57 protein-coding genes and 4 pseudogenes (2 of these 61 only partly in view) are annotated in these 55,543 nt (G+C 60.8%); 35 read left to right on the forward strand and 26 right to left on the reverse strand.

The features are described from left to right. A protein-coding gene (locus XH92_RS17590) for a dienelactone hydrolase family protein (protein WP_194460325.1) crosses the window boundary here: on the forward strand, window positions 1-640 show its 3' portion. The gene continues 338 nt to the left of window position 1, outside the view; only the last 640 of its 978 coding nucleotides appear in the window; its start codon lies off the left edge, out of view; its stop codon occupies window positions 638-640. A gap of 139 nt (window positions 641-779) precedes the next feature. On the opposite strand, the pseudogene XH92_RS17595 reads toward XH92_RS17590, so the two are convergent. From XH92_RS17595 to XH92_RS17615, 5 genes and pseudogenes are all read right to left on the reverse strand, one after another. Continuing rightward, a pseudogene (locus XH92_RS17595) lies at window positions 780-958 on the reverse strand (IS701 family transposase); the annotation flags it as partial. Window positions 959-1,027: 69 nt separating this feature from the next. Next, window positions 1,028-1,423, reverse strand: a complete 396-nt coding sequence (locus XH92_RS17600) for a helix-turn-helix domain-containing protein (RefSeq protein ID WP_194460326.1) — start codon at window positions 1,421-1,423, stop codon at window positions 1,028-1,030. 388 nt (window positions 1,424-1,811) lie between these two features. Continuing rightward, window positions 1,812-2,279 (reverse strand): hypothetical protein, encoded by a 468-nt coding sequence (locus XH92_RS17605; RefSeq protein WP_194460327.1) that lies wholly within the window; start codon window positions 2,277-2,279, stop codon window positions 1,812-1,814. Window positions 2,280-2,313: 34 nt separating this feature from the next. Further along, window positions 2,314-3,849, reverse strand: a complete 1,536-nt coding sequence (locus XH92_RS17610; RefSeq protein ID WP_194460328.1) for a DUF2235 domain-containing protein — start codon at window positions 3,847-3,849, stop codon at window positions 2,314-2,316. Between the two features lie 36 nt (window positions 3,850-3,885). Further along, on the reverse strand, window positions 3,886-5,271 hold the full coding sequence (locus tag XH92_RS17615; protein ID WP_194460329.1) for a hypothetical protein: 1,386 nt from the start codon (window positions 5,269-5,271) through the stop codon (window positions 3,886-3,888). A gap of 738 nt (window positions 5,272-6,009) precedes the next feature. On the opposite strand from XH92_RS17615, the gene XH92_RS17620 reads away from it, so the two are divergent. Genes XH92_RS17620 through XH92_RS17640 form a run of 5 tightly spaced genes read left to right on the forward strand, consistent with a single transcriptional unit; the run spans window position 6,010 to window position 14,122 of the window. Further along, window positions 6,010-8,118: a tyrosinase family protein gene (locus tag XH92_RS17620; RefSeq protein ID WP_194460330.1), complete on the forward strand. Its 2,109-nt coding sequence runs from the start codon at window positions 6,010-6,012 to the stop codon at window positions 8,116-8,118. An 18-nt stretch (window positions 8,119-8,136) separates the two neighbouring features. Beyond that, on the forward strand, window positions 8,137-10,377 hold the full coding sequence (locus tag XH92_RS17625) for a LodA/GoxA family CTQ-dependent oxidase (RefSeq protein ID WP_194460331.1): 2,241 nt from the start codon (window positions 8,137-8,139) through the stop codon (window positions 10,375-10,377). Window positions 10,378-10,417: 40 nt separating this feature from the next. Beyond that, complete coding sequence (locus tag XH92_RS17630) at window positions 10,418-10,834, forward strand: hypothetical protein (protein ID WP_194460332.1); 417 nt, start codon at window positions 10,418-10,420, stop codon at window positions 10,832-10,834. 3 nt (window positions 10,835-10,837) lie between these two features. Then, entirely contained in the window at window positions 10,838-11,938 is a 1,101-nt protein-coding gene (locus XH92_RS17635; protein WP_246788472.1) for an NAD(P)/FAD-dependent oxidoreductase, read from the forward strand. Between the two features lie 12 nt (window positions 11,939-11,950). Beyond that, the gene (locus XH92_RS17640) at window positions 11,951-14,122 is read left to right on the forward strand and encodes a multicopper oxidase family protein (RefSeq protein ID WP_246788473.1); all 2,172 of its coding nucleotides are present in this window, start codon (window positions 11,951-11,953) and stop codon (window positions 14,120-14,122) included. A gap of 160 nt (window positions 14,123-14,282) precedes the next feature. On the opposite strand, the gene XH92_RS17645 is transcribed toward XH92_RS17640, so the two are convergent. Next, the gene (locus XH92_RS17645) at window positions 14,283-14,528 is read right to left on the reverse strand and encodes a hypothetical protein (protein WP_194460334.1); all 246 of its coding nucleotides are present in this window, start codon (window positions 14,526-14,528) and stop codon (window positions 14,283-14,285) included. A gap of 830 nt (window positions 14,529-15,358) precedes the next feature. Here XH92_RS17645 and XH92_RS17650 point away from each other — a divergent pair. Genes XH92_RS17650 through XH92_RS17660 form a run of 3 tightly spaced genes read left to right on the forward strand, consistent with a single transcriptional unit; the run spans window position 15,359 to window position 20,935 of the window. Beyond that, window positions 15,359-17,089, forward strand: coding sequence for a caspase family protein (locus XH92_RS17650; RefSeq protein ID WP_194460335.1), 1,731 nt, complete (start codon window positions 15,359-15,361; stop codon window positions 17,087-17,089). A 2-nt stretch (window positions 17,090-17,091) separates the two neighbouring features. Beyond that, entirely contained in the window at window positions 17,092-17,952 is an 861-nt protein-coding gene (locus tag XH92_RS17655) for a hypothetical protein (protein WP_194460336.1), read from the forward strand. A 4-nt stretch (window positions 17,953-17,956) separates the two neighbouring features. Continuing rightward, window positions 17,957-20,935, forward strand: coding sequence for a CHAT domain-containing tetratricopeptide repeat protein (locus tag XH92_RS17660; RefSeq protein ID WP_194460337.1), 2,979 nt, complete (start codon window positions 17,957-17,959; stop codon window positions 20,933-20,935). A gap of 103 nt (window positions 20,936-21,038) precedes the next feature. Here XH92_RS17660 and XH92_RS17665 read toward each other — a convergent pair whose 3' ends face one another. Beyond that, window positions 21,039-22,046 carry a hypothetical protein gene (locus XH92_RS17665; RefSeq protein WP_194460338.1) on the reverse strand — a complete coding sequence of 336 codons (1,008 nt, stop codon included), beginning with the start codon at window positions 22,044-22,046 and terminating at the stop codon, window positions 21,039-21,041. Window positions 22,047-22,417: 371 nt separating this feature from the next. Here XH92_RS17665 and XH92_RS17670 point away from each other — a divergent pair, with 371 nt between their 5' ends. The 5 genes from XH92_RS17670 to XH92_RS17690 all read left to right on the forward strand — a co-directional run bounded on the left by XH92_RS17670 (window position 22,418) and on the right by XH92_RS17690 (window position 25,348). Next, window positions 22,418-22,609, forward strand: a complete 192-nt coding sequence (locus XH92_RS17670) for a hypothetical protein (RefSeq protein ID WP_194460339.1) — start codon at window positions 22,418-22,420, stop codon at window positions 22,607-22,609. 647 nt (window positions 22,610-23,256) lie between these two features. Beyond that, a complete protein-coding gene (locus XH92_RS43610; protein ID WP_194460340.1) occupies window positions 23,257-24,435 on the forward strand; it encodes an AAA family ATPase in 1,179 nt (392 codons plus the stop codon). Between the two features lie 35 nt (window positions 24,436-24,470). Further along, window positions 24,471-24,764 (forward strand): AAA family ATPase, encoded by a 294-nt coding sequence (locus XH92_RS43615; protein ID WP_256437670.1) that lies wholly within the window; start codon window positions 24,471-24,473, stop codon window positions 24,762-24,764. A gap of 54 nt (window positions 24,765-24,818) precedes the next feature. Next, the gene (locus XH92_RS17685; protein WP_194460342.1) at window positions 24,819-25,007 is read left to right on the forward strand and encodes a hypothetical protein; all 189 of its coding nucleotides are present in this window, start codon (window positions 24,819-24,821) and stop codon (window positions 25,005-25,007) included. Window positions 25,008-25,012: 5 nt separating this feature from the next. After that, window positions 25,013-25,348, forward strand: coding sequence for an ATP-binding domain-containing protein (locus tag XH92_RS17690; protein ID WP_194460343.1), 336 nt, complete (start codon window positions 25,013-25,015; stop codon window positions 25,346-25,348). Between the two features lie 29 nt (window positions 25,349-25,377). Here XH92_RS17690 and XH92_RS17695 read toward each other — a convergent pair whose 3' ends face one another. Both XH92_RS17695 and XH92_RS43090 read right to left on the reverse strand, forming a co-directional pair. After that, window positions 25,378-25,599, reverse strand: a complete 222-nt coding sequence (locus XH92_RS17695) for a hypothetical protein (protein ID WP_194460344.1) — start codon at window positions 25,597-25,599, stop codon at window positions 25,378-25,380. A 52-nt stretch (window positions 25,600-25,651) separates the two neighbouring features. Beyond that, a complete protein-coding gene (locus XH92_RS43090; RefSeq protein WP_194460345.1) occupies window positions 25,652-25,972 on the reverse strand; it encodes a hypothetical protein in 321 nt (106 codons plus the stop codon). A 145-nt stretch (window positions 25,973-26,117) separates the two neighbouring features. On the opposite strand from XH92_RS43090, the gene XH92_RS17705 reads away from it, so the two are divergent. From XH92_RS17705 to XH92_RS43095, 12 genes and pseudogenes are all read left to right on the forward strand, one after another. Continuing rightward, window positions 26,118-26,315 carry a hypothetical protein gene (locus XH92_RS17705; RefSeq protein WP_194460346.1) on the forward strand — a complete coding sequence of 66 codons (198 nt, stop codon included), beginning with the start codon at window positions 26,118-26,120 and terminating at the stop codon, window positions 26,313-26,315. 287 nt (window positions 26,316-26,602) lie between these two features. After that, on the forward strand, window positions 26,603-26,947 hold the full coding sequence (locus XH92_RS17710; protein ID WP_194460347.1) for a DUF4339 domain-containing protein: 345 nt from the start codon (window positions 26,603-26,605) through the stop codon (window positions 26,945-26,947). A gap of 523 nt (window positions 26,948-27,470) precedes the next feature. After that, window positions 27,471-27,656 (forward strand): annotated as a pseudogene (locus XH92_RS17715) (IS66 family transposase); the annotation flags it as partial. A gap of 183 nt (window positions 27,657-27,839) precedes the next feature. After that, complete coding sequence (locus tag XH92_RS17720) at window positions 27,840-28,028, forward strand: DUF3551 domain-containing protein (RefSeq protein ID WP_371818082.1); 189 nt, start codon at window positions 27,840-27,842, stop codon at window positions 28,026-28,028. Window positions 28,029-29,047: 1,019 nt separating this feature from the next. Beyond that, window positions 29,048-29,803: a hypothetical protein gene (locus tag XH92_RS17725; RefSeq protein WP_194460349.1), complete on the forward strand. Its 756-nt coding sequence runs from the start codon at window positions 29,048-29,050 to the stop codon at window positions 29,801-29,803. Window positions 29,804-30,746: 943 nt separating this feature from the next. After that, a complete protein-coding gene (locus XH92_RS17730) occupies window positions 30,747-31,691 on the forward strand; it encodes a hypothetical protein (protein ID WP_194460350.1) in 945 nt (314 codons plus the stop codon). 506 nt (window positions 31,692-32,197) lie between these two features. Next, window positions 32,198-32,416, forward strand: a complete 219-nt coding sequence (gene hxsA2, locus XH92_RS43900; protein ID WP_371818083.1) for a His-Xaa-Ser repeat protein HxsA2 — start codon at window positions 32,198-32,200, stop codon at window positions 32,414-32,416. Continuing rightward, window positions 32,391-32,747, forward strand: a complete 357-nt coding sequence (locus tag XH92_RS17735) for a hypothetical protein (RefSeq protein ID WP_194460351.1) — start codon at window positions 32,391-32,393, stop codon at window positions 32,745-32,747. The genes hxsA2 and XH92_RS17735 overlap by 26 nt, the downstream gene beginning before the upstream one ends. Before the next feature lie 17 nt (window positions 32,748-32,764). Further along, entirely contained in the window at window positions 32,765-34,213 is a 1,449-nt protein-coding gene (gene hxsB, locus XH92_RS17740) for a His-Xaa-Ser system radical SAM maturase HxsB (RefSeq protein WP_194460352.1), read from the forward strand. After that, window positions 34,210-35,427, forward strand: coding sequence for a His-Xaa-Ser system radical SAM maturase HxsC (gene hxsC, locus XH92_RS17745; protein WP_194460353.1), 1,218 nt, complete (start codon window positions 34,210-34,212; stop codon window positions 35,425-35,427). Before hxsB ends, hxsC begins: the two co-directional genes overlap by 4 nt. 10 nt (window positions 35,428-35,437) lie before the next feature. After that, window positions 35,438-36,370, forward strand: a complete 933-nt coding sequence (locus tag XH92_RS42850) for a hypothetical protein (protein ID WP_210345562.1) — start codon at window positions 35,438-35,440, stop codon at window positions 36,368-36,370. 214 nt (window positions 36,371-36,584) lie between these two features. Continuing rightward, window positions 36,585-36,755 carry a KTSC domain-containing protein gene (locus XH92_RS43095; protein ID WP_246788565.1) on the forward strand — a complete coding sequence of 57 codons (171 nt, stop codon included), beginning with the start codon at window positions 36,585-36,587 and terminating at the stop codon, window positions 36,753-36,755. Window positions 36,756-37,569: 814 nt separating this feature from the next. On the opposite strand, the gene XH92_RS17760 is transcribed toward XH92_RS43095, so the two are convergent. The 6 genes and pseudogenes from XH92_RS17760 to XH92_RS43905 form a co-directional block, all read right to left on the reverse strand. Beyond that, window positions 37,570-37,932: a nucleotidyl transferase AbiEii/AbiGii toxin family protein gene (locus XH92_RS17760; RefSeq protein ID WP_194460355.1), complete on the reverse strand. Its 363-nt coding sequence runs from the start codon at window positions 37,930-37,932 to the stop codon at window positions 37,570-37,572. A gap of 36 nt (window positions 37,933-37,968) precedes the next feature. Continuing rightward, window positions 37,969-38,493, reverse strand: a complete 525-nt coding sequence (locus XH92_RS17765) for a hypothetical protein (protein ID WP_194460356.1) — start codon at window positions 38,491-38,493, stop codon at window positions 37,969-37,971. Window positions 38,494-38,802: 309 nt separating this feature from the next. Beyond that, window positions 38,803-39,315 carry an RES family NAD+ phosphorylase gene (locus tag XH92_RS17770; RefSeq protein WP_194460357.1) on the reverse strand — a complete coding sequence of 171 codons (513 nt, stop codon included), beginning with the start codon at window positions 39,313-39,315 and terminating at the stop codon, window positions 38,803-38,805. After that, complete coding sequence (locus tag XH92_RS17775; protein WP_194460358.1) at window positions 39,312-39,800, reverse strand: antitoxin Xre/MbcA/ParS toxin-binding domain-containing protein; 489 nt, start codon at window positions 39,798-39,800, stop codon at window positions 39,312-39,314. The genes XH92_RS17770 and XH92_RS17775 overlap by 4 nt, the downstream gene beginning before the upstream one ends. A gap of 835 nt (window positions 39,801-40,635) precedes the next feature. After that, window positions 40,636-40,924 (reverse strand): annotated as a pseudogene (locus XH92_RS17780) (hypothetical protein); the annotation flags it as partial. 366 nt (window positions 40,925-41,290) lie between these two features. After that, window positions 41,291-41,563: a winged helix-turn-helix transcriptional regulator gene (locus tag XH92_RS43905; protein ID WP_371818048.1), complete on the reverse strand. Its 273-nt coding sequence runs from the start codon at window positions 41,561-41,563 to the stop codon at window positions 41,291-41,293. Window positions 41,564-41,816: 253 nt separating this feature from the next. On the opposite strand from XH92_RS43905, the pseudogene XH92_RS17790 reads away from it, so the two are divergent. Beyond that, window positions 41,817-42,849: pseudogene (locus XH92_RS17790) on the forward strand (SDR family oxidoreductase). Between the two features lie 105 nt (window positions 42,850-42,954). Then, window positions 42,955-43,740, forward strand: a complete 786-nt coding sequence (locus XH92_RS17795; protein ID WP_194460359.1) for a 2-keto-4-pentenoate hydratase — start codon at window positions 42,955-42,957, stop codon at window positions 43,738-43,740. A gap of 122 nt (window positions 43,741-43,862) precedes the next feature. Here the strand turns inward: XH92_RS17795 and XH92_RS17800 are convergent, their stop codons facing one another. Beyond that, window positions 43,863-44,804, reverse strand: a complete 942-nt coding sequence (locus tag XH92_RS17800; RefSeq protein WP_194460360.1) for a LysR family transcriptional regulator — start codon at window positions 44,802-44,804, stop codon at window positions 43,863-43,865. A 129-nt stretch (window positions 44,805-44,933) separates the two neighbouring features. On the opposite strand from XH92_RS17800, the gene XH92_RS17805 reads away from it, so the two are divergent. Both XH92_RS17805 and XH92_RS17810 read left to right on the forward strand, forming a co-directional pair. Continuing rightward, window positions 44,934-45,899: a tripartite tricarboxylate transporter substrate-binding protein gene (locus XH92_RS17805; RefSeq protein WP_194460361.1), complete on the forward strand. Its 966-nt coding sequence runs from the start codon at window positions 44,934-44,936 to the stop codon at window positions 45,897-45,899. 8 nt (window positions 45,900-45,907) lie between these two features. Beyond that, a complete protein-coding gene (locus XH92_RS17810) occupies window positions 45,908-46,921 on the forward strand; it encodes a methyltransferase (RefSeq protein ID WP_194460362.1) in 1,014 nt (337 codons plus the stop codon). A 235-nt stretch (window positions 46,922-47,156) separates the two neighbouring features. On the opposite strand, the gene XH92_RS17815 is transcribed toward XH92_RS17810, so the two are convergent. The 3 genes from XH92_RS17815 to XH92_RS17825 all read right to left on the reverse strand — a co-directional run bounded on the left by XH92_RS17815 (window position 47,157) and on the right by XH92_RS17825 (window position 48,767). Further along, window positions 47,157-47,525, reverse strand: coding sequence for a ClpXP protease specificity-enhancing factor SspB (locus XH92_RS17815; protein ID WP_194460363.1), 369 nt, complete (start codon window positions 47,523-47,525; stop codon window positions 47,157-47,159). Between the two features lie 74 nt (window positions 47,526-47,599). Continuing rightward, window positions 47,600-48,352 carry a carbonic anhydrase gene (locus tag XH92_RS17820; protein ID WP_194460364.1) on the reverse strand — a complete coding sequence of 251 codons (753 nt, stop codon included), beginning with the start codon at window positions 48,350-48,352 and terminating at the stop codon, window positions 47,600-47,602. A gap of 103 nt (window positions 48,353-48,455) precedes the next feature. Next, on the reverse strand, window positions 48,456-48,767 hold the full coding sequence (locus XH92_RS17825) for a hypothetical protein (protein WP_194460365.1): 312 nt from the start codon (window positions 48,765-48,767) through the stop codon (window positions 48,456-48,458). Window positions 48,768-48,850: 83 nt separating this feature from the next. Here XH92_RS17825 and XH92_RS17830 point away from each other — a divergent pair, with 83 nt between their 5' ends. The 5 genes from XH92_RS17830 to XH92_RS17850 all read left to right on the forward strand — a co-directional run bounded on the left by XH92_RS17830 (window position 48,851) and on the right by XH92_RS17850 (window position 50,985). Then, complete coding sequence (locus XH92_RS17830) at window positions 48,851-49,174, forward strand: helix-turn-helix transcriptional regulator (RefSeq protein WP_050403489.1); 324 nt, start codon at window positions 48,851-48,853, stop codon at window positions 49,172-49,174. After that, complete coding sequence (locus XH92_RS17835; RefSeq protein WP_194460366.1) at window positions 49,171-49,602, forward strand: SRPBCC domain-containing protein; 432 nt, start codon at window positions 49,171-49,173, stop codon at window positions 49,600-49,602. The genes XH92_RS17830 and XH92_RS17835 overlap by 4 nt, the downstream gene beginning before the upstream one ends. 140 nt (window positions 49,603-49,742) lie before the next feature. After that, a complete protein-coding gene (locus XH92_RS17840) occupies window positions 49,743-49,976 on the forward strand; it encodes a hypothetical protein (protein ID WP_194460367.1) in 234 nt (77 codons plus the stop codon). Window positions 49,977-50,009: 33 nt separating this feature from the next. Continuing rightward, a complete protein-coding gene (locus XH92_RS17845) occupies window positions 50,010-50,444 on the forward strand; it encodes a DUF1801 domain-containing protein (protein WP_194460368.1) in 435 nt (144 codons plus the stop codon). Window positions 50,445-50,484: 40 nt separating this feature from the next. Next, a complete protein-coding gene (locus XH92_RS17850) occupies window positions 50,485-50,985 on the forward strand; it encodes a GNAT family N-acetyltransferase (RefSeq protein ID WP_194460369.1) in 501 nt (166 codons plus the stop codon). 21 nt (window positions 50,986-51,006) lie between these two features. On the opposite strand, the gene XH92_RS17855 is transcribed toward XH92_RS17850, so the two are convergent. From XH92_RS17855 to flgF, 7 genes are all read right to left on the reverse strand, one after another. Continuing rightward, complete coding sequence (locus tag XH92_RS17855; protein ID WP_194460370.1) at window positions 51,007-51,369, reverse strand: hypothetical protein; 363 nt, start codon at window positions 51,367-51,369, stop codon at window positions 51,007-51,009. A gap of 180 nt (window positions 51,370-51,549) precedes the next feature. Then, a complete protein-coding gene (locus XH92_RS17860; protein ID WP_194460371.1) occupies window positions 51,550-51,843 on the reverse strand; it encodes an antibiotic biosynthesis monooxygenase in 294 nt (97 codons plus the stop codon). A gap of 194 nt (window positions 51,844-52,037) precedes the next feature. Beyond that, entirely contained in the window at window positions 52,038-52,472 is a 435-nt protein-coding gene (locus XH92_RS17865) for a hypothetical protein (protein ID WP_246788474.1), read from the reverse strand. Between the two features lie 427 nt (window positions 52,473-52,899). Next, window positions 52,900-53,652 (reverse strand): flagellar basal body L-ring protein FlgH, encoded by a 753-nt coding sequence (gene flgH / locus XH92_RS17870; RefSeq protein WP_194460373.1) that lies wholly within the window; start codon window positions 53,650-53,652, stop codon window positions 52,900-52,902. A 5-nt stretch (window positions 53,653-53,657) separates the two neighbouring features. Continuing rightward, window positions 53,658-54,704: a flagellar basal body P-ring formation chaperone FlgA gene (gene flgA / locus XH92_RS17875; RefSeq protein ID WP_194460374.1), complete on the reverse strand. Its 1,047-nt coding sequence runs from the start codon at window positions 54,702-54,704 to the stop codon at window positions 53,658-53,660. A gap of 11 nt (window positions 54,705-54,715) precedes the next feature. Beyond that, window positions 54,716-55,504, reverse strand: a complete 789-nt coding sequence (gene flgG / locus XH92_RS17880) for a flagellar basal-body rod protein FlgG (protein ID WP_194460375.1) — start codon at window positions 55,502-55,504, stop codon at window positions 54,716-54,718. Between the two features lie 16 nt (window positions 55,505-55,520). Then, on the reverse strand, window positions 55,521-55,543 hold the final stretch of the coding sequence (gene flgF / locus XH92_RS17885; RefSeq protein ID WP_194460376.1) for a flagellar basal-body rod protein FlgF. Its footprint extends 742 nt past the window's final position; only the last 23 of its 765 coding nucleotides appear in the window; the start codon falls outside the window, past its right edge; the stop codon is at window positions 55,521-55,523.

A 55,543-nucleotide genomic window follows, 5' to 3' on the forward strand; every position in this document is an offset into this window, starting at 1 on the left:
AACGGTAATTAGTCAGGCTCAACTTGGTCGCCTCAACATGGTTGCCGATGCCTATCGGGCTCTCGACCTGTTGGCCAAGCATCCCCGAATCGATTCGAATCGTGTTGCTATAATGGGCTTTTCCAGGGGTGGACAGTCGGCCCTGTACTCGGCGATGAACCGACTGTACGGGACGCTCGGTCCAGCCAACAACCTGCGCTTCGCAGCACATATTGCCTTCTATCCAGATTGCACGACTACTTACCTCGGAGATGCTGACGTGAGTGACAAGCCCATTCGCATGCTCCACGGCACCTCAGACAATTACAACCCCGTTGCCCCGTGTCGTGCGTACGCGCAGCGACTGACGGACGACCACCGCGACGTCAAGCTGATTGAGTATCCGGGCGTCTATCACGTGTTCGATGCTCCGGCTTTCCGGACACCCCTTATCTCAAAGGGAGCAACAACAACTCGCCGCTGCCAGCTCATGGAAGGCGACGACCACCAGATAATCAACCGTGAAACGCAGAAGCCATTCGCGTATAGCGATGCTTGCGTCGAGAGAGATCCGACGCTCGCCTACAACGAATCCGCAAGCAGCCAGGCTCGCGTATTCGTTCGAGGGTTCCTAACGGAGGTTTTCCAACTTAAACAATAAGGGCAGTTCAGCTCTTGGCCCATCGCGACATTTGCTGTAATTGCACAAACGCGGTCGGTATCGGACTGGGGGTGGACATCGGCGAAATTTATGAGTACGCGCCCACTACTTTGGCAGAACTGGTTTGTTCTGCCGTTTTTCACGGATTCGTCTTCTGCAGTATGGGCATCGCTGCGATGGCAGCCGAAGGATGAGATCGACGATGGCGTGACGTACTGCGGGTTGGCTGAGGCGGAGGCCCGTTGATTCTTTTTTCCGCCCCGCGTGTGCGAGGCGACGGTGTTGCAAGAGGGCGTAGGCGATCATGGTCATTAGGGCGGACGCCGCGACCTTGCAGTGTGCGCTCGCCCGTCACACTGTCACGAAACCTCGCAACAGTGCGTCTGCTTAGTCCTCATTGGCAGCGATCGATTCCATCAGCGATACCAGCTGACGTTGCACGCTCTGATCCTTGATCTTGCTATACGCGCGCAGCAGCCGCAGGCTGAAGGCACTGTCCAAGAACAGGAGACGGTCAACCTCGCGCGCCTTGTTGTCGCCGTCGTAGAAGAAGGTGACCGGCACATCCAGCGCGGTCGAGATCTGCTGAAGGCGGGCAGCGCCGACGCGGTTGACGCCCTTCTCATACTTCTGGACCTGCTGGAAGCTGATGCCAAGCTTGTCGCCGAGTTCAGCCTGGGAAATCTTCTGCTCGACACGGCGCAGGCGAATCCGCTTACCCAGCTCGATGTCCGGCTTGCCGGCACTGCGCTGCTTCATCTTCTTTGCTGTTGATCTGCTCATTTTAGTGATCGTCCTTCAATCGGCAAGTCTTCGCCGGGACAAGTGGGAAATTCGTCCATGACGTCCTGCGCTAAAGTTCGCGAAGATCGTCAGCTCATAGTGAGAACCGCGATCTCCATACGCATCTGCGCGCTAGAAATGCGCCTGATACCGACGCGGTCGATTACCAGAAGTCGATCGCGTCAAGGCGTCAATTGACACCCCGCCCTTCGCATTTGGCAGAATATCGAGCGGAGTACAACTATCGCGGGTCACGGATTCTACCCGCATGCTTACTGGCAGCACAGAGATTCCCGTATTCCTACGGGGTTTTGCGCTCGCAACGTCCGCGTTGCCGCCGCGCGTCCGGGTATACGATTGATGGGGTGACCACGGTCGCCGGCTCGCCTCAAGCATCGCCAAGCGATTTTGGTTTGGGCAACCTGACGTTCAGTCCGCCAGACTGTGAGCTCAGGGTGCGCTCCCACTCCTTGGACATCTTTGACTGTAAGTCCCGGAATTGTTTGCTGAGGCCAGCAAGGGCATCAGGAGTGGGGGCGGAGCCGTGTTCGTATACAAACTGGAGGCGGATTCCGTCCAACTCCGCTCTCATGCGATCTTGCCACCCTTGCGCTTTCACGCAGTGCAAGGTTTGAGTTAAAACTGATCCCATCGTCGTAAAACCGCCAAGGACGCCGGCAAGCAACGCTTGACCCGCGGACCCGGCCGCCAGAGATAGCAATCCGCAGGCCCCGGATACGATGACGATGAGCTGATGCCACCGTGCATCCTTTGAGTAAGCTTTGGCGTGCTTGTCCATGGCGGCCTGAATCTTCGCCAAGAACTCGTCTGCTAGTTGTTCCGGCGTTTTTAACACAGTGGCCTCCCAACGTTCATGGCCCTGGCCACTCTTACGAGGGCGGATAGTAGATCTTGAACTCGTCGTGATGCCTCATGGACTCAGGCCTGTATGGGCCGCGTCCGGCACACTGGGTCACTTCGTCCAATTTGAACCGTTGCCGGACGGAAGGATGGACGCGAGCGTCATACGGTATCTTCCGGAATTCTTCCTCCCAATTGAGGCGGCTAAGCCACCCACGGAGCCATTTCATCCAACCCGGCAATTTCTCCATGTACCCATCGATGGTGTCTCGCATGCCTGCGAGTTCGCAATGCTGGACACCGTCATGGTGAGGGTAAAGGTTCAAAGGGGTGCCGGCGCCGCCGGTGTTCTCCAGCTTGATGCCGTTCACGAACACGGGACCAAGCGTCAAGCCGTCGGGTATGGAGGTAGCCTCTTCAATCATCCAGGCGAGAGCGTTGTCCGAGAGCCTCGACTCCGCTTCGGGATAGCTACCGCCGATATCGGAGTGATTGCCCGCGAACCACATCTGCACCAATTTGGGCGGTCCTTCGGCGTTCGGCTTGGCCGCTGGATCGTCGGCGACAGTGCCCCACGGCACTCGCTGGAAATCCTTCCGGTTCTCGTCGATCGCGTTCGCGGCACGGCCGAAACGCACGTAGACGCTTAACAGACGGTCGAAGTTCTCGTCCTTCCACTCCGCGTAGTGTTCGCGCGGAGGATCTCCAGGATTCGGAAAGTCGCGGATAACCTTGAGGCGCGATTGCTTCTGACGATGCATCCAGTAGCCACCGAGACCGACTACCGTGAGAGCGAGCAGACCCCACCAACTAGGCCAGAATGGGAGCCATCTATCGACGAACCACGCCACAAGGAGGGCCGGGAAAGCCGCAACCACGGCAACTGTCAAAGCAAAAGCCAATGCGAGTCCGGCTTGGATGATAAAACGACGGAGACCCTTGGCTCCCAGGGAAGCCACCGTGTCGAAGACGCCGATGAAGTAGGGAGCCACGTTGGAGTTGAAGTCTCCGTCCGATCCATACTTCTCGCGAAATCGCCGAGCCTGTTCTTCGCGTTCGGCCGCGTACTGAGCACGGGGATACCCGGCGCCATGCTCGAGCACCACTGTGACCGCCTCAATGGCGATGTCGTCCACCTGCTTCCGGAAGCGCGTCAGGGGACCCGTCGGGGTCTTCGTCGGCACCCCGCATAACATGAGCAGATTCGCCAGGCTGCGGACGGTGTAGGCACCCCGACTGAAGCCGATGAGGAATACCCGATCACCGGGTTCGTAGTGGTTGATGATGAAGGCATAACAATCGGCGATATTTTTGACGATACCGTTGCCGATGACCGAACCGAGCAGTTTCTGGACGAAGCGCCACGGGGCGCTCAGGGCGGTCGCCCCGATATCGGTGCCGAGCCCCGGGTCGTAGAATGCCACTTGCTCATGAGGATCGATGGGATTCTCTGGCCCCGTCCGCGATGCGCGATACATCTTGTAAACATTGCTGACCCGCTGCTCAGGCCGCACGCCGCCGTCTTGGCCGGTGCCGTCCGAATAGACCACAATATTCTTCGCCACGAAGGTACCCTCCAGGTCGCTTGTCGCCGTTGTGTGTCAGCTCGCTTCCGTCGCAGGCAGATCGGAGAACAGGTCGCGCAGCGGACGTCCCAGGTAAGCAGAAACCAGTTTTTGCTGGTCTGGAGACACCTTCTCGTTGCCGGAAAACAGCTTCCGAACTTCCTCCCCATCCATTTCCAGGAGGCGTGCCATTCCGTCGATGTCGCGACTTGCGGCCTTGAGCGCCTCGTCCAGGTCGACGCGGCTGTAGCGTGGGCTGTAGTCGGCACCGCCGACGCTTCGAAGCAGAGAGCTGGCGACCCCACGGATTGCCGCCATCGACCGATCTGACATCAATCCCGAAACGACCGCCAGCAACGAGATGAAATAGGGGTTTAGCGGGGCGTTGCCGGCGAGCTTTCCCGTGTCGGCAAGGACCGGCACTCCGGCCTTAGCGATAATGAACATGACAATGGCCAGGACGGCACCGAACGCGAGCCGAAGGGGGTATTCGCCAAACGAAAGTGAATCCTGATCGTTGCTGATGAACGCGGCGAGGAGGCTTAGGGCGCTGCCGAGCACTCCCATCGAAATGAGCAGCGACAGGACGACCATATCGTTCGTCCACAGTGCTACGGTGTAGACCGCGCCGCCCCAGACGCTGGAGAGGGACGACAGTTCAGCGGTGATGTTGACGATGCGTTCCACGAGTTCGGGTGCGGTTGTCGAATTGGAATCCCCGAAGAGCTTAGCGGCCGCCTGCTCGCGATCTTGTCGCTGTTCCTGAAGACTAGCGATCCAGCTCTCCTTGCCCTTTATTTTGGCTTCGTTCGTTTCAACGGTTGCGCGGAGTTCTACGTTCTCGATGTAGCGCTTCCTCATCGCAGCAAGTTCGCTGCCGAACTGTTTCTGCAGATCGTCGCGGGACAGGAGCAATTCGACCTGGGTCAGGAGGTCAGAGACGCTCGAGGAGTTTTCTGGCGCCGAGGTCGCAGAAATCGAGGCCAGTTGACCCGACGCGGCAGTCGCTTTTTGCTTCAGAGATCTGACGTCCTCGGCAAGGCGGGTAGCCTCGCTTAGCTGCTCGGCCGCGAGCACCAGATTGTTTTGCCGGTCTTTTGCGAGGTTTATCCTGTCTTGCGCGATGCCTTCGCGCAGCTTTCTGATCGCCTCTGGCCAATTTTTGAAGTCCTCTCGAAACTGATCGACCCGCCAGATCGTCAGAGGAGCTCCATTAAGGCTCAGCTCGGCGATCCGCGACTGAAACTGGGCGGCCGAAAAGAAGGTCACCGCGCTTGCTGCGGAGAGGGCGACGAGGAGTGCCAATACAATGCCGCCCAAAACGCGAACGGGCCGGAAGTCGCCAAGATAGCGCTTCACCCAACCATCGTGCTCGGGCGCGGTCTTTACATGTGGTGTTAAAGTATCGGACGCATCGCTCATTTGGGGGTGTCCTTCCGTGCGCATTTTTGCGCACATCCCGATCTGCAATTCTAAGGTGCTGTAATGAAGATTCAAAACCGTCGTACCCTAACGCATCGGGGCAGGTGCCCAGTGGGCTGTCAAGCACCAACCTTCTTTTTTTGTTTAACAGTCGCCGGTGGTGGAGCGTCGTGCAAACCTCGCCAGAGCATCACCGCTTTACGCCGATAGATTCGAGCTCCTTCTTAGCCACTCGGTAACCGTGCCCCTGCGCTTCGCCAGCCCAGAGAGAAAATCGAACTCTCGCTCGAACCGCGAGACTTCCTCGGTGGGGCGACCACGACTGTAGGGTAGCCCAACCTAAATTAAGCTTGTGTGGATCAGATGGCGTTCGTGTTCGACGCACAATCTTTGTACGATGCGGACAAAACCGCGCGCGCATGTAGCGCGGTCTGCTCTCGGTCGATCATGCCGATCTTCTCGTAGATGAGAGGAGAGGAATTAACGTGCGCCCGAGTGAGCGAACCGCTCACGCAGGAACTCTCGTCAGCTGTTTCACAACTTGCCTGTTGATCAAGTGAACGAGTCCGCCAAATGTACATGTGGCCGTAACAGAAGATGAGCATAACTGTTGCTTGTGCCGTTGATCATCAGGCTCTAGGTCGTGTTTTTGCGTGACATCAGCCAAAGGTTGCGCTAGTAAGATGGAGCGTTTAGTCGCTGAGCCTGCATCCTGAGTTTGCTTCTTCGGGGAGTGAAATGGACACCGGAGCGCTTACGATCGCCTATGCGCGCGTGAAGGCGATATTGGATGAGGCGGCAGGCGACAGCTCCGCTGACTATGGTGGGGCCGGAAGGTTCTGGACCAGCGGCGCTCGGTCGCTGGAAGAGGCCGAAATCTTCGGTGTAAAGATGATCGCGCCGCCGCCGACGGGGCACGCCTGTTGTGTCCCGGCTGGCGCACGGAGCGCTGCGTCCGGACTGATCAAGGGACTGCGAGGTGAAGCGCCGTTCGATGGTAGTCGCTTCCCCGCGTTACCGTGGGGTGGCACCACAGTAGCGCCTGCGGATATTGACCGCATTGCCGACTGGATCGACGCCGGCTGCCCGGATGAGACGACGAGCGTTGCGGTCGAGCTTTCGCCTGGCGACGTGGCACCGAATGTGAGAGTCCGCACGAGCGAGATCGCCGAGTTTGCGGTTGCTGCCGACGGCTATTCGCCGGCCAGCGGAGCGGGTGAGCCGCGGCGGCGCATGAACATCGATTGCATGGGCGAAGCGCAGCTCGATCGCTTGCGCCGTGGCTTTCGCCAACTCTACACGCTGAACCGCTGGCCAGAGGATCGGCGTAGCTACAACAACCAGGCGCTGATCCACCAGAATCATTGCCAGCACGGCTGGGAGCGCTTCCTGCCCTGGCATCGCGCTTATCTCTATGAGTTCGAGCAGAACCTGCAGGATTTCGAGCCCGGGCTGATGCTGCCGTACTGGGACTTCACGATGCCCGAGTACCGGCCGGAGGAGCCGGACAAGGGTTGCATCATTCCCAAGTCGTTGAAGGCCTATCTCACTGAAGAAGCGGCCGAGACGTTGGTGGCGGCGCTCGACCCCGTGCCGACGGCGGATCAGAAGAAGGCTATCCTGACGCTCGCCCGCGATCGCACCTACTTCACCTCGCAACGTCACTTCTTCTGCCATCTGATCACCACGATCGGCTATTCGGCAGTGACCCCCGATCCCAAGAACGCCAATCGCCAGCGCTTCATCGACGCGCTGCTCGAGTCGAACGCGCTCTGGTATCCGCTGCGCTATCCCGCCGAGTATGCCGGCGGCGGGACCATCAACCAGGTGATCCACTATCACTACCCGTCGGCCGACGACATCACCCAGATCTTGAACCTCAACAACTTCCGCGACTTCGGCGGCGGCAGTATCTACGACGCGGCGTTCGGCTTTCTCGACCAGAACCCGCACAACACCATGCACATCTGGACCGGCGGCCAGAACCCCGATGCCGGGCAGGTGGCATACGTGTGCAAGGACGGTCCCACCTCGACCGGGACGACGCCGCAGCCGGAAGCGGACACCGCACGCCTGCGCGCGCTCACCATGCGCCGCAACGATGCCGCCCAGGTCGGTGGTCGCCGCTTCCATGCCCGATCGGACCTCTATTCCCAGCCAGGCCTCGGCGACATGTTCAGCAATCTGACGGCGTCCTACGACCCGGTGTTCTGGCCCATTCACGTCAACATCGACCGGATCTGGTGGGAGTGGCAGAAGCTCAATCCCAATGCGTTGCCGGCGGATCTCGATGCCGTGCTGTCGCCGTGGAACTACACGATCCGCGACACGCTCGACATTGCGCCGTTCGGCTACGAGTACGTGCGCAGCTCCCATTTCATGCCGGTCGGGCTGGAGGCGCCAGTCAGCCGCTTCCTGTCACAGCCGATCACCGTGCCGGAGGCGGCGCGCAGCTTCAAGCGCGCGGAGATTCGCCTGCACCAGGTGCCGCAACTCATGCGCTCCTGCTTCGTGCGGGCGTTCCTGAACGATCCCGGTGCCAACGCCTCGACACCGATCAAGGGCAACCCGCACTACGCCGGCTACATCTCGATCTTTGGACACGGTGCCTGCTACGGCGGTCCCGGCCATTGCGACATCCCACCGGCGCAGGCACGACGCTTCGACCAGCGTCCGCGCAGCCACAACACGCCACGCACCCATCGCATCGACGTCACTGTGGCCGCCAAGCGGGCGCTCGAAAGGGGAGGTCCCTTGCAGATCACGCTCGTGGTGATCGGCGGCGACTACCAGGAGGAGACGGAGTTGCTGAAGCTAGAAGGTGTGTCGATCAGTTTCATGGATTGAGAAGGTTGCGGTGGACTCATGGCTATGTATCGAATCCATCCCGGCATCGGCATCGCGCGCCTGGGCAACAGCGAGACCGATTTCTACCTCGCGCCGGAGACGCCGGCGGCGCTGCCGCAGGCCTGTGACAGCTTCGGCAATCCCCTGTACGGCCCCGACGGCGTCACGCCTGTCCCGGTCAAGACGTTCAAGGATTCCCTGGGCCGGGTGAAGCGCCAGGCTGCGCGCTTCCAGATATTCGTTTATGACGAATCGAGTCCCGAAGGCCGGCCACTGGCGATCGGCGATCCGGTGGAGGGCGGCGGCAATCACGGGGTGCTCGTCGACATTCAGTGGCGCGTTTACGTCGCCAACAAGAAGGCCTCCTGGTATCCGTTCAGCGAGCTGAAGGGGGAGCACGGTTACGCGCCTGGCAGTCCGCGCCGCAATGCCGGCATCACCGGCCAGGACCGCGATCTCCTCATCATCGATCCCGGCCCGCGTAGCGTGAACGCGACCACCGACCGACGCGCTCATTTCGACCGCTCGGGCGGCTCCGGCGGTTACGCCACCACCTTTCCGCCCAAGGGCCTGCAGCCGTTCGACATCGACACGCTGGGCGAGATGATGACCGACGACAAGGGCCGCCTCGTTGTGCTCGGTGGCTACGGCCGCTCGGGCATGGACGTCAGCGGCTTTGGCGACCCCAAGATCGAGGATTACGCCAACACCGACGGTTGGTACGACGACATCTCCGATGGTCCGGTGATGGCTCGGCTGATCATGTATTCGGAGCAAGTCGGTCAGAACCGCTACGTCGACGTCGAATTCCCGGCATGGGTGGTGGTCGGCTATCCGCGATTCGCGCCGCAAATCCTCGACATGATCACGATGGATGAGGTGCTGCACGATCTCTACGTCCGCCGGTTCGCCACCGACACTGGGATTTACGGCATCCTCGGCACCTACGACGATCCACAGCAAATCCCGTTTCGCGACGAGGCGGCGTTGCGCCACTGGCAGGCCGGCCGGCTCGCCTGGAACCGCAACTACCGGCCCTGGTTCTATCGCGACATCTGGCCGATCCTGTTTCGGCCGGACGAGTTTCGGTATTTGAATGATATCCTGCAGCAGTCGAACTACCCGCACGACCAGGCGCAGCGTGGCACGTTTGATCCCGACAAGCTCTCGCGAACCCCCCGCCGCGCGGCGCCACAGCCTGACGCGGAAACGGCGCCGGAAGCAGCACTGCGCGATGCAAGCCAGGGCGAGGCGGTGGTGCTGGTCGCGCTCGCGGCCGGTCCGACCCGCCATGCCGAGCCGGAAGATCCTTACGGACCGATGCGCCGCTTCCTGTTCGATCTGCTGCGTCGCGCGGGCGAGGCGAATTCCTTCCAGGTGCAGGATCGTGCGTCCTCGCGCATCCATTCTCTGCCGTTGATGCCGCTCTTGTGCGGCGACAATCCGTTGACCAACGAGACGCCATCGAAGTTTCTCCATCTCACCGAGTACCAGCTCTTCATTCTGAGCCAATGGGCGCGCGGCTGGTTCATCAACGAAAAGGAGGAGGGCTGGCTGCCCGCCGGCTATTCGCCGTTTGCGCCCTATCCGACGACGCCGCCGAAAACCGGCCGCGAGCTCGACCGCGGCGTACTGAGCAACGTGCTGGGTGGGGCCTTTTGCCCGGGCGCCGAACTCGGCTGGGTGATGCGCAACCCGTCGATCTACTGGGCGCCCTATCGCATCAACGCCGACCGCAGCATTTCAGATTTTCTGCAGAGCGCGGCCCAGGCCAATCAGTTCCAGGGCAGCGTGATCGCTGACTACACCTTCAGCGTCCAGTCTCCCTTGAGCCAGGACAACGACTTCGAGGCCGGTCTTCAGCCGGGCGATCTCACCAAATACATGGCGCTGCCCTGGCAATCCGATTTCAACGAATGCACCACGCAGCCTATCAACATCACCTACGCCGACTGGAACAACCTGTGGCCTGGTAGTGACAATGACAAGCGGCTGCGCCTCGATGAAAGGACGTGGACCACCTTGTGGTGGCCCGCCCATCGGCCCTTGCAGTCCTTTGAAATTGCCTCGATCGACAACGGCCAGCCCAACTACGTGTGGACGACCTGGAGCCGCGGCGTGCCGCAGACGCCGGCCGGTGATCTCAAGATGGTCACCGAGTGGTCCAGACTCGGCTTCATCGTGCGCAATCCCTATCAGCCGGGCGCCAAGTCAGCTGACGATCTCACCTACAAGTACATCAGCGTCGAGCGATCCTGATCGGCCCCAGTCGACCCACAGACCCAACAAGCGAGGCATCATGAGCGACAATCCTTTCGTCGGACATTGGACCTATCGCAGCTTGCTCAACGAGCCCGAGATCAACACGGACTTCAACAACCTCGAATTCGGGCGCGGCACAATCGAGATCATCGAAGCGCCGATGCAGCTTCTGGCCGGGACGATTGGCGGCCCCGGCTGGTCGCTCGCCCTGAAAGGCTCGCGCGCTTACGGCTCGCCCATGCAAGTGCGATTCCAGGGCACAGGCGTCGTGAGCGGCGAGAAATGGATCTACGACTATTGGGGTTCGCTGGTGCCGGCGTGGCCAAATGGTGTCGATCAACGTCCGGCCATCGTAGGCTCGGTGATCCGAACCATCCCGCATAGCGGCGGCTCTCCGGGCACTGTGGCGCCGGCCGGCGTTGTAGCGTCCTTCTATGCCGTCCGGGCTGACTGATCCTTGGCCGCGTTCGACGTACTGATCGCAGGCGCTGGACCGGCCGGAGCGGCGGCCGCCCGTACGCTCGCGACGTGCGCGCCGAACCTTCACGTGGCCGTGGTGGCAGCCGCGAATGGACGGCGCTGCCGCGGCGAGGTCCTGTCGCCGCTCGCCCAGCCGGTGCTGCGCCAACTCGGCCTGTGGTCCGCCTTCCTCGCCCAGGGTTTTGCGCCGTCGCATCGCACGCTCACCGCCTGGGGTGAGGCGGGTCTGCAGTCGAGCGAGCTGCTGCTCGAGGCGCGCGGGCCGGCCTGGCGCGTTGATCGCGCGCGCTTCGACGACTGGATCACATCCGCGGCGTGCAGCGCGGCCACGCGTATCGACGCGAAGGTATTCACTCTGGAGCGCGATGCCGACGGCTGGTCGGTCGATTGCGGCGACGGCACGAGGCATTCAGCGCGGTTGGTGATCGACGCGACGGGGCGTGCCAATGCGCTGGTCCGCCGCCAGGGTCGGCGGGCGAGGGCGCAGGACCGTCTGGTGGCCGCCTATGCAGAGGGCACGGCTTCCGGTCAAGCCGCGCAGGAGCTACTCGTCGAGGCCTTCGACGACGGCTGGTGGTACACGATGTCGCTCGGCGAGGGCCGGCACGTCTTCGTCTGCATGACCGACGCCGATATTGCTCGCAGTCTCCGGTTGAACACGCCGCACGGTTGGCACGCGGCCCTCGCAAAGACGCAGTTCATCTCGGCGATCGCGTGCAAGGTCGATCGAATCGAGAGGCTCCGTCTCGTACCTGCGGGTGGCCGATCTGCCACAATGCCTGTCGGCTTTCGCTTCCTCTGCGCTGGCGACGCCGCCAACGCCTTCGATCCGATCTCGGGTCATGGGGTGGTCAAGGCGATGCGGTCGGGAGTCTTCGCCGCGTATGCCGCAAGCGACTGCCTCGTCCGCAACGATGACGCCGCCCTCGACCGCTACGGCGCTTGGGTCGCGCGCGAGGTAGCGGCCTACGAGGCCGCGCTGCGTGAGCACTACGGCAGCGAATCGCGATGGGCCGATCGACCGTTCTGGCGGCGCCGGTGCGCCGATGTTTCTTCGAGCAGTCCTCCACTCCAGTAAGGGGAAAACATGATGAAGACCTTCCCAGGCATTATTCTGTTCATCGCCGCGCTCGGACTGGCTCATCCGGTCCTGGCGGCGCCCGGCCCCCGCGCCTTTGAGGCTCCGCCGATGTTGCCTGGGCAGGGCGGCGTCATGCAGTTGGAGGCCATAGCGCCGGCGGCCGGCGGCTGCCAGCCGCAAGGGTCGATCTCGCGCAGTGGCGCCATCGTCTCGGCGGTCTTGAACTTCGTGCGCGGCCGCTTCGTCATCAACAACCCCGATCCGACCGATCCGCAGAAGGACGGCATGGATCCGGTCGAGCTGAGGTCCTATGGTGGCTGCAAGTCGGGCCCGGCGATCTACGTCAAGCCGGGCGACACGCTGCGCGTCGATTTGATCAATGCTCTCGACAAGAACGATCCGAGCTGCCTCGCCGATCCTCCGCCGGGCCTCAGCCTGCCGGCCGGCGTTGGCTGCTTCAACACCACCAATCTGCATACGCACGGCCTGCACGTGTCGCCGGCCGGGAACAGCGACAATGTCCTGCTCAACATCGCGCCGAAGACCAAGTTTCCGTACGAGATCAACATCCCGGCCGATCATCCGGCGGGGACGTTCTGGTACCACGCGCACCGCCACGGCTCGACGGCAGTGCAGGTAGCGAGCGGCGCCTCGGGTGTGCTGATTGTTAAGGGCGACCGTCCGTACACGCCGCCATCGCCGCAGAACGCTCACCCCGTTGCCGACATCGACACGGTGTTGCATTCCGCCAACGGAGTGCCGCTGAAGGAACAGCTCTTCCTGTTCCAGCAGATCGCCTATGCCTGCTTCGCTAACCAGCCAAACCAGCAAGGCGGTCCGTGGCAGCAAATCTACACGAACAAGGGACTCTACAACATCAACAGCGGTCCCGAAATCGCCAACGCGCCGTGGACGTGCCCGCTGCCGACTCCCGGCAACCCGGTCAGCGCCGGCGTCGTCGAGAACTTCGCGCTGCAACTCGACTCGCCGAGCATCTGGGACACCAATGGCCGGTTCACCAGCATCAATGGCGTCGTGCAGCCGACGCTCACTGTGCCGGCCGGCGAGATCCAGCGCTGGCGCTTCGTGCATGCCGGCATCCATGACACCATCAACGTCCAGGTCGTTCGCGCGACGCCGGTCGGCACGAACAACTTAATCGCGGCTTCGGCACTGAGTGGCAATCGGCAACAGCAGAAGGCTGACCTCCTGGCGGCCTGCAATGCCACGCCCGCCACGCTGATTCCGCAATTCGAGATCGCCTCTGACGGGCTGACGCGAACCAAGGTGCGCGCCATCCATGCGTCGCAAGTCGGCGGCGTGCTCGAGTCGAATTACCTGCAGCCCGGATACCGCAGCGACGTCCTCGTAGTGTTCCCGTCAGACGGCGACTACTGCCTGCTTAATCAGGCGGCTCCTCCGGCGGAGCGCGTATCCAATGGCAATGGCGGAGGCCAGGGACCATCAACGCCGCAATTGCTGGCTTATGTCCATGTGCGGGGCGGGCAAGCGGTGACCGGTGACCTTCAGGCCTATGTCGGCAAGGCGCTGTACGACGCCAATCCGCAGTTGCCGGATGCCGTCCGCACCGGACTGCGCGACGGCGACCTGCGGCCGTGGGCGCCGTTCGAAACGCTGCCCCCGCCGAAGGTCGACGGCCAGGAGCAGCAGGCCGATTTCGTCATCAAGTTCCCCGCCTTCACGATCAACGGCAAATCATATGATCCTGACGTCGTGAACTTCACCCGCGAGGTGAACACCACGGACGACTGGCTGCTCACCGCCCAGGGCGAGCCGCACATCTTCCATATCCACGTCAATCCGTTCCAGGTAATGGACGTGACCACCACCAACGCCAATGGTCAGCAGATTTCGATCTACAATCCCGACGGAACCTGCCGGCCGGATGTCGTATCATCCGACCAGCAGCAACTGGCCAACCAGTACTGCGGCATGTGGCACACGTTCCGCGACACGATCATCGTTGAGAACAATTACCAGATCCGCGTCCGGACACGGTATGACCGGTACATCGGTGAGTACGTCCTGCATTGTCACATACTGGACCACGAGGACGCTGGCATGATGGCCAACATAGCAATCGTACCCGACCTCAATGCGCCAGCTGGCGGGTTAGGAATGCCGGGTATGCATCATGCCAAGCCGGCGGCGGCGCGCTAACGCGTCGCCGTCGAGCAAGGCACGACTCACCATCAGGTCCGAGTCGAAACCGTCTCTCGGGGATTTGTCGCGTCGACAAGTCCCCAAGGGTCGGTGGAGCCGGCCGCCTTGAGACGCCGCCGCGATAGAGCATTTTTCGATCTGAATGAATCGATATGGATTAGCGGGCTTTCTGTTCGTACTTGCCCTTCCAGCTCAAGAGTTTGTTCTGAAACCAGCCGCTGTTGAGAAACAGGAAAATAGTGATTGCCGCAATCGCGGCATAAGCTGCAAGATTCCAGGGAAAGAGAGGAACCATCGATATAGCGGTCCCCTCAATGGAAAGAGTGAAACCCAAGGCGATGTAGATTGAAGCCCAGCTTTCTGGACCGCGCGTGACCGTCGCCGAGCATCGATCTTGAACCATTTCGATCTCCTATCGAGCTTCCGAAGCTGAACTTTGGGACCGCTTCTTTAGGTTCGACAAAATATTCTTTCTAGCGTGTGCAGCCCCGCAACTCGAATAGGTAGTAACAATAGGTTTTGATGGTCAAACGATTTATGCAGCGCGTTCTCGAGATCGTTTTTGGATTTTTGATCGCGACGGCCCTTTGGGCCGGAATACTTCTACTGCAATCGCAAAAGACCCCACTATGAGGCTCAACCCGGTCCCGGCTTTGCGGCTTCGATCGGATTGCAGTCCATCGCTTCCGCTCGCTGATCCTCTCAACGCTATCTGGCCGGAATGAATAACATCGATCTGCGCTGTGATGGCTTTCTCACATGGATCGACGCAAAGCGTCGCGATAGAGAACCCGACGCTGCAGCCTCGCGCGAGCGTATCGGCGATCATCCCCGCACGCCAGATACGGTGCGACGGGCGAGCAACGTGCCGTTGCCTCGCGCCCAAAACTGTCGGGATGGGCTATTACCGGTCAATCCTGACCTCCTCATTCGAATCAGCTCGTCGGTGGCAATGAGAATGGTTTGACGTACCGTAGCTGAGACTTCCGCCATGACGTACGGACCTCGGCAAGTCAGCAACAGCCTTCGTTCCAACAGAGCAATAAGTAACTGTATCGAAGGGAGCATCGTCGGTTGCGGCGGGGCCGACTTTTTAGACCGGACGTAGGCAGACCCATCCGAAATTGGAGACGGGTAGAACGCCTAAGAATGCTCTCGGCAAGGTTGATCCCATATGCTAGTCTTCGTGCCGCGACTAACTTACTTCATTTCTTGGGGCACTACCGAGATACGATGGATGGAAAATTTGTTTTCTCAATTGGCATTAGAAAGAGCGGCAGCTTACCCGCGTTGGATGGTGCGATAGCCGATGCTCGTGCATTCGCCGAATGGGCGAGTGATCCTAAGCGGGGCTATGACGTCAAGCCAGTAACGGACGAAGATGGTCCGGTAACCATAGATCGTCTGAAAACTACTATTTGCGGCATTCTCAAAAACACCATATCGCGGCTGCTGATATTTTACTCAGGCCATGGAATTAGCAGTCAGATAGGAGAGTACTGGCTGCTCTCGAACTATGATCGCGACAGCGACGAAGCCGTGAATGTCCTACAATCGATGCGTAACGCCAGGCGTCTCGGTATCGGTCAAGTCGCGGTCTTTAGCGACGCATGTCGCTCTTCATTGAATAGGGCAGGGTTTGTCAGTGGCCGCGTGATTTTCCCGCCTCCAAAGCGAAGTGCGCCGATTTCCCCATATGACGAATTCTTATCGACGGATATCGGAGACGCCTCCCAAGAGGTGCCCGGGGAGGACCCTTCCAAGTCATACGGAGTATTTTCGCGAAGCGTATTGACGGCTCTCCGCGGGGCAGAGCCAGCCGCCGCCGAGGATCGACCGCCACGCAAGGTCATTTCCTCCGGCTCCCTGGCCAACTGGCTGGAGAAGACTGTTCCATTTCAGAGTGGAAAAATTCCGGGCGGGATCGTCCAGTATCCTTCGATCACGCCGAGTTGGAGAGCGCCCAACGATGAATATGGCGAATATCTAGGGGTCAACGAGGACGCGACGGTCATCGGTAAAATAGGAGGTGCAGGCCGTCGTGTGCTCAACTGGGGGCGAGTAGGCGAGAGGCTTGGACTAGGACTACCCGATCGGCGCGCAGAACGAGCGAAGGCTCAAGCGCGAGTCGCTGAAAGCTCGTCTGAAAGGGAAAGGAAGATCTTACGGCGTTCATTGGATTTCCAGATGCAGCGAGGCCGAGAGAGCTTTGAGACACATCAAGGGTTGACTGTGGTGGGCGCTTCAATCACCGAGGTCGTCGCCCCTAAAGGGAAGCAATTTGATTGTTTCTTGGAATCCGGTCTCTGGCACGTCCGGGGCTATGGAGAACCGCATTCTGTTGCGGTGAAGACGGATCGTAACTTCTGGATAGCGGCAACTCTACTTCCCGAATTCGTAGCCACATTGGTGGTTGGAGAAAAAGGGGTGGAGAGTCTGAACTATGCGCCGCCGCGCAGTTCTCCCGAGCGAGAGGCCAGCCTTCGCAGCGAAAAGATCGTGGCTGAATGGAACGCTTTTCTTAGCGTAGATCGACGGACCATACCCCGCGAATGGAAAGGGTTCGCTGAGGAAGCCCGTCAAATGAAGCACATAAACCCGGCGCTTGGCATATTGGCGGCATACGCTTACGAACGCAGCGGCTCGATTGACGAAATCGCAAACATCGCGTGGCATTTCGCCTATCGCAATGGCTTTGTTCCGTTCGACGTTATGGCACTGCTCAGCGCCTACGGAGATCCAGATGCGATGATCCGCGCGCAGGGTCATTGGACTCCCGACAAGATAGTCGTTGCTGGTGGGTTTCCCGCGCTTACTCAAGGTTGGTCAATTCTCGATATCGAGAGCGACGCTTCAGCTGAGCTTGTCCACTTGCGTGCAGGCTTGATCGACAGCGTGTGGACTACATTCGACGACGAGAGAGGGAGCCGATTCGCCGACCTGGTCCAACAAGGGGAGATTTAACAATGCGTCTGGTGTTCGTTCATGGCATGCGCCAAGAAGGTCGGCCCGCCGCTGCGTTGCTTCGCGCATGGAGGGATTCGCTTTACGGAGCTTGGGACCGGCTCGGGTTGGCCAGACCCGCGATCGAACCGGAGATGCCTTACTACGGCGACACCCTAGACCAACTTACGCGGGAACTGCACGGTGGAAGCAATGTCATCGGCCGCGGAGGAGCGGGTGGAGATGTATCTCCCGTCGAAGAGGCAATGATCCGCGAGTTCGCTACTGTTTATGGCGTCGAGGACGCTGAAGTCCGAGCCGAACTCGGAAGTGAGGTCATAGCGAAGGGCCCGGCGAATTGGGAGTGGGTACAGGCCATCGGGAGGGTGCTCGAGCGTCGAGTTCCGTTGTTTCGAACGATTGGAATTTCCTTGGTGGTCCAGGTCGACGCCTATCTAAACCGGCCGCATGTTACGCAGGCCGTCGACGAAATAGTTGCACCGCAGTTCAAGTCTGGCCCCGTTGTGATCGTCAGCCACTCACTCGGCACCATCGTATCTTACCGCCTGCTTCGACAAACGAAGTTCGCGGACGTACCGCTTCTCGTCACCTTAGGCTCTCCGCTCGGCATCAACGCTGTCAAGGATCGCATTGCTCCGCCAAAACTCGCACGTCCAGTGCAGGTCGGACATTGGTTGAACGGCTCTGACGAGCGCGATTTTGTTGCTCTCTATGCGAGTCTGGATGCCAAGACGTTCTGCGATGGCATCGAGAATGTCATCGACATCCACAACAGTCAGGACGATGCCCACTCGATCCTTGATTACCTCAAGGACGAGCGCATTGCACGCTCGATACATGTAGTCCTCAGCTCTGAGGAGTAGAGCGATGACATCCAAGCCAGCGGCCGGAGACGACTCCGAAGGCGAAACGGATAATTTCCTACGGATGATCGAACTCACGCACGCCGGGCGCGCCGCGCTTGCGCGGGGAGAAGCTCGTTCCGCGATCGAGCTGCTCAGCGAGCAGCACAAGCTAGTGGTAGCTGAATGGGGAAGCGACGCAATCTTTTCCGCGACAAGTGCAGTTGATCTCGCTGAGGCTTACCTGGCATGCGGCGACACGCCCGAGGCGGAACGACTGCTCGAATGGGCGCTCGATCGATATCAAACCTTGGGGGTTGAGGACGAACGATTCGTTCGTGCGTTGTCGAGCCATGCTATGTGCGCTTATCTGGCGGCCGACTATCCACGCGCGGAGTCAAGGTTCATCGACCTTATCGAGCGGTATCGCACTCTCGGCACCGAACGCGACGTTGAGCGAGCCATGGCTATGGATCATCTAGCCCAAGCCTATGTGCGTCAATCAAACTTCGAAGCGGCCGAGCCGTTGCTGTTAGAGGCCCTCGCAATATTCGAGAGCCAGAATGTCGAGGCTTCGATAGTCGCGATCTGCCAAGGTGTGCTCGCTCGCGTACGCTTCTTGACGGCGCGTTACCGCGAGGCGGAACAACTGCAGCGAAAGGCGATTGCTAGTTACGAAGCGTGCCACGACGAACTCAATCTGGCAAAGGAATTGGATCATCTAGGCGCAACTCTAACGATGAGGGCGCAGTCGGAAGAGCAGCCAGTACTGGCGCAGGAAGCTGTTACGTACGGGGAGCGGGCTGTAGCAATATTTGAAAAATATTATCCCGCAAATCACTATAGCGTTCTCGGCAGCAAGCAGAACCTCGCGCGTTACCAAGCCGCGAATGCTTCGATCGGAAAGATGTTTCCGAACAGGACAACTTCCGATGGCCCTGAGCCGCACCTACCCAAAGGCCATCCCGCGGTCATCGCAGCGTTGGCAAACCGGTCACAGCAACTATGCGATAACCACGACTACGAGAGCGCGCTTGCAGCAGCTGACCAGGCCCGGCAACACGCGCAAGTTTTTGGCAGGGCCGGCGCTCTCGATCGCCTCGCCTTCAAGCAGCTGATCGCTGTTCTGCGGCGGTATTGCAGCTATCTGATTGGCGAGCCGACCGGCTTACTATCGCCAATCGAGTCCTTCATGATGCAGATGCGCGCGCACGAGCGGCGAGGCATCGTGGAAGATGAGAAAACTCCCCTGCCGGCGATCGAGCCGGCGACGATCGCCAAGCTTAAAAACCTGCTTAATGAGGCAGTCCGTCTAGTTGGAGAGGCCTGCGGATTCGAGTGGTCAGCGGGCGACGAGCCGCATGAGTTTGCATCCGACTTGCTCGAGATACTTCACTACGCGAGGCTAGTTGGCGTCATCGACAACGACGCTTCCGTCCGTCAGGCGTTCGACGTCATTCAGATCTATAGCTACCACGGCGCGGCTCAAGGGTTAGCGAGCGCCGCGATGCAAGCCGTTGAAACTGGCGCACGTCGGCTCCTTCGTGAGGAGCACCGCCTCGCGGTGCTCGAACGCGACAGCCTCGTCCGTGCGCTGATCGAGGCAAAGGATCGAACCTCTGCGAGCTCAGCTGCGGCGCGTTCGGCTGAACTTCCTGGGTTGGAGCAGAAGATCGCGGCGATCGAGCTGCAATTGCGAGACGGGCACGGACTCCACGAGCGTCTGTTTGCATCTCGAATCCCGCTTGAGGTCGCACAGGTTAGCCTGAACTCGAACGAAGCCTTGGTCGCGGTTTACGTTGGTACTCGGGCGGTGTTTCTGGTCGCGGCCCGAAATAGCAGCATTGTTTTTAGACGGGTGGAAATAGAGGGTGGTCTGGTTCGTTCTATGTGCGAATCGATCGTTAAATCAGCAACTTTCTCTCCCGGCGAAGATGCTCCGAAGTTTGACTTGGTAGCGGCATTGCGACTTAATGATTTGATCTTCTATCCCTTAAGACAGTTTTTGGATGCAGACTTCCATCTTCTCTTGCTCACCAACGGGCCGCTTTTGGCCCTTCCTATGGGCTGCCTTGTCGCGGATTCGATCCAGGAGACCGAGAACCAAACATCTGCAGAACAGGATTCGGAATCGGCGGGAACCTTCGGGAAAGACTTAGAGGCCCGCTTTCACGAGAGGATAAGACGGCTTCACGGCTTTCATCGATGGGTCAATTCAAGGACAATAGAGGAGGCTCAGTCTGCGATTTCAGCGCGCCACGGCTGGCTGGCCGATCGCTATCGGATTTCTCTTATGCCGTCGTTCGCGCCGCTTGCAACGCGCAGTGTCGAGGGGAATGCGACCATTCGTCGAAGGGCGTTCCTTGGCATGGGCGATCCTGCCTTGGGGTCTAAGCAGGACGCGCGCTATCCAGAGATGCCAGAGACCCGTCGTATGCTGATGGCCTTGGCCAATGCAGTCGGCAGCGATCCAGTCAGCGACATATTTTCCGGAGCCGCTGCGACGATCGAGCGCCTGGTGGAGCTTAGCGAATCCGGCCAACTCGCGGCGCGGAGTGTGGTGTGCTTCGCGACGCACGCAGTCTATCCGCAGGACGACGACGACTTGTTGGCCGACGCGGGTCTGCTGTTCGCCGACGGAGAGATTCTCCAGGCGTTCGACGTCGGTAACTTGAGACTCGACGCGGATCTCGTGTTGCTCCCCGCCTGCTTTACAGCGTCGCCCGCCGGTCGATCGATTACAGTCCCACTGTCCGGGCTTGCGCAAGCTTTTCTGGTGGCGGGAGGACGAAGACTGCTTGTTTCGCACTGGCCGGTTGAAGTCGGAGCGACAGAAAGGTTCATCCGCACGTTCGCTGCGGCTATGAAGGGCAGTGCTCAGCTAGTGGATGCGCTCGCGCAGGCACAACAACAGCTTCGCGACTCCAAGGAGTATGCACATCCGGCTTTTTGGGCGGGCTTCTCGCTTGTCGGTGATGGCGCTGCGAAACTCGCTAGCAACTGATGCCCGCGCACATTCTTCTGGGTTGCTACGAAGGAAGGCTTAACAGCATCGAGGCGCGGCATCGTTGCAATGGGCCAGTGTGGCGCAACAGCATTCTTACAACTTAACTCGGAGGAATAATTCGGAAAGGTCTAAAAAGTGCAATATATTTGTTGTTGCTCGCTTCTTCAATCTCCGAAGCCTGACGGTGAAGCTCTTCAAAGGGCCGGTCAATTCCGTGTTCAAAGAAATTCAGCCGAAGACGGCTAACACGCTCGCGAATACGTTCTCGCATTCTATCAATCTCTATTTTCGCTTCGTTACCGGTCCGATTGAGTAGTAGAATCAGTCGAACCAGAGGATGGGGGTGGGAGCTGCTCTCTTCTGGTGATAGAATGCGGAGTAATGAAAACACGACATAGCTTGCCAGGATGATTAACTCGAGGTCCGGCTGTGGCCTTCGCTGACATAAAGCGACGAGATAAAGGCAGATGCCTATATCGGCTTGTATCTCCATCGCGTGCCAAAGTTGCTGCTCTACCTGTGAGATGGTTTGTACTTCATTGAGCTTGGCGATACCGGTCACGGTATTGTTGTATCCAACGTGCCCGAGATAAAGATGGGCGAACTCGTGATGCACAATAATATTGAGCATGTTCCAGAATAAATCCGTATGGCGCCTTTGTGCTTCAGGCGGCACGAGCGGGCCGAATTGCTGGATGACGGAACAACACCGATTGATAGATTCAGGAGTTGCCCAATTGGTGTCTTGCAAACACTGCCTGATCGGACCTTCGAGTGAAGTGGTCGATTCATAGTATCTGGCGATAATGCCCGCCAAGGGATACAAACAGTGAAGTACCGTGCTGGTGATGCCGACCAAGCAGACGTCTTGGTCGATCGCTGCAAACGCGTTGAATTCTGGGCAATCAGCGATGTCAGCGTGTACCCTATTGATACCGAACTGCTGAGCCAGCAAACTCGCCGTTATGTTCACGCGGTAACGAGCCTGCTCGATGAGGCCAAGGAGCCATCCCAACTCTGGCCGGCGATGCTCGAACCTGGTCCCCATTCCATTGGCTCTACAAAAATGGTCGAATACTTCTTCGGGCTTAATTGGTGCGGCTTTCATGGGGCGACCTGTTTCAATGCTTGTCGATATGCATTCCTCGATGAAAGTTTTCGATTCCTCTCGACGTCAGGAGGGGCGCCGTGCTCGTCCAGAGGTAGCTCGACTTCGTAGAGACACCGCTCCGACCAGCCGGCCGCGGTCGCCGGGCGTCTCGGGACGTCGCCCGCGATGACGAGCAAGCGTGTCATGCATTGGGGAAGTATCTTTCGACGCGTCTGCTTAATCGCACGACGGCCGCTAGGAGGTGTCCCCGTGATCCTTTGCAGGCAAGCGCGGCACCCCCGATTTGTTCCGGAGGTGCGAGCTGTGGCTCGTTTGCACTAGCCGTCGATCTGGAAGGGCGTTAGGAAATCATCGTCAGCGAGGGGGCGATGAGCGGCGCAGGATATCAAGTGTATTCGAAAAACGGCGACGGTGCCATCGGGGTTGTCGTTTCCTCCGCAAAGCAAGCTCTCGCCAAGGCCAATGAACTCGCCGAATCTGGGAACGAGGTCCTAATCAAGGACCTTGCCGGCAGGGTCCTCGACACGGCGACGATCGTTGAACTCGCCGCGCGCGAATAGATTGTTTGTCTTCTGCCAGGTAGAACGCCAAGGAGTTGCGAAGCCTCACCATCTCGCGGTCGCGGCTGCTCAGCTTGGAAGCAAGCTCTCAGCGCAAGCAGCTCCTCCCACTCGCGCACGAACAGCCATCCTGCGAATCCGCGCAATCAGCCGATGCATCATCAGCTTGGCGGTGTCGCCGACCACTCCCTCATTCAATTCGCCGGTCATCTTGGGTCGTCCCTTTCCTCCGCAAATGTAGTCTCCGCGGCTGGTGTGCGGGAGGCTGTAGGCCATGGCCTTCTTCGGCTTAACACAACGCCGCCTCGATCGTTCCGGATGCAGCACCAAATGGCAGCTTGGGTGCCTTTCAGCTGCCCTGGCACTTGAAAGCTCCGTGGAGGCAGGGCGATCCTTCGAATCGGCCGTCTCGCCGGACCTGCCGCAGGGTCAAAGTGGACATCTTTGGAATCGTTTGGATCGACCTTCATATCTCAGGTCGGTGCGTAATCTGCGGACATCGACCATCGATATGACGAGGTGGATCCGTGACCGTTATCCTATTGACTGAATCGGCCCTGACGTGCGTGAAGCGCGCGGTCCGGCTGGACTAACTTACAACCATTACCGATGGCTCTTCCGTTCGCGTGAAGGCCGCGAACACGGCCATGCTGGGCATCCCCTCGGTCGGCAAGCTTTGGTCCGTCGACGGTGATCTCTCCGAAACTCAATGGGGACGGCAGATCTCCGCCCGCCGCGCCGTCCGCGCGCTGCCCAGCGGCAAGCTGATGGTCGACTACCTCGCTGGCTGCGTCGCCGGCATCGGTCCGGCCCGGGCCCGCAGGCTGTGGCAACACTTCGAGGACCGTCTGCCCGAAGCACTCGACACCGGCGATGTCGCGACGCTCGCGGCGGTGATGGATCCCGATCGTCCGGTGTTGGGTCCGAGGCTCGCCGCGGCCCTGGTGGTCGCCTGGAAGACGATGGCCGGCGAAGCCAGGCTCGTCGAATGGCTCGCGGCCGTGGGCGTGACAGAACTGTCGCTGGCGCGCCGTGTTCACGTCCTGCTCGGCGCCGATGCGCCACAGGCGCTTCAATCCAACCCCTATTGCCTGGTGCCGCTGCTCGATTGGAAGCGCGTCGATGAGCTGGGGCTCCGCCTTTTGAGCGAAGCCGGATCACCCGATCCTGCTACCCATCCCCATCGCGTCGTCGCCGCGGCCGATGCGATGGTGAAGGACCTGGTCGGCTCCGGCTCGACCGCGATCGCCTGGGACGATTTCCGCGAGCGGCTCGCCGGCAAGCTGGGTCTACCGCCGTCCTCCGGGACGCTCCACCGCGCGGTCGCACTTGCTGTCGAGCGACAGGCCGTCATCACCTTACCCTCAGGGCTTCTCCGGGCGCCGGGATGTGCCCTCATGGAGGATGCTGTCGTCGCCCGGCTTCGGGCCATGGCAAACGAAGGCCCTCCCGGGCCGCTAGGACGCCTTTTGGATGGGGTCGGCGCTCATGTTGCTGTCTTGGCTGAGGATCAGGCCGAAGCTGTCAAAAGAACCCTGTCAGCCGGTTTCTCGTGCCTCCGCGGCGGCGGCGGCACCGGCAAGACTTTCGTTACCCGGACGATCTGCGATCTGTGGGAGCGCGCCGGCGGCAAATTGCTGCTGGCCGCGCTCGCGGGAAAGGCCGCTCTGCGACTGTCCCGATCAACCAGTCGCCTCGCATGGACCATCTTCAGGACCCTCCGCGAGCTCGACGAGCGCGAGGCCATCGAAGCGCAGCTTGACGGTCAGATCGAGCAGCACGAACGGGCCGAGCTCCAGGCCAAGCTGCGCGACCTAGCGCATTGACCCCGGACACGCTGGTCATCCTCGACGAGTCCTCGATGGTCGATCTGCCGTCGCTGCACGGACTGCTCCGCCGGATGCCGCAAGGCGCCAGGCTCCTGCTTGTCGGCGACGAACGGCAGCTTCCGCCCGTGGGCTTTGGGCTGCTGTTTCATCGGTTCGTCGAGGATCCTGCCGTCACCTCGACTCTGACCACCGTGCACCGCCAAGCGGCGACAAATTCGATCCCGGAGGTCGCTTCCCAGATTCGCCGGCGCGAGATGCCGAGCTTCACCAGCTACGTCGCCCCGCACAGCGGTGTAATGCTTGCGCGCGCGTCGGGACGCGAGTAGATCGCCGATCGCGTTGTCTCGATATGGAACGAGCTTGGCGACGATCGCGAGGTCATGATCGTCACCCCCGTCAACGACGGCCCTTGTGGCGTCTCCGGCCTCAACCGGCGCCTGCATGACGAATACCTGCGTAGGAAAGACCTGCAGGAGATCCGGGGGCCGCTCGGCGACCTGTTCTCGCCTGGCGAGCCAGTCGTGCACCGGCACAATTGCTACAAGCGCGCCTGTTCAACGGCTCCATAGGTACCGTGCAGCGGATTGATCGGACCGAACGCCAGATCACCGCCATCTTCGACGGAGATGAGCACGTCTTCCCGGCCGAGGACCTGGTCGACCTATCGCTCGGTTACGCACTCACCTGCCACCGTGCCCAAGGTTCGGAAGCGGACTACGTGATCGTCGCCCTGCCGCCAAGCCGGCTCCCAGACCCGTCCTTGCTCTACACCGCGGTCACGCGTGCCCGACAGCAGGCCGTCATCGTCGGCCAGCCAAAGACAATGCAGGAGGCCCTGCAGCGGCCGTACGCCGACGAGCGCAGGATGGTCGGGTATAGTTGGACGTCGTCAGCAAATTCCGAAGCCTAAGGCACGCTCGGGCGCACCGATCCAGCGTCCTAGGGCAGCTTCCCCAGCGCCGTGGTGAGGCATTCGCGGGCCCATGCGACTGCTTTTGCCTTGGCATCCTCTTCGTCGTCCGCGACGCCTTGCGCCACTACGTCGTCACTGACGTCCGTAACACACCATCGCCAAACTTCCTGATAGTAAAACGTATTGAGACGCAGAACATCGGCGTTGAAGGTAAGGCCGGCTGCGGTCTCTCTCCATTCCGCTGACATCTGCGACCCTCAAAGAATAGCCCCCCTGCGCGCTGCAGGGTTTGTCTTCACTCTAGTCATCGCGGGCATGACCGCCCGCCGCGACGGGAAGTGACTGGATTGCACGGTCAACTACACTCATGTCGTCGCCGACGTGCACGCCGTTACCATCCCCCAGCGGATAGTAGCCCGGCAGTTCCACGATAACGTTCCGCCCCTTGTAGGCGACCGTAAATGGCCGCACGCCACGGGTCAGCATCTCGCCCGTCTCAGGCGAGAGCATCGTTCTCGGAAGAGTTCCGGCCCCTGTGGTCATTGCGACTTCTCCGCGTATTGCAGCCATCCGGGTGATAGCAAATCCGTTCGACTTCCTGAAGTCGAAGCTCGGCATCATCAGTCTGATCGACGGAGCCGCCGTCGCAGGCGCATCTCGCCCGCGCCAAGTGGATGGCAAATCAAGGCTATCGGCATCTGTTGCGGGACGGCTGGCCCAGCGTAAACTAGGTCGTCCCGGAGCCCGGCAAAAAAGGAGATGTGACATGGCGAAAGCTTGGAAGACACCAACGATCCTGCGCCTCAGCCGGATCGAACAATGGCGCCGCGAGCGATTTGAGCGCGCACTGAAAGGCGGTGACTACCGTACCGCCAAGCGTGCGGCCGACCTATACACAGCTGTCTCAGCCCGAGCGGACAGCATCGCGCTTGGCAGCATCCATCCCTATTCTGACCGCGACTGATCGGTTCTCGGCGCGGGCATGGCGTAAGATCGCGTGTGCAAGCGGTCCGGTCCATTGGACGGGTGCGCGGCGATGTCGATCTCGCATCCATTCGCTTAACAGAGCAACACACACATCAGCGAACCTCGCCAGCCGGCTTGTGAGCGCCGACTCGCCGGTCACGCTGTTGCACCTATGGGCGCGAGCCCGAAGGCTTCCCGGGTGGCGCATCAAGAGTGAAGCGTGTAGCCATTGACTGCGGCAACTATCCATATATAGCGCGTTCCCGACGTTCGAAGGAGGGGGCCTTGTCTGACGTTTGGTACTATGCCGATTACAAGGGGCACATCGGCCCGGTTAGTCTCCAGCAATTGAAGGATGTGCTTGCGCGCGTGTCGGAGCCGGCGAGCGTTCTCGTTTGGCGTGACGGGTTTGAGGAATGGAAGAAGGCCGGCGAGGTCCCAGAATTCAGGGCGCAGACGTTGAGCCTACCGCCGCTACCGCTCGATCAAATGCCAACTTGGCGGGTAAAGTGGTGGTGGATCATCGTCCCGTTTGTTTCAGTCGGCATCGGCAGTCAGGCCGGACGCAAGATGATGATTTGGAATTCCGCGCAGCGGAGACGGGCCAAAGCTCAAAGGCGCAGACAATGAGGGCGAAGAAGACAGCCGATGAACTGCGGGCAATCCTCATGGATGAGGTCGCCAAGCATCCGGACTGGAGCCACATAGAAGGAGTGGCGATTACCCGATCATTTGCCACTGAGCCTGGCTCCGCCAACGGAGCCCCCTCCAGGGACTGACCAGGGAGAGGTTCTTCTGAAAAACAGCAGCCTGGTCGGTGTGAATGGCAAATAGTTCCCGAAGAGCTTAGCCAACAATTCATACGAGGTATCAGGCATTTAGTCTTGGACCGCTCCTCAAAGTGGAACTTGACAGTGCCGAAGGGAGATTGCAATACAGGCAGCCCTAAGCACTCCGGGAGTGTTGTCGCTTCGGGGACATTCGCTGTCAAAAGCCACGACCTGAGTCTAAACAACTATTTCGTCCGAGAGGGCTCCCTAACGGGAGCCTTTTCCCTTTGTGGTCCAATCGCCAATCCGAGTGACCCGCATAGGTTGTTGTTGAACGGTCGCCCCCCGTATCCGAGACAGTCGGCTCGCGCCTGTTGAAAGCCATGGTGCTTGCCATGGCTGAAGGCGGCCCGCGCCGATGCTCTGGAGAACGAAGTCGCCGATCTGAGGATACGCAGCGCCGACGCCGATGCGCGCGCATCGAGCGGCTGACGCAGATCCTGAAGGCCTTCGACTGCGCCCGGTTCGGCCGACGATCGGAAAAGCTCGGCTCTGCGAACGGCGACGATGTGTCAGTGTCCGCAGGAGTACGCCGGCTACCGTGCCTTTTGGCGCACCGAGTACTTGTGGTCCTGGGAACGCCTGTATTCGTGCTCCGTTAACAGTAGTAAGCCTTTGAAATAAGGAGCACGAGAATGCGTGCATTGCTGCTACTGACGGCTTTGGCGCTCGGAATAGCCGGATTGGCAAGTATGGCTCCCGCAAGCGCTCGGGACTATCCATGGTGCGTGCAGGGAAGGGGTGTTGGATATCCCGGCGATTGCATGTACCAAACCCGCGCTCAGTGCCTGGCATCGGCGTCAGGGCGAAACGTGACGTGCGGCATCAACCCTCGCGCAGCTTTCGCTCGGCAACGGTCGGCGTATCCGGCAAGGCGCTGAGCCCTTAAGGATCGATCCTTGCGGCCGAGTACGACGGCCCGAGTGACGAGGCGCATGTGAGGGCGTCGCGCGGCCCCCGGCCATACTTTCCGTGAACCGTACGACTAAAGTCGAGCCGTCGTATCTTGTGCGCCCGGACTGCCCCTGAGGTCGTCGCCGTTCACAAAACGTAGCTGGAAAGACGCCCGGCCGCGGACTGTCCAGATTTCGCCGACCGATGCCAGCGAAAGCGGGTCAACCCGGTCGAGGCCTTCCCAGCCGAGATCACGCCGCTGCAGTCTTGCATATTTCCGGGTCTCGGCGGCCTCGAGTCAGTCAACCAGGCGATCTTCGACGGTGCGCATTTTTGTGTCTTTCATCTGCTTCGACAGGGGACGTCTTCGTCGGCAGGCGCTCCCGCCGGGCAGTCACCACTGGTCTGAAAACTGAATCAACTCGCCGGCGGTCGGCTGCAGCGCGGGGCAAAGTACGTCCCTGCGTCTCGCGCGACGGTAGCTGCGGGCGGGTTACCGGTTGAAGGCGACAACTAACGCAACAGCCAGACCAAAAACGTGATCTGCCCGCGCGTTATTCGATGAGCTGTCTAGCCACCCGTGGCCTCGAGCGTCGGATGAAGGACGAATTCGGCGTTGTCATTATCCCGCATGAGCGAGGCGAGGTCCGAGTAATTTCCTGCATCGACTCCGCCAGCCGGATGACGATCAGCGCATCGTCATCCGTGAAACCGCCGGGGGTCCAGAATCGATCGAGATTGTCGAGCAGGAAGAGTTCAGCTTGCAGCGCGTTTCGTATCCGGCGCAATTTTCGAGCTGCGGAATAGGCCTTTGGCATTAAGGCAACGAGAGGTGGAGTCTGGCGCCGGACGCGCACCCGTGTGATGTTTGCGCTATGAATTGCGGTGCTCCGACAGGTGGAGTTGTCCCTTGGTTGTCTCCCGTTCTTCTGCCCGACTTGCCATAGTGTTCGTCGCTGCGCTCGGCGTCCAGGCAGACGCCACCGACTGGAGTAGGGCGCGGTATATGGAGGGGCCCACCTGTAGGGTCCTCAGCATCGACGATCCGCTTGTCGAGGACTTTCCGGTCATTCGCCCCTATATCGAAGCCGGGAATAGGGGTGGCATTCCCGTCAAGGCTTGCACGTACCCGTTCCTGAGGGCGCAAGGAGATGCAGCTGCTCAGCGTCAGTACGGCTGGGTTGTGCTGGCCGATCCGCCGCCAGCCGTGCTCGACTCATGGATCGGCGTGGCCTGCAAAAATGGCGCGCCGAAACAGGTTGATGATTGCGCCGAAGCGCTCGCCAACTATGTTGAAAGTCAGTCCGGCGGACAATTTCCGGTGACTGGTTTTGTCGCGGAGGGGCCTGATGGTGGTCTTTGCGTCCAGAATGGCAGACCGGTAGAGCTTCGGGGTCTAATCGCTTTCGAGGACGGCGTAACGATCCAGCGTGCAGCAAATCCAACTATTGAAGACGATAAAGTGGGAGTTAGGACCGGGATTTATTGTGCGACCGATGGCTGGGGAGAGGCGGTTCAGAAGCAAATAACGAAGAACCACGCCATCGTGCACGCGTTCAAGAAGGCGCGGCTTGCAGGCCTTGATCGAAGCTGCGGCGAGAGTTTTCTCAAGGCCATAAGAGAGAAAGACGTCGAGCATCCTTGGCTGATGGCGAGCCGGCTTAATCATCTCGCCGCTATGACGACAGGCGTGAATGCGATGCTGGTCAAGCAGGCCGAACGGTTCGCGAGCGGGCAGGATCTCGAGGGCGAATGTCAGTGATCCAGTGTCAGCTCGATAGTTTTAATGAAGCATGAGTTTCTTGGGGCGAAAAATGAGATCGATACTCGTACTGGGGCTGTTTGGGACAGTCGTTCTATGCCTATCAGAAGGCACTCTGAGCGCGCGCGAAAGAGGGCATGACAGAGGTGGAGAGAGAGGGCACCACGGAGGCGGTCATCATGGGGCAAGCATCCACGCATCGCCGCAGCACACGCCAACCGAGAAAAGTCAGTTTCAGAGAAATATTCCTAGCGTGCGAGTAGGGGTAATTCAGAACGAGCCTATTTCCTCTCAGCGTACGGGCCTGCCACCTGAATGGCGTCCTTCCCAGAATTTCTCTATCAAGCCGACAATCCAAGCGCCGCCGCATGATCACAGCGACGCAAAAGGAATAACCGGAACGTACTCGTTCCCATCGATTTCTGTTAACCGGGCCGATGACTGTGTATTCACGCAGGTCGCGCTAGGAAGACTGGTGATGAACAATATCTGCGCTATGCCAGTTACAATAACCGGATGGACGCAAATCAATTCGCATGTTGGGCTTCCCGTCCAAGCGTTCTGTCAAGCAAATTGCATCATTCCGGCAGGAGGAAATCGAACATACGAAAGTCCGATGGGAGGACCAATTGTGAGGGTTGATTGGTATGCACTCGCTGCAAAGTACGTCCCCTAAAATCAAAATCCGCCGGCAACCGTGAAAACGCCCGTAGAATCGCGAGCTCCTGCGATTCCGAGCGCCCACGTTGCGGCGACCTTCTTTGCTGCTCCAAGGCAGGCAATCGGCCGCCCGGAAGCTCGATCCCTTGGCGACTTCCGAGACACTGAGCGGCCCATGGAGGGGCCTGTTTTTATCCCGCCATAACACTTACCTTAGCCTGCGAGAACTGCCGACGAATGTCGTAGCAGCGGAATTGACGTCTCTCCCGGTCGCAGGTTCGAAATGCAGAAGCGCATCAAGCCAACGTCACGAAGTCTTCAGCACCGATATGAGATGACCTTTACCCTGACCAACACTACCGACATGGGTGCTCGTCAGTTGGTCGAGGGACAAGGTCGGTTCATCGGCCATCCCTACGACAGCAGTGAGCTTGAGAAGGCCTGCGCGTCACTTGCTCAAACCCCTCCGACCGACGCCCTTCGGGAGGGGCAGGCCGATCGATTGAAGAGGTTCATCGGCAGGACCAAAAAACTGCTGGACAAGAAATTAGCCCGACCAGGCTTTGTTTTCCCTTCGCTGAAAATGTCCCAGGAGGCCGTCAACCTTGAGGAGATCCAGGACCAGATCGGAGAGGAATGGGACGCGGTGGTCCACCGACTTCGGCCGTTCATCAACCATGACCTTTTCGGAGAGCACATCATCAACGACGTGATGGCGGGCTGGCGCCAACATCCCGAATTCGACGCAATCAAGAGGACTATCCGGCGATATTACCTACTCGAAGAAGCTGCTCGGTACAGGGACCTTTTCGTATATCGGCGGCATGGCGGCGACCTTATCATGGTCGCATCTCTCTTCAAAAATGGAATGTTCGAGGCCTCAGGCGAGAGAGGCAGCTTCCTCCACGTGACCCCCTTCTCCAAAGAGCCGGATCCAGACGTCTCAGACGACCGCAAGCGGTTGCAGGCCTTCATCGATAATCCAACTGCCGGCGCTTTTCTTGCCGGAGACTCGTACGCCGTCTGCCGCGTCATGAACAACAAGTTCTGCGACGAGTGGCTGCAGAAGATCGAGTATCACGACAGCCCCAAGGATACCGAATTCTTCGCTTCCTACATGGACGTCGAATTGGTCGAGTGGTTCGTTCGATATTACTTGGCTTACGGGCTTATTGATAGAATGCTCGTACTAGGCTGGCTATCTAACTTAGCGCGCAAGCTGATCTAGTGTGCCCTGAGAACAGAAACGAGTCGCCCTTAGCCAATTGTGCTCAGCCATAGCTCACCTCGCACGTGCTTGTAACGGGCCAGGCGGGTAGGCGCGGGATGCCAAGCATGCATCATGAGGGTGCGTCTCAGAGCATTCATCTCTTCAGCACAGGACCTATCAACGCGACTCGACTTTGCATGGATGTTTGTGCGTTTCGTACAAATCTCGACCGTCAGGATGATCCATTTCGGGTCGTTCCATAAGCCGAAATTGGTATCTGGAGCTACGGGTGCCGCAGCGGACGATTTAGCCACGTCAGGATAGCTACTGTCACTTCGGCATCCACCCGGCACCGCAAGCTTGGCGATTACGCGGCGCTTTGAGAAAATAGAACTATAGACTTGGCGCCCTCTGAAGTTGTAGCAATGGCTATTGATTGAGCAAATTCCGATAGGGGGATTCATATGGCTGAAAGATCAAAAGTCGTGCTCTCGCTGGGCGCCGCGCTGGCATCGCTCGCGGGAATGTCCACACAGGGGGCCGAGGCCAAAGCAGCTGCCAACGACGCAAGCGCCACTGCAGCCGAAAATAGCGCCGCTAAGCTCCAACCCAACGCTCACTACCAGGTAGGTGAGGACCTTCTTGGGTTCGTCATGACGAAGCAGGCCGACGGAACCGTCGTCGCGCAGCATGCCTCCCACGCGTCGCATGCTTCACATGCGTCCCATGCTTCCAGTCGCTAAGATTTCTGCGGCGTCCCCGGTCGAGGTGGCTGTCGATTTCGATTCAAGCATCCAAAGCCTGAGCGCATTGGATGCGGCAGCTTATCGTCTGATCGGAACGGCGACCTGCCAGGTTGAGCGGGTGGGCGATCGCTATGTTTGCCGCCTGGTTGCCTCCAATCCGCAAAAGAGAGCCGTGCCCAGTTCGGACGAACTGAAGGAGCGGTTCCTGAACCTTGTCACCGACGAAAACTTGCGGGCGCGCGTCGCCGAGAAAACAGAGGGCGTTCGGAACGTCATTCTCGCCCTTGCCTTCGGGGCCCTGGCCGCTAATCAAAATGACACCGGATAAAGTCCTGTCGGAGGACCATGGCGCGGTTTTTACCTCCTGAAAGCTTTGGCGCAGCAACCGAAGACCTTTCGTTGTTGCCGTTCAATTTTGAGCGTGCCGGAGCAAAACAATATCTCGTCGCCAACCTGGTCGGCGATTTCATCCGCCTGACTGAAGATGAATTGACCAGGCTGGTCGACCTTCGGATTAGGCCCGGCGATGGCCTCTATGAAAAGGCCTATGCAGCCCACCTTGTCTCCGGTGTGAGCCAGAACGCGCAACGGCAGCTTTTGGCGGCTCGGCTGAGAAGCCGGATGTCGTTCCTGCAGCAGATGACGCCACTGCATATTTTCGTCGTGACGTTGCGATGCGAGCACTCTTGCCCTTACTGCCAGGTTTCGCGCCAAAGCACCGACCGCTCGCGCTACGACATGAGCGAAGAAACGGCGATGCGGGCCTTGGACATTGCCTTCGCCAGCCCAGCCGCTCGAATAAAGATCGAGTTTCAGGGCGGGGAGCCGCTTCTCAATTTTCCGCTGATCAGAACGATTGTTACCGCCGCGAAAGCCAGGTCCGGCAAACAGGTCGATTTCGTCATCGCGTCGAACCTGGCCTTGTTGGATGATGCCGTTCTCAGCTTTTGCAAAGCGAACAACATCCTGCTCTCGACGTCTCTCGACGGTCCCGCCGATCTGCACAACAAGAATCGCCCGAGACCCGGAGCTAACAGTCACGAACTGGCGGTCGCCGGTATCCAGCGGGCGAAAGAGGTCTTGGGTCCCGACCGGGTCGGGGCCTTGATGACTACCACGGAGGCGAGCCTCAATCGCGTTGATGACATCATCGATGAATATCTGCGGCTTGGGCTGGACGGCATTTTTCTTCGGCCACTGTCGCCGTTTGGTTTCGCGATCAAGACAAAGCAGTTCGCGAAGTATGACGCGAAGAACTGGCTTGCTTTCTATGAGCGCGGGCTACGCAGGGTTCTGAAGATCAATCGGCAGGGCACCCCGTTCCGGGAATTCTACGCGGCGCTGCTGCTCACACGGATGCTCTCGGACCGACCCATCGGCTACGTTGATTTGCGTAGCCCAGCCGGAGCCGGTCTTGGTGCGCTGGTCTACAATTATGACGGCAGCGTTTTCGCGTCTGACGAAGGCAGGATGCTGGCCGAGACCGGTGACGACGCTTTCCGGCTTGGTCACGTCGAACACGACAGCTACAATTCGCTCATTCTGTCGGACAAGCTGATCGGCGCGATTTCGTCGTCGCTGACGCAGTGTGCGCCCGAATGCTCGACCTGTGTGTATGAGAGCCACTGCGGCGCGGACCCAGTCTATCATCACGCAACGCAGGGTGACGCCTTGGGAATCAAGCCTCTGTCGGCATTTTGCGCTCGCCAAAAAGGCATCATGGGCCTGCTGTTGGACATTCTGGAGAACTCTCCGGAAGATGCTGCCATCTTGCGACGATGGGCCGCCGCATGACCCTTCCTCTCTATGGCACGGCCTCGCAGAGCGCTCGATTTTCGGACAAGGCCCGATCGGTCCTCAGGCTCCGGTCGATTGACAGTGCCGCCGAACGTCACGTAGCTGATTTCGCGCTCGCCAAAACACCAGACGACATCCGGCGCGCGACAGAAGCCGATTGGCCGTCCATCCTTGTCGTCTCCGACGGCCCAATCGATCTACCCAGTACGTTCACAGGACGGCTCGTCGCGGTTTCCCCGAAATATGACTATCTCGCGGACGGCGATGTCATCGGCTTCGATCATGCATCGAGGAAATTCCGCACGCTGTATCGCCGGAATTCGGCGCACAACTCGTTTCTGGTCACGGAACGGTGCAACAATTACTGCCTGATGTGCTCGCAACCACCGAAAGATGTCGATGACCGGTGGATACTCAGCGAAATCAAGGAAAGCCTGCCTCTCATTGATCGGGCGACCCGTGCGCTGACGTTCACTGGCGGGGAGACCTTGTCGGATTGGGAAGAGTTCACCGAGGTCCTCAAGGAGTGCCGCGACCGACTGCCGGCGACTGCCATCCAGGTGCTCACCAACGGCCGCGCGTTCTCCGACTCGCGGATTGTCGACGCTTGGAAGGATATCGGCCATCCGAACCTGATGGCTGCCATTCCGGTCTATGCCTCGGTCGATCATGTCCATGATCACGTGGTACAGGCCAAGGGTGCGTTCGACGAGACGATTCTGGGTATTCTGAAGCTCAAGGACCGGGGACAACGGGTCGAAATCCGCGTCGTCCTGCATGCATTGACCGCGCCGATCATCGAGGACACGGGTCGCTGGCTTGCCCGCAATCTGCCGTTCGTCGATCACGTCGCACTGATGGGGCTCGAAAACACCGGCTTTGCCATCGCAAACGATGCCATGCTCTGGATGGATCCGGTGGACTACGGCGATGGGCTCGCCAGGGCCGTCGATCACTTGAGTGCCGCTGGCGTCAACGTATCGATCTACAACCTTCCGAAATGTGTTCTTCCAAAGTCAGTTTGGCCGCATGCGCTCCAGTCCATCTCAGACTGGAAAAACGGCTTCGTGGAAGAATGCGATCGATGCGACGAAAAGAATACCTGCAGTGGCTTTTTTACGACCGGACGCCCGCGGTTCAGCCGCGGCGTACGCGCGATCACTGCCCAACGAAACGAATTGACCACTTTGGCGGATTGGCCACGGAACTAGGAGAACGAACATGAAGATCGGCAATGGTCTTATCGCTGCTGCGGTTGTATGCAGCGTCTCGGTGGCTCCGGCCTTGGCAAAGACTGCGAAGGAATGCACAGCGGAGTGGCGCGCCGATAAGGCCGGCATGCAAGCTCGGGGCGTGACCGAAAAAGCGTACGTTGAACAATGCAGGGCTGGGGCGGCGCCAACTGCTGCCGCGCCAGTAGCGAAGCCGGTAGAGGCGCCGCCGCCGGCGGCGGCAGCCACCGGATCAAAAACCGCGAAAGAGTGCACAGCGGAGTGGCGCGCTGATAAGGCCGGCATGCAAGCCCGCGGTGTGACTGAAAAAGCGTACGTTGAACAATGCAGGGCAGGCACGGCGCCAGCGGCTTCCGCCCCTCCGCAGAGGCCGAGCGCTGCAACGCCTCCACCCGCTGCGGCGCCGTCACCGTCAACCAGCACGTCGGCTTCCCAGAAGACCGCCAAGGAATGCATAGCCGAATGGCGGGCCGACAAGGCCGGTATGCAAGCCCGCGGCGTGACCGAGAAGGCCTATGTCGAGCAGTGCAGGGCCGGCGGTACCATGCCGACTGCGACCGCCCCCGAACCCAAGCCAACCCCCGCGGCGCCCCCGCCAAGTCGGCCGGCACCAACCGCCACGCAAGCTGCACCAACTCCAGCGCCGCAAAAGCCGGCCCCCACGACTGCGGCACCTGCGCCGGCTCCGCAAGCCTCCGCGCCGAAAGACCAGGCAACGCTGGAGGCCGGGCAGTTTGCAGATGAAGCTTCCGCAAAGGCCCGCTGCCCGACCGACACTGTCGTCTGGGTCAACCTGCCATCGAAGATCTACCACTTCGCGGGCACGAGGAGCTACGGCACCACGAAGCACGGCGCCTACATGTGCGAGAAGGAAGCAATCGCCGCTGAGGATCGCGCTTCGAAAACCGAGAAACATCCCTAAGGCCAAACGCGGCGAGTCCGGTGTAAAGGAGACATTTTGGATGTTTCGGGTTGCCGTCCTAATCACAGCGTCTCTCGCTGGCCTCACCTGGGCCGCGGCGGAGACTATCGACGTAAAATATTACGGGAAGCTAGATCTTACGCCCTTCGCCTGCACCGATGTCTCGCGGAGCAGCTTCATCAACCGAGCGTGCTACGACAAGTCCCAGCGGTTTATGGTGGTGCAACTGAGATCGATCTATTACCCCTATTGCGAGATGCCCGCAGCGACCTTCGAGGCCTTTTTGGCGGCACCATCGATGGGGCAATACTATAACGCCAACATCAAGGGCTCCGGCTCAGATGGCCCTTTTGACTGTCGCACCCATCGCGTCCCCAAATATTAGATCTCGGAAGGCGGGGTTGGTTCATATCTCGCGGGTTCAGCGAAAGCTTGCCGGAACCTGGGATGGCGAGCTTCAACACGCGAGCGCTGGACCGCGCTACGCCCGCAGATCTCAATCGGGTGTAGTCGGTTTGATTGATGTCGCTGGGGCGACGGATGTCGAGGCGGGCGGTAGTACCCCTTGAAGTCATCGTGATGCGCTAGCGCATCCGGACGGTACGCACCGACGCGGGCGCACTGGTCTTGCGGTTAGCGGCTTTCTGACGTTTCCAGACAGCAGCCACTCCGTCAAATTGGCGGTGGTTTCGTCGTGCCGCGCCTTTCTCAATAAGGCCTCTTTTCTGACCGACGGCGGGAGCTTCTTGGCTTCCGCACGCAGGCGCATTGCCTCGTCGGATAGACGCTGCTCCGATGGTTAGGTGTGCCTGAAACGGCGCCGCTTCTTCATGGCGCTGCTCCCTGCTGGTGTTGGGCGGGAGCGCTAGCCGGGCGATCTCATCACCGGTAGATACCACTGGCCGTGCGGTGACGGAGCCTAACGGATAGAACGGTGCAAGGTTCCAAGGGCCGGAACCCGTAATCATACGGTTCGCAAAGACGTGGAAGATTCCGCCGCGCAGGCTCAAACTCGTGAGAGCCAGGATTTTGCCACAACCTTCCTGGGGCTAGGACCAACGCCGCCTCGCAAGTATTTCAAGCGGGCGGCGTTGCGTTGAACGAAGTGCCGATTGCTCAAAGAAACGCCGAGCTCTCAGGCAATTTGGCAGCAGGCTGCTGCCAAATTGGAACCTCGGCAATCATCGCTTGCTGCTTGACTAGAGCGAACACCCAAGCGACGACCAGCCCCGTCCTGGCATCCAATCGAGCTCGCTTTCACCCCCTCGAGCCATCGCGGAGGTCTTCATTACGAACGGCTCAATCTCGGCCACCATTTCGGCAAAGGACTGTGCGTCGGTGGTCGCCAGCTTCTTGAGGAAATGCTTCCAGCCGGTCTCTCCGATCTGTGCGAACCCAGATAGGAAGGACTCGGGGACGACGGCTGGCAGTTCGGTGCCGCGCTGGCTGAACGTAGCCCTGAAGGCTTCGGCTACAGCCGCGCCCACGAACGGAACCTTTCGTGATAGCTCGCGGACGTCGTAGAAGTCCTTGAAGCGCGAGGTGCTGGTGCCCGAGCTCAAGAGATTCGGCAGCTAGAGCCGCACCTGATAACTTCCCTAGGCCCGGCGAAGACGAGCGACGTCTAGGTGCCGGACCTGTGACGGCCCACGTCCAACTTCAGGATCTTGAGCAATCCGGAGAGGATCGGTAGGGGATAGCCACCGTAAAATCGACGCTTGAGCGCTTCTCTGGCGGGGGGCGCCCTCGCGCTGTCCGCTCATCTCCTTGGTCAACGCGCTAAAGAACGCCGTCGCCGTCGTAAGATCTTCTGCGCTACTGCCGCTGACGACCTCGGCGAACAGTCCTTGCAAAATACTTCCGACATGTGCGGGCTCATAAGCCGTCGCAATTTCGGTCATCTGCTTGAGCACGACCGGCGGAATCGCATCCGCGGTAGAGAGCAGTTTCTCGATAAAGGCGCGATGATCCTGCCGCCACGTACGCCACATGTTATCATCGTAGTCAATCGAGAAGCTCTCTGGCGGCAGAGCGTCGACGTTCACCTGATCGAGCTCAATCGCGGTGGACAATCGTCTGAGAAAGTCCTGGATATCTGCTGGCGTCAGATTCTCGGTCAACATCACTCAATCTCCTAGTCTAGGTAGTGCTCATCGACGGAGACACAACCATCTAAATCGTCCGCCAGCATTGGCGCAGTTCTGTCGGCAAGGATCAACAGCTGAGCGAAAGATCGTCGACGAACTGCGGGGAAAACCACCTCATGGGGAAGCTAAGTCGAGTTAGCTTCCCTATGGAGGGCCCCTTGAAAGCGGCGTATATTCGGGTTGCTTACTTCCAGAGAGCGAAGCCGGCATCCTGGATGGACGGAAGGATCTTCCGTTGCCCTCTTCGATATTTCACACGCGGCCGGTCGCCGCTAAGGGGCCTACTTAGGGCGGTGATGTAGAAGGATGAAGGCGCGTATCGAGCGTGAAGGCTTCCTGAAGGTGCTGCTGGTACGCGCCTTTCGCCCTGGTCGGGTCGAAGATCAGATTCCGGCTGTGATTGGACGCCACACTTGGGATCACGACGAATTTGTGCTTGGCCAAGCGCGCGTCCCCGAACGCCTGCTGGCCCGCGCCTGGGATTCCCGGTCGTAGCCAATTGGCGTTCGGAACATCGGCAGGGCGAACGATATGAATGTCGGACACGTTGGCGACATGAAGCGCGGTCAAAACGTGCGGCAGAGTGTCGAGCGCTTTGAAGCCTTTGTGAACCGCCACTTCGAGGATTGCGGTCGCTGGATCAAGGGCGCAATACACGACGCGAACGCCTTTGCTGTTCCACCGGCCGCCGACCTGGAATGCGCCCTCGCCACTATCCCAGGTCGGCGCAAAGCGTGCCTGGTCGAGGCGCCAAGCGATGAGCTTGCCGCCTCCCAATGGCTCTACAGAAGGCGTCATGCATAGACGCCGTATACGAGGCGCGTGAGGTACTGTTCAACGAGCTCGATGCCCGCTGGAGTGGCAAGCAGGTCGATCGGGCGGCGCTGGTCAAGACCGATGGCCGGACGCTCGAGCCACTGCTCTGCCTCTTCCTGCGATCCGAACACGTCCGTGGCCTTGGCCAGGATCTCGGCAAACTTCCACGTCCGCCCGCTTTGCTCCTGGCTAAGCGGCTTTTCCGGAGCGTCCTTGCGTCGCTGGAAGGTACGAAGGCTCATTCCGAAGGCTTTTTCCAGCGAGTCCGTTTGAATGAAGAGGAGGTGACTGACGAAGTGGGTCAGCGCGGAGCCGGGCAGGCCGTCCAGCAACAGTTCGTGGGCGTCCAGGGTGCTTGTGATGCGGCGCGACAGGATGCGCGGCCCGCCGAGCAAATCGGCCACCTTCTGGAGGTCATTGCGTAGCTCTTTTGGAGCCGGTTTCTCGGCTGCAGCGCGTTGCGACATGTGACACATAAGATGCGTCACATGTCGCAATCAATCAAGCGTACCTGCAAGGTAGAAATTAGGAACTGCGAAGCAGTTTTTCATCGGGAGACGGCTGAGCGAGGAGCAGACCGCGCTGCAGGCTCTGGCGGGCGAAACCTTCCCCGTCGCATTTTCGTTTCCGAAAGGGCCGACGAACTCGGGAGCCCAACCATGAGTGACGTCCGCGAGCTGCTCATCGGCGGCAGCCAAAAGGTCGTTCCTCCATCGCACGCACGGCGGCTTCATTCACTTTCGGCCATGGATCTTGGAAGGCCTTTGCGCGTTGGAGTGATGGACCGCGCCTGAACGATTTAGCCGAAGCGCCGCGCGCGCAGGCCCCATCAGGGGCGATCGGTCTTACAAGGATCGCCAACATGACTGGATCGGACTTGCCACGCCACATCGTGGACCGGTTTGAGAGGCGTTGGGCGCAAAAGCTCGAAGCGCAGGCGCGTAATTGGCAATCGGCAAAACCTGACGGACGGACCTCGACCGATCGGGGCGTGCCGGTCGTCCGGCGTCGCAAGCGGCCGAAGCTGGCGAAAGCGCCGGCGGCATAGCCCCACGATTTCCGCGGCCTCCATCGGCCATAGGGTCCCGACCGGACTGATACGGGCGTGATCGTTTACGATCTGCGCTTACATTCGGGTGCGATGGACCACTACGATCCACAGCGCGAAGCGGGAGCGGCCATGAAGCTCGCCGCGGCGGCCGGCGGGCCGGAGCGGCAACGCATGCTCAGCCTGGCCATCGCTTGGCTGGAGCTCGCCCGCGGACGTGTCCCGTCGGCTCGCAGCTCGGCCGACGCCGCCGAGTCCGACGGGCACTTCGGGCAGGCGTTGCCGATCGACTCCAGGACCTCGGCGATTGCGACGGCGGCCGCCTGCGGCGAGACGCACGGCGGCAGTTCCCGGCGGGCGATGTCGAAGGCGCGCTCGCGGGCGTGCGGGTCGGCGCCGTCATACATCCAGCCGTGCTCCTCGCATCCGCGGATCGCGACGGCTTCCTGCAGCACGGAGAATCGCCCAGCCGCGCAGCGTCCGGATCGGCGGTCGTCTTTGGGGACTGTTATTTCGATGACCGCGTCGCGCAAGCGTTTTCAATGACTTGTCGTCATCGCCCCGCTCTTACACTAAGAATCCGGGGGATCGCCCTGTTCTTATTGTGGAAATCGCTTCATTCTTAGGAGGCAAAATCAAGCAAAATCAAGCACTTAGTCGACGCGGTTTTATTGTGTCGGCATAGGCGCGTACCGGTTGTACGTGCGCGCCGCCATGTTGACACGCACTCTCAGCATTGCCTCGGTCTTCTTCCCGGGCTGATTCCGCCTCTGCTCGGAAGCGCCGATCGTCTTCGCGAGCCTGGGCTCGTGGGATTCCACTGAACCGAATGAGCCGGCCAAACTCCGCGCATCGCGGAGCAGCGACGGCCGGCGACGGTTTGATCGACAATCATGCATCGAAACGACTTCAGGCCAATCCGGCCCCGAGCGTCGTTTCGCCTGCCTCCGCGTGGCGGCGCGGCCCGTAGAGCTTCGACCAGGCCAGCAATTCGCGGAACGCCGGCGTCAGGCCCCAGGCCGAATTCGTCAGCCCGTATTCGACCTGCAACGGCTTTTCGGCGAGCACCTTGCGCGCCACCAGGCCGTCGCGCTCGAGCTCGCGCAGCTGCGCGGTCAGCATGTGCTGGGTGATCGGCACCAGTGCGCGGCGCAGCGCGCCGAACCGCACGCCGCCATTCATCAGCGAGAACAGGATCTCGAGCTTCCATTTGTCGCCGAGCGCGTGGATCGCATGCTTGAACTCGATCAGCAGATCGGGATCGGTCGGGCAGCTCTCGCATTCACCGCCGTCACACAGTTCGCTGGTATTGTTTCCATACCGGTCTCGAATTTCATTCTACTTGTCCCACGTCAGATAGTGACCAGATGCGGCCTGTGCAGGGTGGGCGGCGCGACATGTGCCCCACCTGCCGAACCATGAAGAGGGCAGCGACATGAGCACGGTTTTGGTCACGGGCGGATCCGGTTTCATCGGCGTGCATACCATCCTGCAGCTGCTTGCCGACGGGCGGGCATCAGGTGCGAACCACGCTGCGCAATCCGGATCGCAGCACGGACGTGATCGCGATGCTGCGCGAGGGGGGCGCGCTTGCGGCCGACCAGGTCGGCTTCGTCTCCGCCGACCTTATGCGCGACGACGGCTGGCGCGAGGCGGCCACGGGGTGCGATTACGTGCTGCATGTCGCATCGCCGCTCGGCGCGCATGCGCCTGAGGACGAGAACGAGCTGATCGTTCCGGCGCGGGAAGGAACGTTGCGGGTGTTGCGCGCGGCACGCGACGCCGGCGTCAAGCGTGTCGTCATCACATCGTCGTTCGCTGCGATCGGCTACGGCCATCCGCCGCAAGCGGCGCCGTTCGACGAGACGGTCTGGACCAATCTCCAGGGTCCTGACGTGCAGGCCTATCCCAAATCGAAGACGCTGGCCGAGCGCGCCGCCTGGGATTTCATCGCGCGCGAGGGCAATGGCCTCGAGCTTGCCGTGGTCAATCCGACCGCGGTATTCGGCCCGGCGCTCGGGCCTGATTTCTCGGAGTCGATCGGCATCATCAAGGCGCTGCTCGACGGCGCGATGCCGGCGGTGCCTCGGATCCATTTCGGCCTCGTCGACGTGCGCGATGTCGCCGACCTGCACCTGCGCGCTATGACCTCGCCGAAAGCCAGGGGGGAGCGGTTCCTCGCGGTCGCCGGCGACACCATGTCGGTGCTGCAGGTGGCCCGCCTGCTGCGCAGGAAGCTCGGCAGCAAGGCGCGGCGCGTGCCCCGGTTCCAGGCGCCGGACTGGATGATGCGGCTCGCCGCGCGGCGCAACCCGCTGGCCCGCGCCGCCCTGCCGCTGCTCGGCAAGGTGCGCCGCTCGACCAGCGCCAAGGCGCAGAACCTGCTCGGCTGGCGTCCGCGCGGCAACGAGGAGATGATCGTTGTGACCGCCGAGAGCCTGATCAGGCTCGGCCTGGTCAAGGCCTGACGGCTGCTCCCGTCCGGCGTGCTTGCCAGATGCGTCGGCGAGTGCTGAATTGCAGCGAGCAGACGGCGGCGCCCCCGCGCCGAGAACACCAGGGAGGCTGCGCAGATGGAACGGGTCCTCGCGGCCGCAAAGGCGATCGCCAGCGCGCGCCGCAGTCGCGCGCCGCTCAAGGCGCTCGCCAAAGACGTCGTGCCGCTTGACGAGGCCGAGGGCTATCGCGTGCAGTACGCGCTGCACGATTTGCTGCAGCCGCAGGTCGGCAGCCTCGTCGGCTACAAGATCGGCTGCACCAGCGCGGTGATGCAGGAGTACATCAACATCCCGCACCCCTGCGGCGGCGGGGTGTTCGAGAAGGTCGTGCATGACAGCGGCGTGAAGCTGCCGGCGGCCGACTTCGTCCATGTCGGCGTCGAGTGCGAAATCGCGGTGCGGCTGGCGCGCAGTCTCGCGCCCGGCGAAGCGCCGTTCACCGCCGAATGGGTCGCGGAGGCCATCGATGCGTACTATCCGGCGATCGAGATCGTCGACGACCGCTACGTCAAATGGGAGACGCTCGGCGCGCCGACGCTGATCGCCGACGACTTCTTCGCCGCCGGCTGCGTGCTCGGCGAGGCCGTGCCGCGCATCACCGTGCCCGATCTGCGCAAGGTCACCGGACGCGCGATCGTCAACGGCAAGGAGGAGGGGCGCGGCACCGGCGCCGACGTGCTCGGCCATCCCCACAACGCGCTCGCCTGGCTCGCCAATCATCTCGCCGCCGAGGGCCGCGGCCTGCATGCCGGCCAGATCGTGCTGACCGGCAGCCTGGTCAAGACGGTGTGGCTGAAGGCAGGCGACACTGTCGTGATGGAGCTCGATGGGCTCGGCAAGGTGGAAGCGACATTCACCTGAGGTGACGTTGTGTCGACGAGCGTGTTTCCACATGAGGATGTCGTCCCTGCCTAGTGCGCAATTGCGCACTAGGGCGCCCATAAAATCGTCAGGTCCGCTTATGAACAGTCCGCTCGGACCAATCAGCTCACTCCAACCAGCGCCTTACAGACCTCCCGGCTGGCCTCTTGGAATAATTTGACGGCACCTCCGGCCCGTCGTCCCTTCAAGGTGATTGAGGCTATCGGGGCAGAAGTATCGCCAAGATCGACGTTCAGCGCGCGCAGCCATGCGCTACTCGATCGCATTCTGAGTATCTGCATGGGCAATAGGGTTATAAACCGGCTGCTCGCCAACAGATTCAACCGCATGTAGATTGAAATCGTGGTGACGGTCGTCGGCGGAAGCGGCAGGTTATGTCGCCGGAATAGCTCGACGCCGGTACGCCCCAAAAAAGAATCGGGCGGCGAGAGCGTCCATTGCTCTTGCATAAGTTCTGCGAGCTTCAACTTCTTCCTCGATCGCAGGAGCGGATGCCGTCGCTCCGCCATCACCGCAAGGGAGGATCTAAACAGCACCTCCGCGGACAAATCGTCCGCGACCGGCAACGGCGCCCAGCGCGTTATGGCCAGATCTAGCATTCTCTGGCGCAGAGCATGCTCCAGCGCATCCCGATCACCTATCGTGATATGATACCTGATGCCTGGATATCTGCGGACGAGATGTCCGATAATTTCTGTAACGATGGCGGTGACCGGCTCTGTTGTACCGATCGCAACGAGCCCTTGCGCCGGATCTGATCTTTGCACAATGTCGGTAACACCTAGCTTTATTTCGTCGAAAACGACGCGCGTGCGATCGACAAGAAGGCGACCGCATTCAGTGAGTTCAACCCCGCGCGAGGTGCGATCCAGCAGCGCAGCCCCGACGGCGTGCTCCATGTCGGTGATGGCTTTGGAGATTGCAGGCTGCGACAATCCAAGACGGTGAGACGCTTTGGCCATGCTGCCGACCTCTGCGACGGTCTGCAGCGTATGCAGATCCTTGAGGCGTAGGCGTCGGCCGATGCGGTCGTGCCACTGCATGGGTATTCACCTCACGTTATAGCCCGATAGGAAAATGCAATTTCGGGTTATAGCGCTGTTGCTTCAGAATAGCGAGATGGAAAGCCGGCCGGATCATTGCGTTGCTGTCCGAAGCACATGGAGAACGCCATGCAGCTTTACTCGCGTCGCGCCATACTGGCCGGGTTTTCGGCTCTGGCTCTTCCGCTACCCGTTATTGCCGCCGACCGGCCGCTGAGGATCGTGTTTCCGTTCGCGCCTGGCGGATCGGGAGATTCGATCGCTCGGCTGTTTGCCGAGCAGCTCCACATCAGGCTCGGCAAGGTGGCGATTGTGGAGAACCTTGCTGGCGCTGGCGGGCGCATCGGCGCTCAGGCAGTCAAGAATGCCGCACCGGGCGAGGAGACAGTGCTGTTTGCTTCCGCTTCGCAATTCACGCTCCAGCCGCATCTCTTCAGGAGCTTGGGATACGATGCAGAGCGCGACTTTGTACCCCTTTCGCAGGTGATGACGGTCGATCTGGCTCTAGCGGTCAGCGGGAAGCTGCCTATCCATTCAGCGCAAGAGCTCATCGACTGGATGAAAGCCAATCCCGCACAGGCCGTGTACGGCTCGCCCGGAGCGGGTACAGCACCTCATTTCATCTGCGGCGAGTTTGGCCGGATCACAGGCCTGAACCTGCGCCACACGCCCTACAAAGGTACGCCTGCTGCCCTCCCGGATGTGCTGGCCGGCAGGGTCCCGATGTATATGGCATTTGTTTCCGAGCTCCTGGAGCAACATGGAGGCGGTGGCATACGCATCATCGCCACCGCAGCCACCGCTCGATCTTCCTTCCTGCCCCAAACCGCGACTCTCAAGGAGAGCGGGATCGATATCGATGCGTCCGGATGGTTCGCATTCTATGCGCCTGCCCATTCTTCCCGTCAGTTCGTTGAGCGCCTGGGAAAGGAGATCATTGCAATCGGGAGCGATCCCGAAATGCGCGCAAAGATTCATGCAATGGGCTGCGAGCCGACAGGAACGACTTCGGACGAACTTAAACATATCCAGCGCGCCGACTTAGACCGCTGGGGGCCGATCGTGAGGGCATCTGGATTCCCGATCGAGGACTAGGGCGGCACATGACCACCGATCACCGCGAAAAGTTGTTGGATCTTGTTCAATCGCACCGTGTGACGGCTGTGATCTATGTCGCTGCCAGGCTGGGCCTTGCCGAACTGCTGCGCGACGGACCGCGAACGGTCGAAGAACTCGCGAGTCGAACCCACGCGGACCGGGACGCACTGGCCCGCTTGCTCGTCGCTCTCTCGACCGTCGGCATTTGCTCTCGCGTCGGCGAAGGCCGCTACTTGCTAAACGAACTGGGGGCCGGGCTCGACGGTGCTGCTGAAGGATCGTTCAAGTACTGGGTCATCTTTGAAGGCTCCATGCTGGTCAGGAGGTGGGATGGTCTTCTGGATTCGATCATGTCGGGGAAGACGGCTGCCCAACTCCAGGACGTCGACGACAATTTCGATCTGATGGCGCGCACGCCAGAGCATGTGCGGATATTCAATGAAGCGATGACAGACCTGACACGGCTCGTCACGCACGATCTCCTGCAGGCCTACGACTTTGGCACGATCTCCCACTTGATGGACGTCGGAGGCGGCTCCGGGGAACTCATGGGCGCCGTGGCGAGAGAATACTCGAATATCAAAGGAACGGTTTTCGATCTGCCGAGGTGCGCCGACGCCGCCAACCAGAACTTCGGTCACCTCGGAATCTCCGACCGCGTCGACTTTGTTGCAGGCGATTTCTTTCACGCGGTGCCTGCAGTGGCCGATGCGATCATCTTGAAAAGCATTATTCACGACTGGGATGACGAGCGCAGCCGCATCATTTTGGGAAACTGCCGCAAAGCGCTTCCACAAAAAGGCAGATTGCTATTAGTCGAACGTGCGATGCCGGAATTGCCCGGTACCGATGACGCGGGCAGGTCGTGCGCGATGAGCGATTTAAACATGCTGCGCGGTCCAGGTGGACGGGAACGGACCGAAAGGGAATATCATCGGCTCCTGACAGAGAGCGGCTTCCGTCCCATCGCGGTTCTCCGCGCCGGCCGCTTTAATCTGACCGAGTCGCGGCTTTGTTGAGACTTGGAAGCCGGCCGCGGCTATGCGATGCACCAGCGGCGGACAAACACGCCGCAACGAGTGGGGCGTGCTATTCGATGATATCATCGGCCTTAGCAAGCTCTCGCACTGTCGATCAATCCCGCCTATGGCTGGCCGCGCGTTATGAGTCCGCGCCCCAGGCAGGGACGGCACGGAGTGCGTGGAGCGACGTTCGCCTGACTTTTCATCCTCGCCAGCTTGAAGGTCACCGCTGCTACAGTTGATTGTTCGTGCACATCAGAACCTTGCCGTCCCACAGGCTCCTGATCGCGTCGAACGGAACGGCGAGCCTGGCATATTTGCGACTGAACCAGACGCCGACCTCGAAGCCGTCATCGTTCACCACGAGGCGATCGAATTCGTGCTGCAGGATGATCGTGATCTCCTCGGGGTATTTCTCGATCAGGGCGGCGGGCAGCTGCACGCCGTCGGCCCGCGTCGCGAAGGTGATGTTGACCGGCCGGTCCTCCGCGGCACGGCGGAGCAACGCGGTCATTTCGATCCGCATCTGCGCCGTGTTGCAGGGCTCGATACCGGCGCGCGCCGGCAATGAGGCCACGACCAGCAGCAGCGCTCCAGCCATCCATCCGCGCCGGCGCCACATCCGCCTTCTCCAGGTCGTCATAAGGCTTCAGTGGTCGCAGGTAGCGCCGAGGTTCAAGTCGCCGGTCGCTTGGCGTCGGTGACAAGCTCGACCTTGCCGTCGGTCAGCCGGTAGACCGCGCCGACAATCCGAAGCTTGCCCTGATCGACCGCGGCGCTGAGGATCGGTGTCGCCGCCTTCAGCTTCGCGACGTTGTCGATGACGTTTTGCCTGATCGCGTTGCCGAGCCGGTCGCCCGGCTTGCCCTCGGTCGCCTTCACCGCCGGCGCGATCGCGGTGACCAGCGAGGGCAGGTGGCCGGGCAGGGTGGTGTTGTCCTTCAGCGATTTGATCGCGGCGTCGACCGCCCCGCAGCTGTCGTGGCCGAGCACCATGAACAGCGGCACGCCGAGCACCGACGACGCGTATTCGAGGCTCGCGATCATTTCGTCGCTGGCGAAATTGCCGGCGACGCGGCAGACAAACAGATCGCCGCGGCCGGTGTCGAAGGCGTATTCCGGTGCGATGCGGGAGTCCGCGCAGCTCAGGATGCCGGCGAACGGGTTCTGTCCGCCGGCCAGCGCCTCGCGCTCGTGCTTGAAATCATGCCGCCGCGAAACGCCTTCGACGTAGCGCAGATTGCCCTTCACCAGCCGGTCGAGCGCGGCGTCCGGCGGCAGCACGTTCTGCGGCTTCGGCGGCGATTTTGTCTCCTTGGCCGTCGCAGCCGGCGCGAGGGCAAGGCCGGCTGCGGCGCACGCCGCGGCAGCAAGGAAAAAACGTCGGGAGGTTCGGCTGGAAGGCGTGATCTCGCAGAGTTGGCACATCAAGGTTCTCCGTGAACGGGGACCGCATCCGCGCGATATCTGTAGGTCAGGCGCCGTGGCTTCGCAACGAGTTGCATTCGTGTGCTCGCGGGCGCCACATTCATCACTGTCGTCCTGGCGAAAGCCAGGACCCATAACCACCGAATTCGGTGATGAACGGGATCGCGGCACCAGGGTCGCGCAACAACTGAAGTTTGGGGTAATGGGTCCTGGCTTTCGCCAGGACGACACCGAGTGTGTTGCGCGAGCTGTGAGGCATACTTCCGCATTCACGCGACGTGACCTGTCCGAGCTTCGCATCTCGTTTCGCCCCGACAAGCAAATCAGCGGCCATCACATAACCAGTTAGATATGGATCTGTCGGGGTGGCCGATCTTGCATCAGGCTGGCCGAAAATGGTCAGCCAGGGCACCATGCGGCTTTCCTCAACTTTTCGCTTGACCAATCCATAACTGTTCAGTTATGCGTTAATCCATAACCAACGGGTTATTGATTGCAATGCCTGACGCTCACGACGTGCTGTTTCGAACCCTCGCAGACCCGACCCGCCGGGCGATCTTCGAGCGCCTGTGCCGCGAAGGCGAGCAGACCGTGGGCGCGCTGACGGCGCGGGCAAAGATCTCGCAGCCGGCGGTGTCGAAACATCTCGGTGTGCTGAAGCAGGCCGGGCTGGTGCGCGACCGCCATGAAGGAAGGCAGACGCATTACAGCGCGCAGCTTGGTGCGCTGGCGCCGCTGATCGACTGGACCAGCCAGATGGCGGGCTTCTGGCAGAACCGGTTCGATCACCTCGAAGATCTCCTCAAAAGGATGGACCAATGAACAAGACCACCACCGAGATCCGCTCCGCGATCGTCGAGCGTGAATTTCCTCATCCGCCGGAAAAGCTCTGGCGCGCGCTGACGCAACCGCATCTGATGGAGGAGTGGCTGATGAAGAACGACTTCAAGCCCGAGGTCGGGCACAGCTTCAATCTGCGCGGCGAGTGGGGCGGTGTGCTGGACTGCAAGGTGCTCACTGTGGAGCCGCACAGGACGCTGTCCTACACTTGGAATTTCGCGCATGAAGATGCCGCCTACAATCTCGAGAGCGTGGTGGTCTTCACGCTGACGCCGACCGCGAAGGGCACCCATCTGCGCGTCGAGCAGTCCGGCTTCCAGCCGCATCAGAAGCAGGCCTATGGCGGCGCCCATGCGGGGTGGAAGCAGTTCCTCGAGAATCTCGATCAGCTGCTGGTGCGGGAAGGCTGACCGTCTCTCTCTCTCTCTGCCTCGTCATTGCGAGCGAAGCGACGCAATCCAGACCGCCGTACACACGGATAGATGGATTGCTTCGTCGCTTCGCTCCTCGCAATGACGATTTTGCACACACCATCCAACAGGAGGTCACATTGAACTGGAACAACTGGATCAGGCAATTTCACCGCTGGCTCTCGATCGCCTTTACGGTCGCCGTCATCATCAACATCGGCGCGATGGTTTTGCAGCAGCAGGCCGTCTGGATCGGCCTGCTGGCGCTGTTCCCGCTGATCTTCATGTTGCTGAGCGGCCTGTATCTGTTCTTGCTGCCATACATGGCGCCGCGGCGGATGCAGGGGGGATCGACCTCCGCATCACAAGTGTGATTGCATGGGACGGGCAGGGAACGCGAGGCAGCGATGACGGCATCGGAACATATCGACCGGATGATCGAGGATCTCACCGACTGGCGCGGCAAGACGCTCGCCGGCCTGCGCAAGAGCATCCTCGCCGCCGACCCTGAAATCATCGAGGAATGGAAGTGGATGGGCAGCCCGGTGTGGTCGTGCGACGGCATCATCGCGGTCGGCAACGCCCACAAGGGCAAGGTGAAGCTGACCTTCATGTATGGCGCGCAACTTCCGGACCCCGACAAGCTGTTCAACACCGGCTTCGAGGGCAATGTGCGGCGCGCGATCGATCTGTTCGAGGGCGACAAGATCAACGACCGCGCGCTGAAGGCCCTGATCCGCGCCGCGATCGAGCTCAACCAGGCCAAGTCGAAGAAATCGGGCAGGAAGCCGGCGAAGAAGGTGGCCACTGCCGAGCGCGCAACCGCGAAGAAGAAGGCATGAGCAGCGCCGGCCTGCGGCCTGCGGATACGGTCCATCCGTGATGATCGAGACCAGGCTCGCTACATTGTCGGACGCGGAGGCGATCGCCGCGCTGCTGATGGCCAACGCCGGTGATCGCGGCGGGATGCTGCTCGGGCAATGGCCGCGTGAGGTGATCGAGAGGCGCATTGCCGGCGGGCAATCGATCATCATCGCGACCAGTGACGAGGGCGGGCTGCTCGGCGCGCTCCTGACGTCGGAGAAAGGATTCGACGCGGCCGCGCCGGTACAGGCCATGCTGAAGGCCTGGCCGGGGGGACCCGATGCGTATGTATACGGCCCCGTGTGCGTCTCCGCGGACGCCCGCGGTCTCGGCGTTCTCGAGGCGCTCTACGCCAGGCTTCAGGCGACGTTTCCCGGCCGCGAGGCGATCCTTTTCATCAGGGAAGACAATCCGCGCTCGCTCAAGGCGCATCTGCGGCTTGGCATGCGCGAGGTCGCGCGCTACGACTTCGACGGCAAGGTCTTCATTGTCCTGAGCGACAGGCCGGATGCCGGGTGATGCGGTCGGCGCGGAGCCAAGCTAGGCCGAGATGTCGACCGCCTGACCGGCCTTGCCGGCGTTCTTCTGGAACGCCTGCTCGATCAGCTCCTTGATCTTCTGCTCGACCGCGGCGCGCTGATCCGGCGTCATGGTCTTCAGATCTTGCTCCGACAGGCCCATGCCCTTGAGGATGTTCGCGCGCATGCGGTCCATTGGGCTCATCTGCGCGTATTTGAGAAACTTCTGCTCGACGCTGTCGTCGGATGGGCTGCCGGCGGCGGCTTGCGTCGATCCGATGGCGTCCGCAGCCAGCGGTTTCTTCAGTGCGCCAGTCGTCATGCTGGCTGTGACCGGGCCGAAGGCCGAGATCGACGTCATCTGCGCGCGCAGTCCCCATTGCAATGCCGCAATCGCGGAGCAAATGGCGTGCCATCCGTCGCGTCAGCAATTTCAAGGAGATCGCGATGGTGCGGCACGCGCCAAACGTGCCGCAGGAAAGTTCTGCCGGGTGAAGCTTGCCGGGGAAACGGCCCCTATGCCTTCGTATGCACGATCACTGGACCCGCTACCCGGTTGCGGCCCCTACGCCTTCGTGTGCACGATCACTGGACCCGCAACCGCGGTGGCCTGCCCGATCAGCAATGGACCGAGATTCTCATCGATCCAGGCCAGCGCGCGGCGGTTGGCTTCCTCGGCGCCGGCATAATTGTTGAAGACGCTGATCGCGGTGACGGTGTCGTCGCCGGCATAGACCACGTAATAGGCCATGAAGCCTTCGACGTCGCTGATGATCGGAATTGCGCCTTCCTTGATCCGGCGCGCGAGTTCTTCGGCGCTACCAGTCTTCGCCTTGGCGTGACGGATGGCGGCATACATGCGTTCCTCCTTCCGGCTGCATCGATCGGGCTGCGCTTCGCGCAGGCGCGATGGTACGCCTGAAGGGGCGGAGATGCCATCGGGATTGACGGCCGATCAGAGCGTTTTCGAGCGAAGTGGATACCGGTTCGCGTGAAGAAAACGCGTCAAAACAAGAATCTAGAGCCTCGTTCCGATTGAATCGGAACGAGGCTCTAGCTGAAGCGCCGGGTCACGACGGGCGTGCGGCGGTCGGGGAGCTTCGGCAGCCTCGCCACATCCGCGCGCGTTGCCGTGGTCCTGGGGCCGGGAGCGGGCGCCTGTTCCTGTTGCTGCAGGAACAGCGTCGCTTCGAACAGCACGCCGGGGGCCTGCTTGGCCGTGCCCGAGCACACCGCGCGATTGCCGCTGAAGGTGCCGGTCAGCTGCGCTTCGACCTCGTCGCACCCGAACACGGTGGTGGACGGCCCGTCGGCATATCGGTGCGTCGTCAGGACCGCCGTGAAGCGGTCCTCATCGAGTTGATAGGAGCCGCCATAGGTGAACATGGCGTCGCCGCCACTGATCTTGCCATTTGCGAGCTGGACTATTCCGGTGCCTTCGCCGCGCGGTGTGCGAAACCACGCCGCATATCGACCGTCTCTTTGCATGACCGTCACGAATTGCAACCCCTGCGTGGTCGTCTAGCTACGTTGCAAGCGGAGGGACTGCTACTTAACCTTGTCCCAACGGTTAACGAAGCGAGAAGGCGATCGCGCGACTTGCGGCGAAGCGGTATCGGACTGGCGCCCGGCGATCAAGCAAGCCCTTTCCGTTCCGATGGAATCGGAACGGGGCTCTCTACTCCTGCTTTGACGCGTTTCCTTCACGCGAACCGGTGTCCACTTCGCTCGAAAACGCTCGAATGCATGCGACCGGTCACAAGAATGCCACGGCCCCCGCCAGGGGAGCTAGCGAGGGCCGTGTTGGTACACCGCGCCGCGCCTAGGTTCGCGACGAGATGTGGGAGCTCGAAAAGTCTTTACTTGGGCATGATCGTTTTACGAAGACCGGTTTCCACTTTTCGGGATCATGCCGTTAGAAGGGCAAGAGCACGTCGAGAACCTGCTGGCCGTAGCGCGGCTGTTGCACGTCGGTGATCTGGCCGCGGCCGCCATAGGCGATGCGGGCCTGGGCGATCTTCGAGGAGTCGATGGTGTTGTCGCTCTGGATGTCTTCCGGGCGCACGATGCCGGCCACGATCAGCTCGCGGATTTCGAAGTTGACGCGGATCTCCTGCTTGCCCTCGACCACGAGATTGCCGTTCGGCAACAATTGGGTGACGACGGCGGCGACACTGGTCTGCAGTGCCTCCTGGCGGTTCACCGAGCCTTTGCCGTCGCTCGAGGCCGTGGATTCGGCGGTCAGGATCTTGCCGGGCAGGATCTTGTTCGCCTGCGTGATGGTCTGCGAGCCCAGGAAGTTGGTGACCCCGGAATCCTCGCTATTGCTGCGGCTGCGCTGGGTTTCGTTGGCGATCGCGGCCTTGTCGGTGAAGTTCACCGTGATGGTCAGGATGTCGCCGACGCGCGCCGCGCGCTGGTCCTTGAAGAAGGCGCGGGAGCCGCTGCGCCACAGCGAGTTCGGGCTGTAGGAGGCGACCTCGGGCTTCGGCATCGGCATCTGCACCGGCTTGTAGCCGGGCTGCGCCGTCGGATTCTCGATCTCTGTCAGCTTCGGCTTTTCACCGATCTGGGAGAGACGGTCGATCGACGAGCAACCGCTGGCGATCGTGCCGAGTGCGAGCAGCGCACCGGCCAGGATGAGGCGGTTGATACGGTACTGGGACATGAACTTTACTCGGCGTTTGGTGCGACTGAACTCAGCTTGACGGGAGCGGAATTTGAAGACGTGGCATCGGCATCAGGCGTTGCGCGCGGGGTCGCGACAGAGATCGAGACCTCGCCGCGGCCGGTGACGACGCCGGAGACGGCACGCTTGGACTGCAAGTTCATCACGCTGACGACGTCGCCCTCGGCGCCGCCATCCATCGCCTTGCCGCGGATGGTGAGATAGATGCCGGCAGTGCGGTAGATCAGCGTGACGTTCTGGTCGCGGGTGACGAGATCGGGCTTCGCCATGTCGGCCGTGCGCAGCGCCTGGCCGGCGCGCAGCTGGCGGCGCATCTGCATGCCGACCGAGCTTTCGCGGACCGCCGCGTCGTTGCCGATCTCGGCCTTCGGGCGGCGCTCGATCACCAGGTCGGAGGCCTTCAGCACGTCGCCGCGCTCGACGTTGCGCGTCAGCACGGCGGCCTCGATGGTCTCGATCGCGGTGCCGGTGAGGCGCATCTTGTACGGTGCCGTGCCGGCGTCGTTGCTGATCTCGAAGGTGACGTCGAACCGCGTCGAGCGCGGGTCGTAGCGCACCGCGACCGGCTGCATCGCGCCGGTGCTGGTCGCCTCCAATCTGATGTCACCGGGGTCGCGGTCGAAGGTCAGCGCGATGTTGCCGGCCCTGCCGAGCCCGTGGCGGCCCTCCAGCGCGCGCGACAGCTGCTGCTCGATCTCCCTGCTGTCGATGGTGCGCGCGAGCCGCGTGACGGTGATCTCCTTCAGCTCGCGGGTGTCGACGCCGATCACCTGGTGCGCGCGCAGCACGTTCAGCACCTGCGCGACCGGCAGCGTGCCTGTGGTTCCGAGGTCGGGCGCGCGGTAGACCGCGATGCTGCCGGCGCTGCCGGCATTGTCGATGAAGTCGCCGACCCGAACGATGTCGTCCGCGACCGTGATGCTGGCGCGCAGCGTCGGCACCGCGATCGCCTCGCTGCGGCTTTGCGCGGCGGCTGGCGCCACGGTCACCGCGAGGAGGGCGGCTGCGATCAGGAGTGAGCGGGCGATCATCGACATCGTCCTCAGCGGAACAGGTTGGAGGTCGACTGCATCATCTGGTCGGCCGCGGAGACCACCTTCGAGTTCATCTCGTAGGCGCGCTGCGCGGCGATCAGGTCGGAGATTTCGGAAACCACCTCGACGTTGGCCTGTTCGAGGCTGCTCTGCTGCATGTCGCCATAACCGTCGGTGTTGGCGGTGCCGTCCTGCGGCTGGCCGGAAGCCGGCGTTTCCTGGAACAAATTGTCGCCGATCGGCATCAAGCCGGCCTTGTTGATGAAGCGGGTCAGGCCGATCGTGCCGATGTTGGTCGATGCGGTCTGGCCCGGCAGCGTCACCGAGACCTGGCCCTGCGCGTTGATAGTGAGGCCGGAGGCGTTCTGCGGGATCGTGATCGTCGGCTGCACGAGATTGCCCTGCGCATTGACGATGCGGCCCTGGTTGTCCATCTGGAACGAGCCGTCGCGGGTGTAGGTGAAGGTGCCGTCCGGCATCAGGATCTTGAAGAAGCCTTCGCCGCGGATCGCGATGTCGAGATCGTTGCCGGTCGGCGACAGCGTGCCCTGGGTCATCATGCGCGGGGTGCCGACGGTCTTCACGCCGCCGCCGAGGTCGATGCCCATCGGCATGATGGTGTTCTGGTCCGAGGCCTGCGCGCCGACCCGGCGCACGTGGTCGTAGATCAGGTCCTGGAACGCGGCGCGCTGCTTCTTGTAGCCGGTGGTACGCAGGTTCGCGATGTTGTTGGAGATCACCTGAACGCTGAGTTCCTGTGCCGCCATCCCGGTCGCTGCAGTGTAGAGTGCACGCATCGGTCAATCCCCCGGATCAGTTCGGCACGTCGGCGAGCT

Origin of the sequence: Bradyrhizobium sp. CCBAU 53421 (assembly GCF_015291625.1) — a bacterium.
Taxonomy (GTDB): domain Bacteria; phylum Pseudomonadota; class Alphaproteobacteria; order Rhizobiales; family Xanthobacteraceae; genus Bradyrhizobium.

What these genes read in the sequence shown, in the direction of transcription:
- XH92_RS17630 (WP_194460332.1), top strand. Translation starts at nt 10,418, where the DNA reads ATGAGCGACAATCCTTTCGTCGGACATTGGACCTATCGCAGCTTGCTC.
- XH92_RS17810 (WP_194460362.1), top strand. Translation starts at nt 45,908, where the DNA reads ATGACCACCGATCACCGCGAAAAGTTGTTGGATCTTGTTCAATCGCAC.
- XH92_RS17830 (WP_050403489.1), top strand. Translation starts at nt 48,851, where the DNA reads ATGCCTGACGCTCACGACGTGCTGTTTCGAACCCTCGCAGACCCGACC.
- XH92_RS17600 (WP_194460326.1), bottom strand. Translation starts at nt 1,423, where the DNA reads ATGAGCAGATCAACAGCAAAGAAGATGAAGCAGCGCAGTGCCGGCAAG.
- XH92_RS17860 (WP_194460371.1), bottom strand. Translation starts at nt 51,843, where the DNA reads ATGTATGCCGCCATCCGTCACGCCAAGGCGAAGACTGGTAGCGCCGAA.
- XH92_RS17645 (WP_194460334.1), bottom strand. Translation starts at nt 14,528, where the DNA reads ATGGTTCAAGATCGATGCTCGGCGACGGTCACGCGCGGTCCAGAAAGC.
- XH92_RS17815 (WP_194460363.1), bottom strand. Translation starts at nt 47,525, where the DNA reads ATGGCTGGAGCGCTGCTGCTGGTCGTGGCCTCATTGCCGGCGCGCGCC.
- XH92_RS17835 (WP_194460366.1), top strand. Translation starts at nt 49,171, where the DNA reads ATGAACAAGACCACCACCGAGATCCGCTCCGCGATCGTCGAGCGTGAA.
- XH92_RS17775 (WP_194460358.1), bottom strand. Translation starts at nt 39,800, where the DNA reads ATGTCGCAACGCGCTGCAGCCGAGAAACCGGCTCCAAAAGAGCTACGC.
- XH92_RS17730 (WP_194460350.1), top strand. Translation starts at nt 30,747, where the DNA reads ATGCAGAAGCGCATCAAGCCAACGTCACGAAGTCTTCAGCACCGATAT.
- XH92_RS17735 (WP_194460351.1), top strand. Translation starts at nt 32,391, where the DNA reads ATGCGTCCCATGCTTCCAGTCGCTAAGATTTCTGCGGCGTCCCCGGTC.
- flgH (WP_194460373.1), bottom strand. Translation starts at nt 53,652, where the DNA reads ATGTCCCAGTACCGTATCAACCGCCTCATCCTGGCCGGTGCGCTGCTC.
- XH92_RS43610 (WP_194460340.1), top strand. Translation starts at nt 23,257, where the DNA reads ATGCTGGGCATCCCCTCGGTCGGCAAGCTTTGGTCCGTCGACGGTGAT.
- XH92_RS17660 (WP_194460337.1), top strand. Translation starts at nt 17,957, where the DNA reads ATGACATCCAAGCCAGCGGCCGGAGACGACTCCGAAGGCGAAACGGAT.
- XH92_RS17685 (WP_194460342.1), top strand. Translation starts at nt 24,819, where the DNA reads ATGATCGTCACCCCCGTCAACGACGGCCCTTGTGGCGTCTCCGGCCTC.
- hxsB (WP_194460352.1), top strand. Translation starts at nt 32,765, where the DNA reads ATGGCGCGGTTTTTACCTCCTGAAAGCTTTGGCGCAGCAACCGAAGAC.
- XH92_RS17665 (WP_194460338.1), bottom strand. Translation starts at nt 22,046, where the DNA reads ATGAAAGCCGCACCAATTAAGCCCGAAGAAGTATTCGACCATTTTTGT.
- XH92_RS17625 (WP_194460331.1), top strand. Translation starts at nt 8,137, where the DNA reads ATGGCTATGTATCGAATCCATCCCGGCATCGGCATCGCGCGCCTGGGC.
- hxsC (WP_194460353.1), top strand. Translation starts at nt 34,210, where the DNA reads ATGACCCTTCCTCTCTATGGCACGGCCTCGCAGAGCGCTCGATTTTCG.
- flgG (WP_194460375.1), bottom strand. Translation starts at nt 55,504, where the DNA reads ATGCGTGCACTCTACACTGCAGCGACCGGGATGGCGGCACAGGAACTC.
- XH92_RS17725 (WP_194460349.1), top strand. Translation starts at nt 29,048, where the DNA reads ATGGAGGGGCCCACCTGTAGGGTCCTCAGCATCGACGATCCGCTTGTC.
- XH92_RS17825 (WP_194460365.1), bottom strand. Translation starts at nt 48,767, where the DNA reads ATGGTGCCCTGGCTGACCATTTTCGGCCAGCCTGATGCAAGATCGGCC.
- XH92_RS43090 (WP_194460345.1), bottom strand. Translation starts at nt 25,972, where the DNA reads ATGATGCCGAGCTTCGACTTCAGGAAGTCGAACGGATTTGCTATCACC.
- XH92_RS17765 (WP_194460356.1), bottom strand. Translation starts at nt 38,493, where the DNA reads ATGTTGACCGAGAATCTGACGCCAGCAGATATCCAGGACTTTCTCAGA.
- XH92_RS17720 (WP_371818082.1), top strand. Translation starts at nt 27,840, where the DNA reads ATGGCTCCCGCAAGCGCTCGGGACTATCCATGGTGCGTGCAGGGAAGG.
- XH92_RS17695 (WP_194460344.1), bottom strand. Translation starts at nt 25,599, where the DNA reads ATGTCAGCGGAATGGAGAGAGACCGCAGCCGGCCTTACCTTCAACGCC.
- XH92_RS43615 (WP_256437670.1), top strand. Translation starts at nt 24,471, where the DNA reads ATGGTCGATCTGCCGTCGCTGCACGGACTGCTCCGCCGGATGCCGCAA.
- XH92_RS17850 (WP_194460369.1), top strand. Translation starts at nt 50,485, where the DNA reads ATGATCGAGACCAGGCTCGCTACATTGTCGGACGCGGAGGCGATCGCC.
- XH92_RS17670 (WP_194460339.1), top strand. Translation starts at nt 22,418, where the DNA reads ATGAGCGGCGCAGGATATCAAGTGTATTCGAAAAACGGCGACGGTGCC.
- XH92_RS43905 (WP_371818048.1), bottom strand. Translation starts at nt 41,563, where the DNA reads ATGAATGGCGGCGTGCGGTTCGGCGCGCTGCGCCGCGCACTGGTGCCG.
- hxsA2 (WP_371818083.1), top strand. Translation starts at nt 32,198, where the DNA reads ATGTCCACACAGGGGGCCGAGGCCAAAGCAGCTGCCAACGACGCAAGC.
- flgA (WP_194460374.1), bottom strand. Translation starts at nt 54,704, where the DNA reads ATGATCGCCCGCTCACTCCTGATCGCAGCCGCCCTCCTCGCGGTGACC.
- XH92_RS17800 (WP_194460360.1), bottom strand. Translation starts at nt 44,804, where the DNA reads ATGCAGTGGCACGACCGCATCGGCCGACGCCTACGCCTCAAGGATCTG.
- XH92_RS17615 (WP_194460329.1), bottom strand. Translation starts at nt 5,271, where the DNA reads ATGAGCGATGCGTCCGATACTTTAACACCACATGTAAAGACCGCGCCC.
- XH92_RS17620 (WP_194460330.1), top strand. Translation starts at nt 6,010, where the DNA reads ATGGACACCGGAGCGCTTACGATCGCCTATGCGCGCGTGAAGGCGATA.
- XH92_RS17655 (WP_194460336.1), top strand. Translation starts at nt 17,092, where the DNA reads ATGCGTCTGGTGTTCGTTCATGGCATGCGCCAAGAAGGTCGGCCCGCC.
- XH92_RS42850 (WP_210345562.1), top strand. Translation starts at nt 35,438, where the DNA reads ATGAAGATCGGCAATGGTCTTATCGCTGCTGCGGTTGTATGCAGCGTC.
- XH92_RS17845 (WP_194460368.1), top strand. Translation starts at nt 50,010, where the DNA reads ATGACGGCATCGGAACATATCGACCGGATGATCGAGGATCTCACCGAC.
- XH92_RS17805 (WP_194460361.1), top strand. Translation starts at nt 44,934, where the DNA reads ATGCAGCTTTACTCGCGTCGCGCCATACTGGCCGGGTTTTCGGCTCTG.
- XH92_RS17795 (WP_194460359.1), top strand. Translation starts at nt 42,955, where the DNA reads ATGGAACGGGTCCTCGCGGCCGCAAAGGCGATCGCCAGCGCGCGCCGC.
- XH92_RS17865 (WP_246788474.1), bottom strand. Translation starts at nt 52,472, where the DNA reads ATGCAAAGAGACGGTCGATATGCGGCGTGGTTTCGCACACCGCGCGGC.
- XH92_RS43095 (WP_246788565.1), top strand. Translation starts at nt 36,585, where the DNA reads ATGGTGGTGCAACTGAGATCGATCTATTACCCCTATTGCGAGATGCCC.
- XH92_RS17705 (WP_194460346.1), top strand. Translation starts at nt 26,118, where the DNA reads ATGGCGAAAGCTTGGAAGACACCAACGATCCTGCGCCTCAGCCGGATC.
- XH92_RS17820 (WP_194460364.1), bottom strand. Translation starts at nt 48,352, where the DNA reads ATGTGCCAACTCTGCGAGATCACGCCTTCCAGCCGAACCTCCCGACGT.
- XH92_RS17770 (WP_194460357.1), bottom strand. Translation starts at nt 39,315, where the DNA reads ATGACGCCTTCTGTAGAGCCATTGGGAGGCGGCAAGCTCATCGCTTGG.
- XH92_RS17640 (WP_246788473.1), top strand. Translation starts at nt 11,951, where the DNA reads ATGAAGACCTTCCCAGGCATTATTCTGTTCATCGCCGCGCTCGGACTG.
- XH92_RS17650 (WP_194460335.1), top strand. Translation starts at nt 15,359, where the DNA reads ATGGATGGAAAATTTGTTTTCTCAATTGGCATTAGAAAGAGCGGCAGC.